56 protein-coding genes (1 of these 56 only partly in view) are annotated in these 55,275 nt (G+C 72.2%); 14 read left to right on the top strand and 42 right to left on the bottom strand.

Annotated elements, in window-relative coordinates:
• The 3 genes from tyrS to argH form a co-directional block, all read right to left on the bottom strand.
• Positions 1 to 826, bottom strand: an 826-nt coding sequence (gene tyrS / locus QM641_RS03200) for a tyrosine--tRNA ligase (RefSeq protein ID WP_415113371.1), incomplete at its 3' end; no start/stop codon positions are given.
• Between the two features lie 49 nt (positions 827 to 875).
• Entirely contained in the window at positions 876 to 1,283 is a 408-nt protein-coding gene (locus tag QM641_RS03205; RefSeq protein WP_415113373.1) for a peptidoglycan-binding domain-containing protein, read from the bottom strand.
• Between the two features lie 76 nt (positions 1,284 to 1,359).
• Entirely contained in the window at positions 1,360 to 2,790 is a 1,431-nt protein-coding gene (gene argH / locus QM641_RS03210; protein ID WP_415113375.1) for an argininosuccinate lyase, read from the bottom strand.
• 353 nt (positions 2,791 to 3,143) lie between these two features.
• Here argH and QM641_RS03215 point away from each other — a divergent pair, with 353 nt between their 5' ends.
• A complete protein-coding gene (locus QM641_RS03215) occupies positions 3,144 to 4,160 on the top strand; it encodes a hypothetical protein (protein ID WP_415113377.1) in 1,017 nt (338 codons plus the stop codon).
• 141 nt (positions 4,161 to 4,301) lie between these two features.
• Here QM641_RS03215 and QM641_RS03220 read toward each other — a convergent pair whose 3' ends face one another.
• From QM641_RS03220 to QM641_RS03245, 6 genes are read right to left on the bottom strand one after another with little or no spacing between them, the layout of a single operon-like run.
• The gene (locus QM641_RS03220) at positions 4,302 to 5,345 is read right to left on the bottom strand and encodes a heparan-alpha-glucosaminide N-acetyltransferase domain-containing protein (RefSeq protein ID WP_415113379.1); all 1,044 of its coding nucleotides are present in this window, start codon (positions 5,343 to 5,345) and stop codon (positions 4,302 to 4,304) included.
• Between the two features lie 23 nt (positions 5,346 to 5,368).
• Positions 5,369 to 6,292 (bottom strand): ornithine carbamoyltransferase, encoded by a 924-nt coding sequence (gene argF / locus QM641_RS03225; protein WP_415113382.1) that lies wholly within the window; start codon positions 6,290 to 6,292, stop codon positions 5,369 to 5,371.
• Positions 6,289 to 7,509, bottom strand: a complete 1,221-nt coding sequence (locus QM641_RS03230; protein WP_415113384.1) for an acetylornithine transaminase — start codon at positions 7,507 to 7,509, stop codon at positions 6,289 to 6,291. Before QM641_RS03230 ends, argF begins: the two co-directional genes overlap by 4 nt.
• Positions 7,506 to 8,405, bottom strand: coding sequence for an acetylglutamate kinase (argB, locus tag QM641_RS03235; protein WP_415113385.1), 900 nt, complete (start codon positions 8,403 to 8,405; stop codon positions 7,506 to 7,508). The genes QM641_RS03230 and argB overlap by 4 nt, the downstream gene beginning before the upstream one ends.
• Entirely contained in the window at positions 8,402 to 9,559 is a 1,158-nt protein-coding gene (gene argJ, locus QM641_RS03240; protein WP_415113386.1) for a bifunctional glutamate N-acetyltransferase/amino-acid acetyltransferase ArgJ, read from the bottom strand. Before argJ ends, argB begins: the two co-directional genes overlap by 4 nt.
• Entirely contained in the window at positions 9,556 to 10,707 is a 1,152-nt protein-coding gene (locus QM641_RS03245; protein WP_415113388.1) for an N-acetyl-gamma-glutamyl-phosphate reductase, read from the bottom strand. Before QM641_RS03245 ends, argJ begins: the two co-directional genes overlap by 4 nt.
• Positions 10,708 to 11,003: 296 nt before the next feature.
• On the opposite strand from QM641_RS03245, the gene QM641_RS03250 reads away from it, so the two are divergent.
• The 6 genes from QM641_RS03250 to QM641_RS03275 are packed head-to-tail and all read left to right on the top strand — an operon-like array spanning position 11,004 to position 15,712.
• Entirely contained in the window at positions 11,004 to 11,306 is a 303-nt protein-coding gene (locus tag QM641_RS03250; RefSeq protein WP_415113390.1) for an urease subunit gamma, read from the top strand.
• 11 nt (positions 11,307 to 11,317) lie between these two features.
• The gene (ureB, locus tag QM641_RS03255; RefSeq protein ID WP_415113503.1) at positions 11,318 to 11,674 is read left to right on the top strand and encodes an urease subunit beta; all 357 of its coding nucleotides are present in this window, start codon (positions 11,318 to 11,320) and stop codon (positions 11,672 to 11,674) included.
• A complete protein-coding gene (locus tag QM641_RS03260; protein ID WP_415113392.1) occupies positions 11,674 to 13,377 on the top strand; it encodes an urease subunit alpha in 1,704 nt (567 codons plus the stop codon). The genes ureB and QM641_RS03260 overlap by 1 nt, the downstream gene beginning before the upstream one ends.
• A gap of 5 nt (positions 13,378 to 13,382) precedes the next feature.
• On the top strand, positions 13,383 to 14,069 hold the full coding sequence (locus QM641_RS03265; RefSeq protein ID WP_415113394.1) for an urease accessory protein UreF: 687 nt from the start codon (positions 13,383 to 13,385) through the stop codon (positions 14,067 to 14,069).
• Positions 14,062 to 14,937, top strand: coding sequence for an urease accessory protein UreG (ureG, locus tag QM641_RS03270; protein ID WP_415113396.1), 876 nt, complete (start codon positions 14,062 to 14,064; stop codon positions 14,935 to 14,937). The genes QM641_RS03265 and ureG overlap by 8 nt, the downstream gene beginning before the upstream one ends.
• A gap of 4 nt (positions 14,938 to 14,941) precedes the next feature.
• Complete coding sequence (locus tag QM641_RS03275; protein ID WP_415113398.1) at positions 14,942 to 15,712, top strand: urease accessory protein UreD; 771 nt, start codon at positions 14,942 to 14,944, stop codon at positions 15,710 to 15,712.
• 180 nt (positions 15,713 to 15,892) lie between these two features.
• On the opposite strand, the gene pheT is transcribed toward QM641_RS03275, so the two are convergent.
• The 12 genes from pheT to infC all read right to left on the bottom strand — a co-directional run bounded on the left by pheT (position 15,893) and on the right by infC (position 25,882).
• Positions 15,893 to 18,397, bottom strand: a complete 2,505-nt coding sequence (gene pheT, locus QM641_RS03280; RefSeq protein ID WP_415113400.1) for a phenylalanine--tRNA ligase subunit beta — start codon at positions 18,395 to 18,397, stop codon at positions 15,893 to 15,895.
• Positions 18,397 to 19,449 carry a phenylalanine--tRNA ligase subunit alpha gene (gene pheS, locus QM641_RS03285; RefSeq protein ID WP_415113402.1) on the bottom strand — a complete coding sequence of 351 codons (1,053 nt, stop codon included), beginning with the start codon at positions 19,447 to 19,449 and terminating at the stop codon, positions 18,397 to 18,399. Before pheS ends, pheT begins: the two co-directional genes overlap by 1 nt.
• A 103-nt stretch (positions 19,450 to 19,552) precedes the next feature.
• Positions 19,553 to 19,900: a hypothetical protein gene (locus tag QM641_RS03290; RefSeq protein ID WP_415113404.1), complete on the bottom strand. Its 348-nt coding sequence runs from the start codon at positions 19,898 to 19,900 to the stop codon at positions 19,553 to 19,555.
• A complete protein-coding gene (locus tag QM641_RS03295) occupies positions 19,900 to 20,184 on the bottom strand; it encodes a hypothetical protein (RefSeq protein WP_415113406.1) in 285 nt (94 codons plus the stop codon). Before QM641_RS03295 ends, QM641_RS03290 begins: the two co-directional genes overlap by 1 nt.
• A 119-nt stretch (positions 20,185 to 20,303) precedes the next feature.
• Positions 20,304 to 21,134 (bottom strand): amino acid ABC transporter permease, encoded by an 831-nt coding sequence (locus tag QM641_RS03300; RefSeq protein ID WP_415113408.1) that lies wholly within the window; start codon positions 21,132 to 21,134, stop codon positions 20,304 to 20,306.
• Positions 21,131 to 21,781: an amino acid ABC transporter permease gene (locus tag QM641_RS03305; RefSeq protein WP_415113410.1), complete on the bottom strand. Its 651-nt coding sequence runs from the start codon at positions 21,779 to 21,781 to the stop codon at positions 21,131 to 21,133. The genes QM641_RS03300 and QM641_RS03305 overlap by 4 nt, the downstream gene beginning before the upstream one ends.
• Positions 21,782 to 21,836: 55 nt before the next feature.
• A complete protein-coding gene (locus tag QM641_RS03310) occupies positions 21,837 to 22,742 on the bottom strand; it encodes a glutamate ABC transporter substrate-binding protein (RefSeq protein ID WP_415113412.1) in 906 nt (301 codons plus the stop codon).
• Positions 22,743 to 22,771: 29 nt separating this feature from the next.
• Positions 22,772 to 23,566, bottom strand: coding sequence for an amino acid ABC transporter ATP-binding protein (locus QM641_RS03315; protein WP_415113414.1), 795 nt, complete (start codon positions 23,564 to 23,566; stop codon positions 22,772 to 22,774).
• Between the two features lie 95 nt (positions 23,567 to 23,661).
• Entirely contained in the window at positions 23,662 to 24,486 is an 825-nt protein-coding gene (locus tag QM641_RS03320; protein WP_415113416.1) for a TrmH family RNA methyltransferase, read from the bottom strand.
• A 95-nt stretch (positions 24,487 to 24,581) separates the two neighbouring features.
• The gene (gene rplT, locus QM641_RS03325) at positions 24,582 to 24,962 is read right to left on the bottom strand and encodes a 50S ribosomal protein L20 (protein ID WP_415113418.1); all 381 of its coding nucleotides are present in this window, start codon (positions 24,960 to 24,962) and stop codon (positions 24,582 to 24,584) included.
• A gap of 33 nt (positions 24,963 to 24,995) precedes the next feature.
• A complete protein-coding gene (rpmI, locus tag QM641_RS03330) occupies positions 24,996 to 25,190 on the bottom strand; it encodes a 50S ribosomal protein L35 (protein ID WP_159844935.1) in 195 nt (64 codons plus the stop codon).
• A gap of 47 nt (positions 25,191 to 25,237) precedes the next feature.
• Positions 25,238 to 25,882 carry a translation initiation factor IF-3 gene (gene infC / locus QM641_RS03335; protein WP_415113421.1) on the bottom strand — a complete coding sequence of 215 codons (645 nt, stop codon included), beginning with the start codon at positions 25,880 to 25,882 and terminating at the stop codon, positions 25,238 to 25,240.
• 191 nt (positions 25,883 to 26,073) lie between these two features.
• On the opposite strand from infC, the gene QM641_RS03340 reads away from it, so the two are divergent.
• Positions 26,074 to 26,475, top strand: a complete 402-nt coding sequence (locus QM641_RS03340; RefSeq protein WP_415113423.1) for a DUF1844 domain-containing protein — start codon at positions 26,074 to 26,076, stop codon at positions 26,473 to 26,475.
• A 119-nt stretch (positions 26,476 to 26,594) separates the two neighbouring features.
• Here the strand turns inward: QM641_RS03340 and QM641_RS03345 are convergent, their stop codons facing one another.
• From QM641_RS03345 to QM641_RS03370, 6 genes are all read right to left on the bottom strand, one after another.
• On the bottom strand, positions 26,595 to 27,368 hold the full coding sequence (locus tag QM641_RS03345) for an SseB family protein (RefSeq protein WP_415113425.1): 774 nt from the start codon (positions 27,366 to 27,368) through the stop codon (positions 26,595 to 26,597).
• Positions 27,352 to 28,098, bottom strand: coding sequence for a bifunctional 1-(5-phosphoribosyl)-5-((5-phosphoribosylamino)methylideneamino)imidazole-4-carboxamide isomerase/phosphoribosylanthranilate isomerase PriA (priA, locus tag QM641_RS03350; RefSeq protein ID WP_415113427.1), 747 nt, complete (start codon positions 28,096 to 28,098; stop codon positions 27,352 to 27,354). Before priA ends, QM641_RS03345 begins: the two co-directional genes overlap by 17 nt.
• A gap of 123 nt (positions 28,099 to 28,221) precedes the next feature.
• Positions 28,222 to 28,857, bottom strand: a complete 636-nt coding sequence (gene hisH / locus QM641_RS03355; protein WP_415113429.1) for an imidazole glycerol phosphate synthase subunit HisH — start codon at positions 28,855 to 28,857, stop codon at positions 28,222 to 28,224.
• Complete coding sequence (gene hisB, locus QM641_RS03360; RefSeq protein ID WP_415113431.1) at positions 28,854 to 29,465, bottom strand: imidazoleglycerol-phosphate dehydratase HisB; 612 nt, start codon at positions 29,463 to 29,465, stop codon at positions 28,854 to 28,856. The genes hisH and hisB overlap by 4 nt, the downstream gene beginning before the upstream one ends.
• Positions 29,462 to 30,556: a histidinol-phosphate transaminase gene (locus QM641_RS03365; protein ID WP_415113433.1), complete on the bottom strand. Its 1,095-nt coding sequence runs from the start codon at positions 30,554 to 30,556 to the stop codon at positions 29,462 to 29,464. Before QM641_RS03365 ends, hisB begins: the two co-directional genes overlap by 4 nt.
• A gap of 115 nt (positions 30,557 to 30,671) precedes the next feature.
• A complete protein-coding gene (locus QM641_RS03370) occupies positions 30,672 to 31,025 on the bottom strand; it encodes a LysM peptidoglycan-binding domain-containing protein (protein WP_415113435.1) in 354 nt (117 codons plus the stop codon).
• 260 nt (positions 31,026 to 31,285) lie between these two features.
• On the opposite strand from QM641_RS03370, the gene lexA reads away from it, so the two are divergent.
• The gene (gene lexA, locus QM641_RS03375; protein ID WP_415113437.1) at positions 31,286 to 31,951 is read left to right on the top strand and encodes a transcriptional repressor LexA; all 666 of its coding nucleotides are present in this window, start codon (positions 31,286 to 31,288) and stop codon (positions 31,949 to 31,951) included.
• Between the two features lie 15 nt (positions 31,952 to 31,966).
• Here lexA and metE read toward each other — a convergent pair whose 3' ends face one another.
• Positions 31,967 to 34,297, bottom strand: coding sequence for a 5-methyltetrahydropteroyltriglutamate--homocysteine S-methyltransferase (gene metE, locus QM641_RS03380; RefSeq protein ID WP_415113439.1), 2,331 nt, complete (start codon positions 34,295 to 34,297; stop codon positions 31,967 to 31,969).
• Entirely contained in the window at positions 34,294 to 35,253 is a 960-nt protein-coding gene (locus QM641_RS03385) for a methylenetetrahydrofolate reductase (RefSeq protein ID WP_415113441.1), read from the bottom strand. Before QM641_RS03385 ends, metE begins: the two co-directional genes overlap by 4 nt.
• A 222-nt stretch (positions 35,254 to 35,475) precedes the next feature.
• Between QM641_RS03385 and QM641_RS03390 the strand changes: the two genes are divergently transcribed.
• Positions 35,476 to 37,383: a prolyl oligopeptidase family serine peptidase gene (locus tag QM641_RS03390; protein WP_415113443.1), complete on the top strand. Its 1,908-nt coding sequence runs from the start codon at positions 35,476 to 35,478 to the stop codon at positions 37,381 to 37,383.
• Positions 37,384 to 37,612: 229 nt separating this feature from the next.
• Here the strand turns inward: QM641_RS03390 and hflX are convergent, their stop codons facing one another.
• Positions 37,613 to 38,923, bottom strand: coding sequence for a GTPase HflX (hflX, locus tag QM641_RS03395; protein WP_415113505.1), 1,311 nt, complete (start codon positions 38,921 to 38,923; stop codon positions 37,613 to 37,615).
• A 299-nt stretch (positions 38,924 to 39,222) separates the two neighbouring features.
• Here hflX and QM641_RS03400 point away from each other — a divergent pair, with 299 nt between their 5' ends.
• Complete coding sequence (locus QM641_RS03400) at positions 39,223 to 39,864, top strand: class I SAM-dependent methyltransferase (RefSeq protein ID WP_415113445.1); 642 nt, start codon at positions 39,223 to 39,225, stop codon at positions 39,862 to 39,864.
• A gap of 7 nt (positions 39,865 to 39,871) precedes the next feature.
• Here QM641_RS03400 and dapF read toward each other — a convergent pair whose 3' ends face one another.
• From dapF to miaB, 3 genes are all read right to left on the bottom strand, one after another.
• Complete coding sequence (gene dapF, locus QM641_RS03405; protein ID WP_415113447.1) at positions 39,872 to 40,729, bottom strand: diaminopimelate epimerase; 858 nt, start codon at positions 40,727 to 40,729, stop codon at positions 39,872 to 39,874.
• Between the two features lie 216 nt (positions 40,730 to 40,945).
• Positions 40,946 to 41,854 (bottom strand): tRNA (adenosine(37)-N6)-dimethylallyltransferase MiaA, encoded by a 909-nt coding sequence (gene miaA, locus QM641_RS03410; RefSeq protein WP_415113449.1) that lies wholly within the window; start codon positions 41,852 to 41,854, stop codon positions 40,946 to 40,948.
• Between the two features lie 115 nt (positions 41,855 to 41,969).
• Complete coding sequence (miaB, locus tag QM641_RS03415; protein ID WP_415113451.1) at positions 41,970 to 43,556, bottom strand: tRNA (N6-isopentenyl adenosine(37)-C2)-methylthiotransferase MiaB; 1,587 nt, start codon at positions 43,554 to 43,556, stop codon at positions 41,970 to 41,972.
• Positions 43,557 to 43,683: 127 nt separating this feature from the next.
• Between miaB and QM641_RS03420 the strand changes: the two genes are divergently transcribed.
• Positions 43,684 to 44,652 carry an NADP-dependent oxidoreductase gene (locus QM641_RS03420; RefSeq protein ID WP_415113453.1) on the top strand — a complete coding sequence of 323 codons (969 nt, stop codon included), beginning with the start codon at positions 43,684 to 43,686 and terminating at the stop codon, positions 44,650 to 44,652.
• On the opposite strand, the gene QM641_RS03425 is transcribed toward QM641_RS03420, so the two are convergent.
• The 8 genes from QM641_RS03425 to QM641_RS03460 form a co-directional block, all read right to left on the bottom strand.
• Positions 44,653 to 45,327 carry a regulatory protein RecX gene (locus QM641_RS03425; protein ID WP_415113455.1) on the bottom strand — a complete coding sequence of 225 codons (675 nt, stop codon included), beginning with the start codon at positions 45,325 to 45,327 and terminating at the stop codon, positions 44,653 to 44,655. It lies immediately after the preceding gene.
• 2 nt (positions 45,328 to 45,329) lie between these two features.
• Complete coding sequence (gene recA, locus QM641_RS03430; RefSeq protein WP_415113457.1) at positions 45,330 to 46,376, bottom strand: recombinase RecA; 1,047 nt, start codon at positions 46,374 to 46,376, stop codon at positions 45,330 to 45,332.
• Between the two features lie 243 nt (positions 46,377 to 46,619).
• Complete coding sequence (locus QM641_RS03435; RefSeq protein ID WP_415113459.1) at positions 46,620 to 46,841, bottom strand: DUF3046 domain-containing protein; 222 nt, start codon at positions 46,839 to 46,841, stop codon at positions 46,620 to 46,622.
• 6 nt (positions 46,842 to 46,847) lie between these two features.
• A complete protein-coding gene (locus tag QM641_RS03440) occupies positions 46,848 to 47,168 on the bottom strand; it encodes a helix-turn-helix domain-containing protein (protein WP_415113461.1) in 321 nt (106 codons plus the stop codon).
• 143 nt (positions 47,169 to 47,311) lie between these two features.
• Complete coding sequence (locus QM641_RS03445; RefSeq protein ID WP_415113463.1) at positions 47,312 to 47,863, bottom strand: CinA family protein; 552 nt, start codon at positions 47,861 to 47,863, stop codon at positions 47,312 to 47,314.
• A complete protein-coding gene (gene pgsA, locus QM641_RS03450; RefSeq protein ID WP_415113465.1) occupies positions 47,860 to 48,426 on the bottom strand; it encodes a CDP-diacylglycerol--glycerol-3-phosphate 3-phosphatidyltransferase in 567 nt (188 codons plus the stop codon). Before pgsA ends, QM641_RS03445 begins: the two co-directional genes overlap by 4 nt.
• A 21-nt stretch (positions 48,427 to 48,447) precedes the next feature.
• On the bottom strand, positions 48,448 to 51,084 hold the full coding sequence (locus QM641_RS03455) for a DNA translocase FtsK 4TM domain-containing protein (protein ID WP_415113467.1): 2,637 nt from the start codon (positions 51,082 to 51,084) through the stop codon (positions 48,448 to 48,450).
• Between the two features lie 99 nt (positions 51,085 to 51,183).
• Positions 51,184 to 51,678 carry a GNAT family N-acetyltransferase gene (locus QM641_RS03460; RefSeq protein ID WP_415113469.1) on the bottom strand — a complete coding sequence of 165 codons (495 nt, stop codon included), beginning with the start codon at positions 51,676 to 51,678 and terminating at the stop codon, positions 51,184 to 51,186.
• 97 nt (positions 51,679 to 51,775) lie between these two features.
• On the opposite strand from QM641_RS03460, the gene QM641_RS03465 reads away from it, so the two are divergent.
• Positions 51,776 to 52,648 carry a carbohydrate kinase family protein gene (locus QM641_RS03465; protein WP_415113471.1) on the top strand — a complete coding sequence of 291 codons (873 nt, stop codon included), beginning with the start codon at positions 51,776 to 51,778 and terminating at the stop codon, positions 52,646 to 52,648.
• Between the two features lie 34 nt (positions 52,649 to 52,682).
• Positions 52,683 to 53,594, top strand: a complete 912-nt coding sequence (locus tag QM641_RS03470; RefSeq protein WP_415113473.1) for a pseudouridine-5'-phosphate glycosidase — start codon at positions 52,683 to 52,685, stop codon at positions 53,592 to 53,594.
• 281 nt (positions 53,595 to 53,875) lie between these two features.
• Here QM641_RS03470 and QM641_RS03475 read toward each other — a convergent pair whose 3' ends face one another.
• On the bottom strand, positions 53,876 to 55,275 hold the 3' portion of the coding sequence (locus QM641_RS03475) for a ribonuclease J (protein WP_415113475.1). The gene runs 277 nt beyond the window's last position; 1,400 of the gene's 1,677 nt are visible here — the last part of the coding sequence; its start codon lies beyond the right edge, outside the window; its stop codon occupies positions 53,876 to 53,878.

Genomic DNA, 55,275 nt, shown 5'->3' on the forward strand with positions numbered 1-55,275 from the left:
CCAGGGTGTTCAGCCAGAACTGGTACATCCGGTACGGGCTGCACATCTCGGCATCAAGCCAGATCGCGTTCCCCTCGCTCTTGCCGAACTTCGTGCCGTCGCTGTTGGTGATCAGCGGGGTGCCGATCGCGTGCGCCGACACGCCCTCCACCCGGTGGATGAGATCGGTGCCGCTGGTGAGATTGCCCCACTGGTCGGACCCGCCTGTCTGCAGCACGCAGCCGTACTGACGGTGCAGCTCCAGGTAGTCCAGGCCCTGCAGGATCTGGTAGCTGAACTCGGTGTAGCTGATGCCGGCGTCCGAGTTCAGGCGCGCCGCCACGGCGTCCTTGCGCAGCATCGTGCCGACCCGGTAGTGCTTGCCGATCTCACGCAGGAAGTCGATCGCGCTCAGCGGCGCGGTCCAGTCGAGGTTGTTCACGATGCGCGCGGCGTTATCGCCCTCGAAGTCGAGGTAGCGCTCGACCTGCGCCCGGAGCCTGTTCCCCCACTCGGCGACCGTCTCCTTGGAGTTCAGCGTGCGCTCGGCCGTCGGGCGCGGGTCGCCGATCAGTCCGGTCGACCCGCCCACCAGACCCAGCGGCCGGTGACCCGCCAGCTGCAGGCGGCGCATGGTCAACAGCTGCACGAGGTTGCCCAGGTGCAGGCTCGGGGCGGTCGGGTCGAAGCCGCAGTAGTAGACGACCGGGTCGCCTCCGAGCAGGGCGCGCAGCGCCTCGCGATCGGTGGACACGTGAACCAGACCGCGCCAGACGAGCTCGTCCCACACGTTCTCGAATGCGGGGTCGTTCGCCACCGGCGCGGTGGTCAGGGCTTCGGAGGACACGCGCTTCAGGCTATCAAGCGCGGGGCTGATGCCACGGCCTGCCCGGCTGTCAGCAGCCCGCCTTGCGCGCCGCGGCCGCCTCGGTGGAGGTGAACAACTCCCCGGCGTACGGCGCCACCGTGCCCGACGAGCAGAGGGCGGCCCAGGTCTTGGGACCGACGATGCCGTCCCGGACGAGGCCCCACTTCTTCTGGATGCGCAGGATCCCCGCCCTCGTCTTCGGTCCGAACTGTCCGTCCACGGCGATCTTCGTGTAGTCGGCGATATAGGGGAGCTTGTGGTTCGCGAGGATCTGGATGTACTTCACGCAGTTGCCGTTGCCCCCGTACGAGTACTGGTAGGAGCGACAGCTCGCCGCGTACGCGGGGCTCGCCCCCGCGACGACGCCCGCCGCGATCAGGAGCGACGCGCCCAGCATGGCGATGCGACGACGGGCGGCGGTGCGGGAACGTGACATGGCGATCCTTTCGACCGCACCACCCTAGCAGCGTCGCAGAGCGCGCTCGGGAGCCGTGATTCGCGCGGCACGCGCCTCAGTCCAGCAGAGCGTGAGCCGCCGACTGGGCGCGCGCGACGAGCTCGGCGCGCTGCTCGGCCACGCGCACCGGCGCGGTGCCGCCGGCGCCGGTGCGGCTCGCGACCGACCCCTCGATCGTGAGAACGTCACGCACCTCGGGCACGAGGTGCACGGATACGCCCCGCAACAGCTCGTCGTCGGCATCCGCCAATCCGATCCCCCGCTCCTCGCACGCACGCACCAGCGCGCCGGAGATCTCGTGCGCGTCGCGGAAGGGCACGCCGCGCTTGACGAGCCACTCGGCGACGTCGGTGGCGAGCGAGAAGCCCTCCGGGGCGAGCGCGGCCATGCGCGCCGTGTCGAAGCGCATCGTCGCGACCATGCCGGCGAAAGCCGGGAGCACCGTCTCCAGCGTGGTCACCGCGTCGAAGACGGGCTCCTTGTCCTCCTGCAGGTCGCGGTTATAGGCGAGCGGGAGCGCCTTGAGCGTCGCGAGGAGCCCCGCCAGATTGCCGATCAGGCGCCCCGCCTTGCCGCGGGCGAGCTCGGCGATGTCGGGATTCTTCTTCTGCGGCATGATGCTCGACCCGGTCGAGTAGCCGTCGTCGAGCGTGACGAAGCCGAACTCGCGCGTATTCCAGATGATGACGTCCTCGGCGAACCGCGACAGGTCCACGGCGATCATCGCGGCGATGAACGCGAACTCGGCCACCACATCGCGTGCGGCCGTGCCGTCGAGGGAGTTCTCCGCGGGTCGGCCCAGGCCCAGCTCGGTCGCGACCAGCTGCGGGTCGAGCCCCAGGGTCGCCCCGGCGAGCGCGCCTCCCCCGTACGGCGAGACGCGCGCCCGCACCGACCAGTCGCGGATGCGCTCCAGGTCGCGCACGAGGGGCCACGCGTGGGCCTGCAGGTGGTGGGCCAGCAGCACCGGCTGCGCATGCTGCAGGTGCGTGCGTCCGGGCATGATCGCGTGCTCGTGCGCCTCGGCCTGGGCCACGACGGCGTCGATCACGCGGAGCACGTCGCGCGCGATCGTGCGCGCGTGGTCGAGCAGGTACATGCGCACGAGGGTGGCGATCTGGTCGTTGCGGCTGCGTCCGGCGCGGAGCTTTCCGCCGAGCTCGGCACCGACCTCGGCGATGAGCGCCGCCTCCAGCGCGCCGTGGACGTCCTCGTCGCCGGGGGCGGCGACCAGGGTGCCGTCCTGGATGCCACGGGCCAGGGCATCGAGCCCCGCGTGCATGCGCGACTCCTCGTCGGCGGTGAGATAGCCGGCGGCGGCGAGCGCCTTCGCGTGGGCGTGCGAGCCGGCCAGATCGTACGACGCGAGAGTCCAGTCGAAGTGAGTGGAGCGGCTCAGCGTCGCCAGCTCCGGCGAGGGGCCGGAGGCGAATCGCCCGCCCCACAGCGCGCCCGCGTTCGTGCCCTCGGCCTTGGTGTCGCTCACCCGCCCAGCCTACCGGCCGGGTCGACGGGCCTGAGTTGGCGCATATTGCCGCCGCGGGCGGGCGGGTTCGGTGGCAATTCGCGCCAAGTCAGCGACGCGGCTCAAGCCAGACTTGGCGCATACGGTCGCGACAGCCGTCCGCGGCGACACTTCGCGCCAAGGTTGCGGCAGTGGCAGCAGCGGCGGCAGGTGATGCGGGATGCCACGAGCACCGGCATCCGGCTCGCCCATCGCCGACCGAGCCTCGACCGCGGTCGGCGGAGCCTCCTCCACAATCGGCGAATCCGCCGAGCTCTCCACGGATCGCGGGATCGCCCACCCGCCGGAGTGCGCCACCCGGCAGGGTGGGCGGTATGCCGTTGCGTCCTCTCCCCGCATCACTCCCCGACGCGTTCTCGGTGCGCGATGCCCGACGGGTGGGCGTTTCCCCGCGCCGCCTGCGGGGCTCCGACCTGGACGCGCCGTTCCACGGCACCCGCCTGCGTCCGCGATGCGCCGATCCCCCGCATGCCGAGGACGAGAGCCCCGCCGCGGCGGAGGATCGGCGTCTGCGCGGCGAGCTCCTGCGCCAGGCGCGTGCCTATGAGACCGTCGCCTCGCCGCATGCTTTCCTGTGGGGCCCGTCGGCCGCCGCGGCGTGGACGCTTCCGCTGCCGCTTCGCGCTCTGCGCAGCGTCGATGAGCCGGGGCGGGTGCGCACGCTCGACGTCGCCGTCACCGCCCCGCACCGGGCGCCGCGCGCGGCCGGAGTCGTCGGACGCCAGTTCGCACCGGGGCTCGTCTCGGTCACGACGCACGACGGGCTGCGGGTGACGACTCCCGCGACGACGTGGGCCCAGCTCGCGCCCCTGCTCACGGTCGATGAGCTCATCGTGCTCGGCGACGCGATCGTCGCGATCCCGCGCGTGCGCGGCATGACCAGGGGCGCTCCCGGATCGGGACTGGCCACGATCGCCCAGCTCGATGCGGCGCTGAACGTCGGACGGCGCCGCGGCGCGGCCAAGCTGCGGGAGGCGCTGCCGCAGATCCGGGTCGGCAGCGCGTCGCCGCCCGAGACGCTGCTGCGGCTGGCCCTCGTGCGCTCAGGGCTCCCCGAGCCCGCCCTCGACTACGACGTGCTGACGCCCGACGGCCGCGCGATCGGGTACACCGAGCTCGCCTATCCCGGGTACGGCATCCTCATCGAGTACGAGGGCGACCACCACCGCGTCGATCGCGCACAGTGGAACCGCGACATCGAGAAGCACGCCGCGTGCGTCGCGCTGGGCTGGGAGGTGCTGCGGCTCACGTCCGCGCACATGTACCCGCGGACGGATGCCGCGGTGCGCCGCATCCACGACGCTCTCACCCGCGCGGGCTGGCGCCCATAGCCGACGGTCAGCGCCGGCATAGCGCCACCGGCAAAGTTGGCAGGAATGGTCGCCGCACGTGCCGCAAGCGACCAAACGCGCCAAGTGAAGGAGACGCCGGCATAGCGCCACCGGCCGCCGACCCCGCCCACCCCACCCGCGCTACGCCACGCCGCCCGCCTCGCCGGGCCCGGCCGGCACCACCAGCCGCACGACCAGCGCGAAGACGCGCTCCAGCGGACCGCGGCCGAGCAGGAGCGCCCACGCCGTGCACCCCACGACCGTCCCGATCGTCATCGGCCAGAAGGCACCCGCCGCCCGGAAACCCGCCAGGTCGCCGACATCGCCGAGCATGACGCCGGCGGCGACCGCCCAGACGACCAGCTGCCCGGTGTATGCCGTCAGCGGCATCGAACCGACCGCGCGCAGCGGCAGCAGCACCCAGGTCAGCGGCGTCCGGCACAGCAGCAGGCACACGCCGAGCGTCGCGACGGCGAAGCCGCCGGAGCCCACCACCTCGGGAAGACCGCCCGAGTGCGCCTGTACGCTCCAGACCGCGGCCGAGAAGCCGTCCCCCGCCGGCACGCGCACGACGGCAGCCGCCCCGTACCCCACCACGGCCGCCCCCGCGCCGCCGACCAGCAGCGCCGCCTGCACGCGCGCGGCGCGCAGGTCGAGGCGCCCGATCGCGAGCCCGGCGACGATGAATGCCGACCATACCGGGAACGGGTAGTGCCACCCGATCGCCGTCTCCACGACGACTCCCGGGACGCCCCGCCACAGCGCCAGGCCGTCGAGCACCGGCTGGACCCACGGCATGACGAGCGCGAGCCCCACTGCCAGCGCGCCCAGCGCACGCGCCGACATCCCCAGGAGCGGCAGCGTCAGCAGGAACAGGATGCCGTAGGCCGGAAGGATCACGAAGACCGGAACCCCCGTGATCACAAGGCCGATGCCGAGCAGCCACAGGAGCACCGCGCGCACCGCCAAGCGCTGCCGCACCAGCCGCCGTGCCGCCGGGGGCACCGGACGCGCACCGCCGCTGACGAGCGCGATCGACACCCCGGCCAGCACCGCGAACAGGATCGACGATCGGCCGCCTGCCACGTCGGCCCACGTGGACGGACGTGACCAGTCGAACGGCTCGAGGTCGAGCAGGTGCGCGGCGAGCATGCCGATCACCGCGAGCCCGCGGGCAAGGTCCACGCCCTGCAGGCGTGGGCCCCGGATCAGTCCTGGCGCAGCAGCCACACCAGGAGAGCCTTCTGCGCGTGCAGACGGTTCTCGGCCTCGTCCCACACGACGCTCTGCGGCCCGTCGATGACGTCTGCATCGACCTCGTATCCGCGGTCGGCGGGCAGGCAGTGCAGGAAGATCGCGTCGTCCTCGGCCAGGGCCATGAGCTCGCGGGTGACCTTGTAGCCGGCGAAGTCGCGCAGGCGCGCGGCCTTCTCGTCCTCCTTGCCCATGGACACCCACGTGTCGGTGACCATGATGTCGGCCCCCGCGGCGGCCTCGGCGACGCTGTCGGACAGGGTGACCGAGCCCCCCGTCCGCGCGGCGATGGCCTCGGCGTCGGCGACGACGTCGGCGCGCGGCCGGTGCGCGGGCGGTGCGGCGATGCGCACGTGCATGCCCGCCGTGACGCCGGCCAGCAGGTAGGAGTGGCCCATGTTGGAGCGCCCGTCGCCGAAGAACGACAGCGTGAGACCGGCCGGGTCGCCCTTGTGCTCGCGCACCGTGAGCAGGTCGGCCAGCAGCTGGCAGGGGTGGAAGTCGTCGCTGAGCGCGTTGACGACCGGCACCGTCGTGCCACGGGCCATCTCCTCCAGGCCCGCCTGCGCGTAGGTGCGCCACACGATCGCGGCGACCTGCCGCTCCAGCACGCGCGCGGTGTCGGCGGGGGTCTCCTTGCCGCCGAGCTGGCTGCTCGCGGTGGAGATGATCAGCGGCACCCCGCCGAGGTCGGCGACGCCGACGGCGAACGAGACGCGCGTGCGCGTGGAGGACTTGTCGAAGATCACCGCGACGGTCTGCGGGCCCTGCAGGGGCTTGAGCGCGAAGCGGTCCTTCTTCAGCTCGAGGGCGAGGTCGAGGATCTCGGCCTGTTCGGCCGGGCTCAGGTCGTCGTCGCGCAGCAGGTGGCGGGTCACGCGGATACCTCCGTGGTCGGTGCGGCATCGAGCGGGAAGGCCTGCTCGACGATGGCCAGGGCGCGCGCGAACAGCGCGGCGAACTCGTCGATCTCGACGTCGCCGATCGTCAGCGCGGGTGCCAGGCGGATGGTGGTGTCATTGGCGGCGTTGATCACGAGACCGAGCTCGAGAGCGGCCGCGACGACGGCGGGGGCGACCGGATGCCGGAGGGCGACGCCCACGAGAAGGCCCTGGCCCCGGCATCCGTCCACGAGCTGCGAGCCGATCTCCTCGATCGCGGAGCGCAGCTGCGCTCCGCGCGCGACGGCGTTGTCGATCAGTCCCGCGCGCTCGATCTCGCCGAGCACCGCGGCGGCCACGGCGGTGGCCAGCGCATTGCCGCCGAACGTGGAGCCGTGGGTGCCGGGGTAGAACAGGTCGCTCGCCGTGCCGTAGGTGATCAGGGCGCCGATCGGGAACCCGCCGCCGATCCCCTTGGCCACGGTGATCGCGTCGGGGGTGATCCCGGCGTGCTGGAAGGCGAACCACGCCCCGGTGCGGCCGGCGCCGGTCTGGATCTCGTCGATGATCAGGAGAGCGCCGTGGGCCGTGGTGAGCTCGCGTGCGGCGGCGAGATATCCCTCGGGCAGCTCCAGCACGCCGGCCTCGCCCTTGATCGGCTCGACGAACAGCGCGGCGACGCGGTCGTCGAGAGCCGCCTCCAGCGCCTCGACCGTGGTGTCGATGAACTCCACGCCGCCGGGCATCGGCAGGAACGGCTCGCGCATGTGCGCCTTGCCGGTCAGGGCGAGCGAGCCCATGGTGCGGCCGTGGAACGCGTTCGTCAGCGCCAGGATGCGGGGGCGCTCGGCACCGCCGTGGAGGCGCGCGAGCTTGAAGGCGGCCTCGTTGGCCTCGGCGCCCGAGTTGCCGAAGTAGACGCGCCCCGACTCGCCCGTGCCCGCCAGCCGCTTCAGGAGCGCCGCGAGGGCGAGCTGCGGCGGCGTGACGAAGAGGTTCGACACGTGCGCGAGCGTGGCTGCCTGCGCCGCGACGGCGTTCACGAACACCGGGTGGGAGTGCCCGAGCGCGGTCACCGCGATGCCGCCGAGGAAGTCGAGGTAGCGCTTGCCGGTGTCGTCCCACAGGTAGGCGCCCTCGCCGCGCACGAACATCGCCGGGCGATCTCCGGCGTTTCGGACGATGTCGCGTTCCAGGTCGTCGTGCCAGCTCACGATGCCACCACCTCCGTGCCGATGCCCTTCGCCGTGAAGACCTCCACGAGCACCGAGTGCGGCTGCCGGCCGTCGATGATCGCCGCGGTGTCGACCCCGCCGTCGACCGCGTCGAGGCACGCCTGCATCTTCGGGATCATGCCCGACTCCAGCGTCGGCACCATGGTGCGCAGCTCGGATGCCGTCAGGTGCGAGACGAGCGAGTCGCGATCGGGCCAGTTCGCGTACAGGCCGGGCACGTCGGTGAGGATCACGAGCTTGGTCGCCTTGAGCGCCACCGCGAGGGCCGCTGCCGCCGCGTCGGCGTTGACGTTGAGCGACTGGCCGGGGTGGTCCAGGTCGGGCGCGATGGAGGACACCACCGGGATGCGCCCGGCGGCGAGCTGGTCGAGCACGGGTGCGGGATCGACCGTCACGACATCCCCGACGTTGCCGAGGTCGTGCTCCAACCCGTCGACGACGACTCCGCGGCGGCGGCCGCCGAACAGGCCCGCGTCCTCGCCGGACAGGCCGACCGCGAGCGGTCCGTGCGCGTTGATGCGGCCGACCAGCTGCGGATTGATCTGACCGGTCAGCACCATGCGCACGACGCCGATCGCCTCGGTCGAGGTGACGCGGTAGCCGCCCTTGAACTCGCTCGGGATCGCCAGCCGGTCGAGCATGCGCGAGATCTGCGGGCCCCCGCCGTGCACGACGACGGGCTTGACGCCCACGAAGCGGAGGTAGGCGACGTCTTCGGCGAAGGCATCCTGGAGCTCGTCGGACACCATCGCGTTGCCGCCGAACTTGATGACGATGACCTGGTCGCGGAAGCGCTTGAGCCACGGCAGCGACTCGATGAGGACGCCGGCTTTGACCGCGGCCTCCTCGGGAGTGGTGTGCTGGAGGTCGGTCATGAGGCGTAGGCGCTGTTCTCGTGCACGTAGTCGTGGGTGAGGTCGTTCGTGTAGACGGTCGCCGAGGCGTCGCCGACCTTGAGGTCGATGAGCACGTGCGTGGCGCGCGGGGTGAGGTCGACCTCGTCGCGCGGGCGGTCGGGACCGCCGTCGCTGCACACGCGCACACCGTTCATCGAGACGTCGACCGCGTACGGGTCGAAGTCCGCCCCGGTCGTGCCGATCGCCGCGAGCACGCGACCCCAGTTGGGGTCGTTTCCGAAGACGGCCGCCTTGAACAGGTTGTTGCGGGCGACCGAGCGGCCGACCTCGACGGCGTCGTCCTCGGATGCCGCGTGGATCACCTCGATGGAGATGTCGTGGCTGGCGCCCTCGGCGTCGCACTGGAGCTGGATCGCGAGACTCGTGCACACCTCGGCGAGCGCGGCGCGGAACGCCGTGGGGTCGGGTTCTACGCCGGAGGCGCCCGACGCCATGAGGGTGACCTGGTCGTTTGTCGACATGCAGCCGTCGGAGTCGAGCCGGTCGAAGCTCACCCGCGTGGCGGCGCGCAGATGCGCGTCCGCCTGGGCGGCATCGAGCACGGCGTCGGTGGTGAGCACCACGAGCATCGTCGCGAGCCCGGGCGCCAGCATCCCCGCCCCCTTGGCCATGCCGCCGATCGTCCAGCCGTCGCCGGCGAGCGTGCTCGTCTTGGCGACGGTGTCGGTGGTCATGATCGCGTGCGCCGCGTCGTCCCCGCCGTCGGCACTGAGCGTCGCGATGGCCTCGGCGGTGCCGGCGAGCACCTTGGCGCGGAAGACCTCGTCGCCGGTGCCGATGAGCCCGGTCGAGCAGACGAGCACGTCGCCCGCGCTCACGCCGAGAAGCTCCGCGGCCCGCTCCGCGGTCTGGTGCGTGGTCTGGAACCCGAAGGGACCGGTGAAGCAGTTCGCCCCGCCCGAGTTGAGCACGACCGCCTCGACGACCCCGTCGGCGATCGCCTGCTGCGACCACAGGATCGGGTTGGCCTTGGCGCGGTTGCTGGTGAAGACGGCGGCGCCGGTCTTCAGCGGCCCGCGGTTGACGACCACGGCCACGTCGGGCTTTCCGGTGGCCTTCAGGCCCGCGGCGACTCCTGCCGCCTCGAATCCCCGGGGTGCGGTGACGCTCACGGCGCGACTCCGTTCATGCTGAGCGCGCGGCCCTCGGGAAGGCCGAGCGCGAGGTTCATGGACTGCACGGCGGCTCCCGCCGTGCCCTTGACGAGGTTGTCGACGGCGGCGACCACGACGACGCGGCCCGCGGCACGGTCGATCGCGAGTCCCATCAGTGCGGTGTTGGCCCCCACGACGTCGGCGGTGCGCGGGAACCGGCCCGCCGGCAGCAGCTGCACGAACGGCTCGTCGGCGTAGGCGGACTCCCAGGCGGCCCGGATCTCGGCATCCGTCGCGTCGTTAGCGATCGGCGCGGTGGAGGTGGCGAGGATCCCGCGCGCCATCGGCACCAGCACCGGCGTGAACGAGATGCGGATCGGCTGTTCCGCCTCACCAGCTTCGGAGTTCTGCACGTACTTCGGAGGATTTGCGGCAGAACCTCCGAAGTTCGCGCGATTCTCCGAAGTTCGTGTCGTCAGCTCGGGCGAAGACGGCATCGCGGCGGCCAGCGCTTGCCGTATCTCGGGGATGTGCCGGTGCGTGCCGCCGACGGCGTAGGGGTTCGCCGAGCCGAGCAGCTCGCTGGCGAGCAGGTCGGGACGCAGGCTCTTGCCCGCACCGGACGGGCCCACCGCGAGCACGCTCACGAGGTCGGACGGGTCGATGACTCCCGCCGCCACTCCCGGCGCGAGGGAGAGCGCGACCGTCGAGGCGTTGCAGCCGGGGGCGGCGATGCGGGATGCCCCGACCAGCCGCTCGCGCTGCTTCGTGCCGCCGGTGAGGAGCTCGGGTACGCCGTAGGTCCACGGCTCGTGGAACGGACCGCCGTAGAACGCGTCCCAGGCATCCTTCGAGACGAGCCGGTGATCGGCGCCCGCGTCGATCACGAGCGGCACGTCGCCGAGCGCGTCGGTGTACTGCCCGGACTGCCCGTGCGGGAGGGCGAGGAACACGACGTCGTGCCCGGCGAGCACCTCGGGCGTGGTCTCGCGCAGGGTGAGCCGGGCGAGCGAGCGCAGGTGGGGCTGGTGCTGGATGAGGGGCTCACCGGCGTGGGAGTGCGCGGTGACCGTGCGGATCTCGATGTCCGGATGCCCGGCGAGCAGGCGCAGGATCTCGCCGCCCGCATAGCCGGAGGCGCCGGAGACGGCGACGGCGAAGGTCATGGGTTCCACTTTAGTTTCTGCGTCGATCGGCGCGCAGAACCGAAGAGTGCCGTCGGCGCGGCATCGGCGGTACCGTCCGGCCGGAAGACCCGCGACGCACGGTCGGACCCAGCCCGATCCTTCCGCGCGCCGACGGGCCACCGGCCGGACGGATGGCTCGATTCTTTCCCGATCGCCTTCCCCGTCAGGTTTCCCACATGTTCCGATCCGGTTAACTCGACGCCCGAGCCGCGTGCGGCGACGCGCGCGCGTGACAGGATTCCGGGTGTCCGCCCCGTTCGACCCGAAGGACGCCGATGCACCTCAGCCCTGGTGACACCGAGAAGCTGCTGCTCGCCGTGGCCGGCATGGTCGCCCGCGACCGGCTGGCCCGCGGCATCCTGCTCAACCACCCCGAGACCGTCGCGCTCCTGTCGACGTGGATCATCGAACGCGCCCGCGAGGGCCGCGACGTCGCCGAGCTCATGCGCGAAGGGCGGCGCGTGCTGCGGCGCGACCAGGTCATGGCGGGCGTTCCCGAGCTGCTGCACGACGTGCAGGTCGAGGCGACCTTCCCGGACGGGCGAAAGCTCGTCACGATCCACCATCCGATCGACTGAGAGGGGTGCCGATGTCGTCAGGCGCCGAGGGGCCGGGAGCCGTGCGGGTCCGCCCCGGCCGGATCGAGCTCAACGCCGACCGGTCGGCGGCCGAGCGCCGCACGTTCGTGTTCGTCAACACCGGCGACCGTCCGGTGCAGATCGGCTCGCACCTGCATCTGCCGGATGCCAATGCCGCCCTCGCGTTCGATCGCACCGCCGCGCACGGGTTCCGCCTCGACATCCCCTCCGGCACCTCGGAGCGGTTCGAGCCCGGCGCGTCGCGGGAGCTCCCCGCGGTCGCGCTGCGCGGGGCGCGGCGCGTACCGGGCCTGCAGCTCTCGCGCGCCGGCCACGCCGATCTCGACGCCGCCGAGGGAGCGCACTGATGGCCTGGATCGACCGCGAGCGCTACGCCGCGATCTACGGACCCACCGAGGGCGACCAGGTGCGGCTCGGCGACACCGACCTGTGGATCGAGATCGAGCGCGATCTCACCGCCGGCGGGGAGGAGGCCGTGTTCGGCGGCGGCAAGTCGATCCGCGAGTCGATGGCGCAGTCCACGCGCACGCGCGCCGAGGGTGCTCTCGACACCGTCATCACGAACGCCGTCGTCCTGGACTGGTGGGGAATCGTGCGGGCGGATGTCGGCATCCGCGACGGCCGCATCGTGGGGCTCGGCCGGGCAGGAAACCCCGACATCGCCGACGGCGTCGACCCGCGCCTGGTGATCGGGCCCTCCACCGACGTGATCTCGGGCGAGGGTCGCATCCTCACCGCGGGCGCGATCGACTCGCACGTGCACCTGCTCTCCCCGTCGCAGATCCACGAGGCGCTCGCCACCGGGATCACGACGATCGTCGGCGGCGGCACCGGCCCGTCCGAGGGCTCGAAGGCCACGACCGTCACCCCGGGCGCGTGGCACCTGCGCACGATGCACCGGGCGCTGGACCCGCTGCCGGTGAACGTGCTGCTCCTCGGCAAGGGCAACACGGTCTCGGCCGAGGCGCTCGCCGAGCAGGCCCTCGCGGGAGCCGCCGGCTACAAGGTGCACGAGGACTGGGGGTCCACCCCCGCCGCGATCGACGCGGCGCTGCGCGCCGCCGACGACTGGGGCCTGCAGGTGGCCCTGCACTCCGACTCGCTCAACGAGGCCGGCTTCGTCGAATCGACCGTCGCGGCCATCGCGGGCCGCTCGATCCACGCCTTCCACGTCGAGGGGGCCGGCGGCGGTCACGCCCCCGACATCCTCGCGATCGCGGGTCTGCCGAACGTGATCCCGGGGTCGACCAACCCGACGCTGCCGCACACCGTGAACACAGTCGCCGAACACCTCGACATGCTCATGGTGTGCCACCACCTCAATCCCGCGGTGCCCGAGGACCTCGCCTTCGCCGAGTCGCGCATCCGCGGCACCACGATCGCCGCCGAGGACATCCTGCACGACCTCGGGGCGCTGTCGATCACGTCGTCGGACGCGCAGGCGATGGGCCGCATCGGCGAGGTCGTCACACGCACGTGGCAGGTCGCGCACGTCATGAAGCTCCGCCGCGGGGCGCTCGGCGGCGGGATGCCGGCCGACAACGAGCGCGCGCGCCGTTACGTCGCGAAGTACACGATCAACCCCGCGATCGCGCACGGCATCGACCACGAGGTCGGCTCGATCGAGGACGGCAAGCTCGCCGACCTCGTGCTGTGGGACCCCGCGTTCTTCGGCGTCCGCCCCGCCGTCGTCGTCAAGGGCGGCGGCCTCGTCTGGGGTGCGCTCGGCGACCCGAACGCATCGATCCCGACCCCGCAGCCGGTGCTGATGCGACCGGCGTTCCTCGATGCCGTCGCCGCCGACCTCGCGGTCACCTTCGTCTCCCCCGCCGCGCTCGACGACGGCCTGGCAGAGCGCCTGCAGCTGCGCCGGCGTCTCGCTGCCGTGCGCCCCACGCGCGAGGTGGGCAAGGCCGACCTGCGTAACAACGACGCGCTGCCCGAGATCCGGATCGAGTCGGACACGTTCCGCATCACGATCGATGGCGATGAGGTGCGGCCCGCCCCCGCGGCCCGGCTGCCGCTCGCCCAGCTGTACACGATGTTCTGATCGCCATGCTGCCCTTCCCGCTCCCCTCCACGACCGTGGCGATGCTCCTGGCCGACGCGCGACTCCCCTCCGGCGGGCACGCCCACTCGGCGGGACTGGAGCCTGCGCTCCTGGCCGGCGGGCTGGCCGTCGCGGAGGTTCCGGCGGCGCTCCTGGCCCGCGCCAGGACCACCTCGCTCGTCGAGGCGGGGACGGCCGTGGTGGCCCGCCACCTCGCCCTCACCGCGCCCGAGTCTCTGCCGGAGGTCGAGGCGGAGTGGGCGGCGCGCACGCCCTCCCCGGCACAGCGCGACGCCGCGCGCGTGCTCGGTCGCGGGCTGCTGCGGCTCGCCGACCGACTGTGGCCGGCATCCCTCCCGCTGGCGCTCATCGGACGCGACGGCACGCACCCGCCGCGCGCCCTCGTGCTCGGCGCGATCGCCGCCGAGGCAGGCATGGAGCCGCTGGACCTCGCGCGCCTCGCCGTCTACGACGACGCCGCCAGCGCCGCCGCGGCCCTGCTCAAGCTCGAGCCGCGCGACCCCGCCGAGGTCACCGGGTGGGTCGTGGAGACCTGCGCGGCCGTCGACGACGCCCTGCGGGAGGCGGCCGCCCTCACCGACCCCGCCGCGATCCCCGCGGCATCCGCCCCGCAAGCCGAGGACTGGGCCGAGGCCCACGCTCTCCTGAACCGAAGGTTGTTCCGTGCCTGAGACCACCCGCCCCGTCCGCGCCCTCCGCCTGGGCGTCGCCGGCCCCGTCGGCACCGGCAAGTCGTCGCTCATTGCGACCCTGTGCCGGTCGCTGCGCGGCGACGTGCGCCTGGGCGTGATCACGAACGACATCTACACCGACGAGGATGCCCGCTTCCTCCGCTCCGAGGGCGTGCTGGAGCCCGAGCGGATCCGGGCCGTGGAGACCGGGGCGTGCCCGCACACCGCGATCCGCGACGACGTGACGGCGAACCTGCACGCCGCCGAGGACCTGGAGCGCGACTTCGCGCCGCTGGACATCGTCATCATCGAGTCCGGCGGCGACAACCTGACCGCGACGTTCTCGCCCGCCCTCGTGGACGCGCAGCTGTTCGTGCTCGACGTCGCCGGCGGGGGCGACGTCGCCCGCAAGGGGGGGCCGGGCATCGGCCGGGCCGACCTGCTGGTGGTGAACAAGACCGACCTCGCCCCGTACGTGGGAGTCGACGTGCCGCAGATGGTGGCCGACGCCACCGCCGCCCGCGACGGGCGCGCTGTGCTCGCGCTGTCGCGGTCGGACGCGGAGTCGGTCGCGCAGTTGCGCGCCTGGACGCTCGGCCTGCTCGCCGCCCACCGCGCCGGCACGCACACGCCCGTCGACCCGGGACCCATGGCTCCGCACAGTCACGCCGACGCCGACGGCGGCTGGGTCGTGCACACGCACGAGGGCGGCGACAACGGGCACGGGCACGGGTACGGGTACGGGCACGAGCACGGGCACGGGGACGCGCACGGGCACGAGCACGGGCACGGGCACGAGCACGGGCACGGGCACGACGGCATCCCGGCGCACGGTCACGAAGCGGCGCACGAAGGCGTCGCGCGCTGAGCCCATGCATCCCGCCCGCTCCGACGACCACGACCGCACGATCATCGCGGTCGAGGCCGGGGCGGTGCGCGCCGCGCTGCGCCTGGAGGGGCTGCGGATCGTGCCCCGGCTCGTCTCCCGCGACGCGCGGAGCGCGCACGTCGCGCTCGTCTCGGGTGGGGCGCTGCTGCTGCCCGGCGACGCGGTGCGCCTGCACGTGCGCGTCGGCGCGGGGTGCGCGCTGCACCTGGAGGACATCGGCGGCATGGTCGCCTACGGCGGCACGGGCGAGCGCTCGCACTGGAGCGTCGATGCCGACATCGAGCCGCGCGGCACGCTCGTGTGGAGTGCGCGCCCGCTCGTCGTCGCTGACGGCGCCCGCGTGCAGCGCGCCACCTCGGTGCGCCTCGGTGCCGACGGCGTGGCCCTGCTGCGCGAGACGGTGGTGCTCGGCAGGGCCGGCGAGCGGGGTGGGAGCCTGGACAGCCGCCTCCGCATCGACCGCGCCGGCCGACCGCTCCTGATCGATGGAGTGCGCGTGTCGGGCGAGGCGCCCGAGCCCGGGGTGCTGGGCGACCAGCGCGTGCTCGACGGTGTCGTGCTCGCCGGCATCCGTCCCCCCGCTCACGCGACGGACGCACGCGTGCTCGCTCTCGACGGGCCGGGCGCGCTCGCCCGCCACCTCGGAGCGGACACGCACTCCAGTCCGCTGCACGAGGTATGGCCCATGTGGCTCGACCACGTGGAGCGGCACCAGCACGCCCCCGACCCCACCCCCGAGCGCAGTCGTGCCTGAGGCCGCCCGCACCCCGCGTCGACCGTCGGGTTCTGGTACCCCGTATCCGCGAGACTCCATCGGTGCACCGAGACTGCGTGCTGGGCGTGCAGTCTCGGCGCACCAGTGCAGTCTCGCGGTACGAGCGGCGGCGCGGGGGTTACGGACCGACCGGGGCGCGGGCGCCCCGTACGCGGCGGATCAGTCCCGGATGGCGGCGCCGAAGCGCTCGGCGGCGACGGCGACGCCGGCGAGCTTGGCCTCGGTCGCCTCGGCGGCCGTCAGCGTGCGGTCGGGGGCGCGGAAGCGCAGCGCAAAGGTCAGGCTCTTCTGCCCCTCTGCCACCCCGGACCCGCGGTAGTCGTCGACGAGGCGCAGCGACTCCAGGAGCTCCCCGGCGCCCTCCACGAGCGCCTCGCGCACGAGACCGGCCGGGATGTCGGCGCCGACGACGAGCGAGACGTCCTGGGTGGCGGCCGGGTATCCGGACAGGGATGCCGCGACCACCCGCTCGCCCGCGAGCGAGAGCACGAGGTCGAGGTCGAGCTCAGCCACGACGACCCGGACCGGCAGGTCCGCGGCATCCGCCACCGCCGGGAGCAGCTCGCCGACGTAGCCGACCTCTGTGCCGTTCACCGACAGCACGCCGGTGCGCCCCGGGTGGAGCGCGGCGCGCTCGCCCTGGGCGACGTCGATCTCGACACCCGCGGCCACCTCGATCGTCTGCACCGCGGACAGGGCGTCGATGAGCCCGGCCGCCACCGGGGCCTGGCCGGGCTGGCGCGCGACCACGTTGCCGGCCAGCAGGATCGCGACGTGGCGCGGCTGCGGCGGGATCGACGCATCGAGCTCGGCGAGCACGGATGCCGGAGGACGCACCGCCAGCGGCGGCACCGCGTCGGTGCCGTAGCGCACCTCCGGCTCGGGCGCGAAGACCGGCCCGGTCTCGAACAGCGCGAGGTCGGTGAACCCGCGGGAGAGGTTGCGGTGCGCGGTCTGCAGCAGCCCCGGCACGAGCGAACGGCGCAGGAACGGCATGTGCCCGTCGATCGGGTTCGCGAGCCGGATGCCGGGGAGCGGCTGCCCCGAGGCCGAGCCGTGCAGGTCGTTCAGCGCGGCGGTGGTGAACGGGAAGGCCGGGGTCTCCACGAAGCCGGCCGCGGCGAGCGCGTTCGCGACCCGGCGGCGGCCCTGCTGCGCGGCGGTGAAGCCGTTGCCCGAGGGCGGCACCGGCAGCACCGAGGGGATGCGGTCGTACCCGTCGATGCGGGCGACCTCCTCGGCGAGGGTCCATTTGTCGGTCAAGTCCGGCCGCCAGGTCGGCGGGGCGACGTTCCAGCCGGATGCCGTCGCCTCGACCTCGCAGCCGATCAGCGCGAGCACCTCGGCGATGCGCTCCGGGGCGTAGTCGACACCGATCACGCCGGACACGAACTCGGCGGGCAGGGCGATCGCGGTCCGCAGGGCCGCGGGCCGGATCGCGGAGCCCACCGGATCGGCGGTGCCGCCGGCGAGAGCCACCATGAGGTCGACGACGCGCTGCGCGGCCACCAGCGCGATCGCCGGGTCGACGCCGCGCTCGAAGCGCCGCGACGCCTCGGAGGGGAGCTTGTGCCGCCGCGCGGTGCGCGCGATCGTGACGGGCTCGAAGGTCGCCGCCTCCACCAGGACGTTCCGCGTGGCATCGCTCATCTCGGTCGTGCCACCGCCCATGACCCCGGCGAGGCCGATCGGGCCCGACTCGTCGGTGATGAGGAGGTCCTCGGGGTGGAGCGTGCGCACCTGACCGTCGAGGGTCTGCAGCGTCTCGCCCGCCACCGCGCGGCGCACCGTGATGCCGCCGGTGAGCGCGTCGAGGTCGTACCCGTGGATGGGGTTGCCGAGTTCGAGCATGACGTAGTTCGTGATGTCGATGAGGATGCCGAGGGGTCGCACTCCCGCGAGCACCAGGCGCGTCGTCATCCACGGCGGCGTCGGGCGGCTCGGGTCCACGTCGCGCACGACGCGCGTGACGAACTCGGTCGCGCCCACGCGCCCGCGGATCGGCGCCTCGTCGGCGATCGTGACGGAGAACCCGCCGCCCGGGTCGGTCTCGGCCTGCGCACGCAGCCCGGGGTCGCGGAACGCCGCGCCGGTGGCGTGCGCGTACTCGCGCGCCACGCCGCGGATCGACAGCGCGTACCCGCGGTCGGGCGTCACGTTGATCTCGACGGCGATGTCATCCAGGCCCAGGAGCGCGATCGCGTCGGTGCCGACCGGCGCGTCGACCCCGAGGGTCGACAGCCGCAGGATGCCACTGTGCTCCTCCCCGAGGCCCAGCTCCTTCGCGGAGGCGATCATGCCGTCCGAGACGTGACCGTAGGTCTTGCGCGCGGCGATCGGGAAGGGCCCCGGCAGCACCGAGCCCGGCAGGGTCACGACGACCCTGTCGCCCTCGAAGAAGTTGCGCGCTCCGCATACGATGCCGCGCACTCCCCCGTGTTCGGCGCCGACGTCGACCTGGCACCAGCGGATCGTCTTGCCGTTGGACTGCGGCTCCTCGACGAACGAGACCACCTCGCCGACGACGATGGGGCCGGACAGCTCGAAGCGGTGCACGTCCTCCTCTTCGAAACCCACCGAGACCAGGGCGGCCAGGACGTCGTCGGGCGTGGCATCCACCGGCACGTCGACGTGTTCACGCAGCCACGAAAGCGGGACGCGCATCAGACCACCATCCCGAACTGCTCGCTGAAGCGCACATCGCCCTCGGCCATGTCGCGCATGTCCTTCACGTCGGAGCGGAACATGAGGGTCCGCTCGATCCCCATCCCGAACGCGAAGCCGGAGTAGACCTCGGGGTCGATGCCCGCCGCGCGCAGCACGTTGGGGTTCACCATGCCGCAGCCGCCCCATTCGATCCAGCGCGCTCCGCCCTTGAAGGTCGGATGCCAGAGGTCCAGCTCGGCGGACGGCTCGGTGAACGGGAAGTAGTTGGCCCGGAAGCGCGTCTTCGCCTCGGCGCCGAACAGCTGCCGCGCGACGTGGTCGAGCGTGCCCTTCAGGTGCGCCATCGTGATGCCCTTGTCGACCACGAGCCCCTCGAACTGGCTGAAGACGGGGAGGTGCGTGGCGTCGAACTCGTCGGTGCGGTAGACGCGGCCGGGGCACACGACGTAGATCGGCAGCTCGCGCTCGAGCATCGTGCGCATCTGCACGGGGCTCGTGTGCGTGCGCAGCACGAGGTGCCGCTCGACGGGGTCGACGTAGAACGTGTCCTGCTCCTGACGCGCCGGGTGGTCGACGTCGAAGTTGAGCGCGTCGAAGTTGAACCACTCGTGCTCCAGCTCCGGTCCCTCCGCGACCTCCCAGCCCATGCCGACGAAGATGTCGCCGATGTCCTCCTGGAGGAGGGTGAGCGGATGCCGCGCCCCGGTCCGGGCGCGCGGTGCGAGCGCCGTGATGTCGACGCGCTCGGCCTCCAGCCGCGCCGCGGTCTCGGCCTCGACGAGCTCGGCCTCGCGCGCCACCAGCGCCTTCGTGACCTGCCCGCGGGCCTGGCCGACGAGCTTGCCGAACTCGGCCTTGCGCTCGTTCGGCACGTTCCGCAGCTGCGCGTTCAGGCGCGCCAGCGGCGAGCCGTCGGCTGCGTGCGCGGCGCGCGCGGCCTTCAGCGCGGCGGAGTCCGCGGCCGCGGCGATCGCGGCGAGGGCCGCGGCGACGGCAGTATGAACCGCCTCAGGGGTGATCTCGGGGGTCTTGTGGGGTGCGTCCGACACGAGAGACGAGTCTACCGAGCCGCGACGACCTGCCTCGTCAGGCCTGGACCGGCGGGCGGCAACCGGCCTCCGACTCCCTGCCTGAGCGCGCAAAACGCTCCGATCAGGTGCGACCGAGACGACGTGCTGCGCGGAGATAGACCTCGAGCGCGTTGCGCGGACCAACAGCAACTGCCTCGAGCGCGATCGCCTGTAGTTCGTTGGGCGTATAGCGGTACACGAGCCGGAAGCGCGGCTTGCCGCTGCCGTCGGGGTCGAAGTAGAGCTTGTAGCAGTCGGACAGATCGCCGGTCTGAATGTGCTTACCGAGGGCGACCCCGCGGACTCTGCCGTCGCGGATCAGCACGAGCATGTCAAGGGCCATCTTGCGCGCCTCCGGCGTGGGGAGGGCGTAGATGTCGGTGTCGAATCCGGGCAGGCTGGTGAGTTTGAGCCTTGGTCGCGCGGCCACTATGAGTAGTCAGCAGGGTCTAGGCCGAGCTGTTCGGCCACCTCGCTCAGCGGACGAGCCTCGCCGACCTGCGAACGCTCGCGCACGACCCTCGCGATCTCGAGCTCCTCGATGGCCGGGATGAGCTGCGAGTAGAGATCGAACGGGATGACGACCGCCTCGGGCTTGCGGTGCGCGCCGAAGATCAGCGGGGCGGCGGACTGCCCCTCGGCGCGGAAGCGCTTGAGCGCCTTGGGCAACTCGTCGCGAGCGGCATGACTGGGGAGGATCTCGGCGGTGGACATGACTTGAGCCTAACAAATATGCACCCAAATAGGTACACATTTCGGCACCTGTTTGAGAACGTCATGAAGGGTCCGATCGACGGTGTGAAAGTCAGCGACCCCATGCGCAGCGTCGCGCGTCAGGCTCGCCCGGCGGTCACCACCTTCGGCGAGCGCTTGACGCCGCGCTCCACCCGAGCCGCGAGGTAGCTGAGCGCGAGGCACATCGCGACGTAGATCGTGCCGGCGATGAGTGCCGAGGGGATCAGCGGCGAGCCGAAGTTCGCGTTGGACCCGAGGAGCTTGGCCGTGTAGAGCAGCTCGGGGTAGGTGATGATGAACCCGAGCGCGGTGTCCTTCAGGGTCACGACGAGCTGGGAGATGATCACCGGCATCATGGCGCGGATCGCCTGCGGCAGCAGGATCAGCCGCAGGACGCCCGATTTGCGCAGGCCGATCGCGAAGCCCGCCTCGCGCTGTCCGCGCGGCAGCGACTCGACGCCGGCACGGATGACCTCGGCCAGCACCGAGCCGTTGTAGGCGACGAGCGCGATCACGACAGCCCAGTAGCTCGGCATCTTGATGCCGATGACCGGCAGCCCGTAGTACAGCAGCAGCATGAAGACGAGGACGGGCACGGCGCGCAGCAGCTCGACGATCGCACCGAAGACGCCGCGCACCCACGCGTGATCGGAGAGGCGCCCGATCGCGAGCGCGAACCCGAGCGCGACCGCGCCGACCGCGGCGGCAGCGAACGCCGTGACCGTCGCGAGCGTCGCCTCACCGAGCAGCAGCCAGACCCGCGTGTAGCTGAAGATCTCCCACTTGCGGGCGGAGAACTGTCCGGTCACGGCGAATCGCCAGACGACGAACCCGAGGATGCCGACGACCACGAGCACCGTGACGATGCCGAGCACGCGATTGCGGGCACGCGCGCGGGGCCCGGGGACGTCGTACAGGACCGAGCTCATCGCGCCACCCGCCACTTCTTCTCCATCGCGCGCTGCAGCCACGCCAGGAGCAGGACCATGACGACGAACACCACCATCACGAGGAGGATCGTGACGAGCTGGTTCTCGCCCTGCTCGCTCATGTTGGCCCGGATGTTGCCGAGGTTCACGACCGAGAAGCCGGAGGCGACCGTCGTGTTCTTCAGGAGCGCGATGAGCACGCTCATCATCGGCGGGATCACCGAGCGCGCCGCCTGCGGCAGCACGACGTAGGCCATCACCTGCCCGAAGCTCAGCCCGAGGGCCCGGGCGGCCTCTGCTTGCCCGACCGGGACGGTGTTGATGCCGGAGCGGAGCGTCTCGGCGACATAGGTCGCCGTGTAGACGCCGAGCCCGATGATCGCGAGCAGGAGGAAGCTGCCGCGCGGCACCTTGACCAGCAACGGCACCGCGAACGCGAAGAAGAACAGCACGAGCGTCAGCGGCGTGTTGCGGATCCAGTTCACGTACGCGGTGCCCACGGCCCTGGCGACCGGGATCGGCGAGACCCGCATGGCCCCGATCAGAAAGCCCAGCACCAGAGCCAGCGCCCCGCCCGCGAAGAACAGGATCAGAGTGCCCGTCAGTGCCTCACGCCAGAGGTCCGGGTAGTCGATGATCTGGTTCACCGTGCTCCTTCCGGCCAGACCTGACGGGGCGGCGCGTGCCGCCGCCCCGTCGAGCTCAGCCGACCGGGTCGACCTCTGGCTGAGTGCCTTCGACGCCCGCGGCCCCGAGGTTCTTCTCGAAGATCGCCGTCCAGATGTCGCCGCCGTCGGTGAGCATCGTGTTCACGAACTCCACGAACGCGGTGTCGTCCTTCTTGATGCCGATGCCGTAGCGCTCCTCGCTGAACGGCTCGCCGACGACCTTGAGGTTGTCGGGGTCCTGTGCCGCGTAGCCGATCAGGATCGCCTCGTCGGTGGTCACGGCATCGACCTGTCCGTTCTTGAGCTGATCGACGCACTCGGAGTACTTGCTCAGCTCGACCGGCTCGGCCTCGGTCTCGGTCTTGATCCGCTCGATCGAGGTCGACCCGGTCACCGAGCACACGACGGTGTCGGCGGTGAGGTCGTCCTTGCCGGTGATGTCGGAGTCCGCCGCGACGAGCAGGCCCTGACCGGTGACGAAGTAGGGACCGGCGAAGGAGATCTGCTCCTTGCGCTTGTCGGTGATCGAGTAGGTGCCGACGTAGTAGTCGATGTCGCCGTTGATGATCGACTGCTCACGGTTCGCGGAGTCGATCGCGGTGAACTCGATGTCCTCCTCGTCGTAGCCGAGCGATGCCGCGACCCAGCGCGCGATGTCGACGTCGAAGCCGCTGCGCTCGCCGGTGGTCGGGTCGAGATAACCGAGGTTCGGCTGGTCCTCCTTGACGCCGACCTTCACCGTGCCGCGCTCGGTGATCGCGGCGACGGTGGGGCTGTCCGCGACCTCGGGCTTGGGGTCGGCGACCGTGAACCACACCGTCTCCTCGTCGGGGGCGACCACGCTGGTCTCCGCCCCGGGGGTGCCGCTGTTGCAGCCGGTGAGGGCGACGGCCGCGGCGGCGGCCAGGCTCAGGGCGGCGATGAGTCTCGTCTTACGCATGTCGTGTCTCCTTCGTGTCGTGCGACGGTTCAGTGGGTGATGAGCTTGGAGAGGAAGTCCTTCGCGCGGCTGCTCCTCGGGTTCGTGAAGAACTCGTCGGGCGTGGCCTCTTCGACGATCTGCCCGTCCGCCATGAAGACGACCCGGTCGGCCGCCTTGCGCGCGAAGCCCATCTCGTGGGTGACGACGATCATCGTCATGCCCTCCTGGGCGAGGCCCACCATGACGTCGAGCACCTCGTTGATCATCTCCGGGTCGAGGGCGCTGGTCGGCTCGTCGAAGAGCATGACCTTCGGGTCCATGGCGAGAGCGCGCGCGATCGCGACGCGCTGCTGCTGGCCTCCGGACAGCTGCGCGGGGAGCTTGGCGGCCTGCTGGCCGACCCCGACGCGGTCGAGGAGCGCCTTTGCGCGGGTCTCGGCATCCGCTCTGCTGAGCTTTCGGACCTTGATCGGCCCCAGCGTGACGTTGTCGAGGATCGTGAGGTGCGAGAAGAGGTTGAACGACTGGAACACCATGCCGACGTCCGCGCGCAGGGCGGCCAGCGCCCTGCCTTCCTCGGGGAGCTTCTTTCCGTCGATCGTGATCGTGCCGCTCGTGATCGTCTCCAGGCGGTTGATCGTGCGGCACAGGGTCGACTTGCCCGATCCCGACGGGCCGATGACCACGACGACCTCACCGCGGTTCACGGTGAGGTCGATGTCTTTGAGCGCCTGGAAGTCGCCGTAGTGCTTCTGCACGTCGGTGATCACGACGAGGGGGTCGCCGCGGCGCACGGAGATGCCGGACGGCTCCGGCCTCGGGTCGTTGTCGGCGGTCGTCATGGCGCCAGCCTAAGCACATCCGGCCGCTTCCGGCCGCGGCGGGGAACGACCTTTACCGTTCTGTAACAGGACGTGAACCGAACCGCGCCGCGCCGTCAGAGGTCGCCGGCCGGAGCCGGCGACGAGACCGCGCGCTGGGCGAAGGCGGTCTCATAGAGGCAGACGCTCGCCGCGGTGGCGAGGTTGAGCGACTCGGCGGCGCCGTAGATCGGCAGCCGCAGCGCGACGTCGGCCAGCGCGAGCGCCGCGGCGTCGAGGCCGCGCGCCTCATTGCCGAACAGCCACGCCGTGGGCTCGGCGAGCATGCCGCGCTGCGCGAGGAAGTCCTCTCCGCCGACGTCGGCGGCCACGACCCGCAGCCCGGCACCGTGGGCGCGTTCGACCGTCGCGGCGAGGTCGGCGCCGACGGCGACCGGCACGTGAAAGAGCGAGCCCGTCGAGGCGCGCACCACCTTCGGGTTGTACGGGTCGACGGTGCGGCCGGTGAGCACGACCGCGTCGGCGCCCGCCGCGTCGGCGGCGCGGATGATCGTGCCGAGGTTTCCCGGGTCGCGCACCTCCTCGCAGATCGCGACCAGGCGCGGGGCGGCGGCGAACACCTCGCGCAGCGAGGTCGGCGACTGGCGGGCGACCGCGACGATCCCCTGCGGAGTGACCGTGTCGGCCATCGCGGCGAGCACCGCCTCGGTCGTGAAGACGACCTCGACGCCGGCCGCGGCGGCCGCGCCACGCACGTCGGGGTGCCGGTCGGCCGCGGTGGGCGTCGCGAACAGCTCGACGACCGTGTCGGGGCGATGGCCGAGGATCTCCCGCGCGGCCTGCGGCCCCTCCAGCAGGAAGAGCCCGCTCTCCTGCCGCGCGCTTCGCTTGGCGAGCCTGGCGACGCCGCGCACCCGCGGAGAGCGTGGGTTCTCAAGCACGGTCTCATCCTAGGGTCGCGGCGACGGCGCGCACGACGCACGCGAAAGGGGCGCCCTCCGCAGAGGACGCCCCTTCGACGACGGATGCCGCGAACTTACGCCTTCGGCGCGTTCACGTCGGCCGGCAGCGCCTTCTTGGCCGTCTCGACGAGCGAGGCGAACGCGGCCGGCTCGTTCACGGCGAGCTCGGCGAGCATGCGGCGGTCCACCTGCACGCCGGCAAGACCCAGGCCCTGCATGAAGCGGTTGTAGGTGAGGCCGTTCTGACGGCTCGCCGCATTGATGCGCTGGATCCACAGGCGACGGAAGTCGCCCTTGCGCTTGCGGCGGTCGCGGTACGCGTAGACGAGCGAGTGGGTGACCTGCTCCTTCGCCTTGCGGTACAGGCGCGAACGCTGCCCGCGGTAACCGGACGCGCGCTCGAGGATGACGCGACGCTTCTTGTGGGCGTTGACAGCCCGCTTGACTCTAGCCATTTCGTTTCGTTCCTATTCCTGCGTCGGCGCGCGTCAGCGGCCGAGGAGCTTCTTGGCGACCTTGGCGTCGCCCGGGGCCAGCACCTGCTCCTGCGAGAGGCGGCGGGTGCGGCGGGTGGGCTTGCCCTCGAAGTTGTGGCGGAGGTTCGCCTGCTGCTTCATGAGCTTGCCGCTCCCGGTGACCTTGAAGCGCTTCTTGGCACCCGAGTGGGTCTTCTGCTTCGGCATATTCGTTTCCTTCGTTGTGTGTCCCGCGGGGCGGGAGTCTGCGGGCGCTACTCGGCGGAACCGGCGGCGCGGGCCTGACGGGCGGCTTCCTTGTTGGCCGCGCGGGCGGCGTTCTGCTCCGTCTTGACCTCGGACTTGTTGCGGTGCGGGGCGACCACCATCACCATGTTGCGGCCGTCGATCGTCGGGTTGGACTCGACGGTGCCGAACTCGGCGACATCCTCGGCGAACTTGCGCAGCAGCCGCACGCCCTGCTCGGGACGGGACTGCTCTCGGCCGCGGAACAGGATCATCGCCTTGACCTTGTCGCCGGAGCGGAGGAACCCCTCGGCGCGCTTGAGCTTGGTGGTGTAGTCGTGCGCCTCGATCTTCAGGCGGAAGCGGACCTCCTTGAGGACCGTGTTGGCCTGGTTGCGCCGGGCCTCCTTGGCCTTCTGCGCCGCCTCGTACTTGAACTTGCCGTAGTCCATGATCTTGACCACGGGGGGCTTCGAGTTGGGCGCCACCTCGACCAGGTCGAGGTCGGCGTCCTGCGCGAGACGCAGGGCGACTTCGATGCGAACGACGCCCACCTGCTCTCCGTTGGGGCCGACGAGTCGGACCTCGGGGACGCGGATGCGCTCGTTGGTGCGGGGATCGCTGATGCGGGACTCCTGTTCGTGGGGGTGTCGGCCACCGTGACGCCGGGTCACGGGCGGAAGATCGTCACGCCCACCGCGCACGCTGCAGACGCGTGCTGCTGCATCAGAACCGATCCGGACGAGCGGTCCGGAGCGCAGATGCGGTGACCCGGTAGCCTGGAGCGGCAAGCGCGGGTGGGATCGTGATCCTCTTTCGATCCGGAATGCTCCGGAGCCCGCAGAAGTCTAGCAGAAGGCACCACGTGGACACGATTCCGCAGGCTCGGGACGACGACGCGGATGCCGCGCGCCGCGCACGCTGGGAGGAGCAGGAGCGCGCCGCGGCCGCCGCGACCCGCGATATCGCCGACGTGCCCGCCGTCGAGGTCATCACCACGACCGCGGTGCACCTGCTCAGCGCCGCGGCGGTGAAGGTCGGGCTCGCCGACGACCCGGCGACCCAGACCGACCTCGACGAGGCGCGCAAGCTCATCAACGCCCTCGCGGGCCTGGTCACCGCGGGCGCCCCGGAGATCAGCGACCTGCATGCGCGGTCCCTGCGCGACGGACTGCGCTCGCTCCAGCTGGCCTTCCGCGAGGCATCCGTCATCGCCGACCCGATCGGACGCGGCCCCGGCGAGAAGTGGACCGGCCCGGTCACCTGAGCGCCATCGGTCCTTCCCCCTCCGTTCGCTTGTCCTGGATGTACGCCGGAACGCCGCTTCGGCGTACATCCAGGGCAAGTGAACAGGGCGGCGGGGTGAGCGGCCGGGAGCGCGGGGCGTCAGGCGCGGCGCAGCTGCACCGTGAGGGAGTCCACCAGCACCGCGATGCGGTCGTCGGCCGCCCAGCGCGACGCGAGACGCTGCAGCACCGCGTCGAGCTCGGCGCGGTCGAGCCCGTCCATCAGGTCCAGCCGCACGACCAGCTCCGGGCCGCGCAGCCGCGCCTCGGGGTCGCCGGCCGCGACCGACAGGTCGAGCACCGCGAGCTCGACGCCGATGCTCTCCTGAAGCGCCGTGAACACCTCCGGCGACCGGTCGGCCGGCTCCCACGGCTCCCCCTGCCCGATCGCCCACACGGCGGGGCGGCGCAGCACGAACTCCGTCGCCGAGCCGGGGTCGATCACGACGAGGTCGGTGTCGTCGGATGCCGCCGCCAGCGCCGTGCGGACGCCGTCGGCCGGCACGGGCCGGGCTTTCGGGTCCCACACGGCCATGGTCGCCACCGACGTGAACACCGGCAGCACCCGCCGTCCGTCGGGCCCGGCCACCGTCACGATCGACAGCTCCTGGGTCTTGTCGACCCGCAGGCCCGTCGGTCCGACGCCCACGTCGCCCTTCTCGGCCACGAGCGGGATCAGCAGACGCGCGGCGCGGTACGCGTCCACGACGGCGACGGCATCGCCCTCGCCCGCCCGGAACGCGATGAGCGCGGCCAGCAGTGCCGGGTCGGCAGACCCGTCGTCGGCCGAGTGCGGGTTCTCCTCGAACCGCCGTCCCTCCCAGGGGATCCCCGCGGAGTCGGTGTGACAGGACTCGTCAGCTGCCCGCGACATCCAGCGCCTCGGCCAGCGTGAACGCGCCGGCATACAGCGCCTTGCCGACGATCGCGCCCTCGACCCCGAGCGGGACGAGCTCGCGCAGCGCCGCGATGTCGTCCAGGCTCGCGATGCCGCCCGAGGCGATCACCGGCTTCGGCGTGCGCTGGGTCACCTCGCGGAGGAGATCGAGGTTCGGGCCCTTCAGCATCCCGTCCTTGGTCACGTCGGTCACGACGTAACGGCTGCAGCCGGCGCCCTCGAGCCGGTCGAGCACCTGCCACAGGTCGCCGCCCTCGCGGGTCCACCCGCGGGCGGCGAGGGTCGTGCCGCGCACGTCGAGACCGACCGCGATCGCCTCGCCGTAGCGGCCGATGACATCGGCGGCCCATTCCGGGTTCTCCAGCGCGGCCGTGCCGAGGTTGATGCGCGTCGCTCCGCTTTCCAGCGCCGCCTCCAGGCTCGCGTCGTCGCGGATGCCGCCGGACAGCTCCACCTGCACGCCGCGCAGGCTCTTGATGACCTTGCGCAGGATGGGCGCGTTGCTGCCGCGTCCGAAGGCGGCGTCGAGGTCGACCAGGTGCACCCACGACGCGCCCTGGCGCGCCCACGCGAGCGCCGCGTCGACCGGGTCGCCGTAGCTGGTCTCGGTGCCCGCGGCACCCTGGGTGAGTCGCACGGCCTTGCCGCCGGCCACATCGACCGCGGGCAGCAGCGTCAGCGCGGGAGTGGACGCGAAGTCGTTCATGTGATCCTTCTGCGAGGCGTCGCGGGGCGTGCCCCGGGTACGGGCACGAGAACCGAGAGTAGCCCGCCCGAGCCCGCGGTTCAAAGTGGCGCCGCGCCGGGACAGGCCGGAAGGCGGTGACCGCTAGAGCGTCGCGATCCAGTTGGCGAGCAGGCGGATGCCGGCCTCGCCGGACTTCTCGGGATGGAACTGCGTCGCCGACAGAGGCCCGTTCTCCACCGCGGCCAGGAACGGGCTGCCATAGTCGCACCAGGTGAGCACGGGCGGCGTGAACGGGCGCTCGACCTGAAGCGACCAGGTCTGCGCCCCGAAGGAGTGCACGAAGTAGAAGCGCTCGTCCTCGATGCCGCGGAACAGCTCCGAGCCCTCGCCTGCGCGCACGGTGTCCCAGCCGATGTGCGGGAGCACCGGGGCGTCGAGCTCGGTGACCACGCCCGGCCACTGCCCCATGCCCTCGGTGTCGGCGTCGCGCTCGACGCCGCGGCCGAACAGCACCTGCATGCCGACGCAGATCCCGAGCACCGGGCGCCCCCCGGCCAGGCGCCGCTCGATCGCCTCGTCGCCGCGCTGGGCGCGCAGCGCCTCCATCACCGCCCGGAAGGCTCCGACACCGGGCACGACCAGGCCCGCGGCATCGTGGATCAGACCGCGATCGGCCGTCAGCCGCGCATCGGCGCCGGCGGCGATCAGCGCCTTGACCGCGGAGTGGACGTTTCCCGAGCCGTAGTCGAGGACGGCGACCAGCGGCGCATCCGTCACAGGGCGCCCTTCGTGCTGGGGATGCCGTGGACCTGCGGGTCGAGCGCCTTGGCCTGGCGGAACGCGCGGGCGAACGCCTTGTACTCGGCCTCGGCGATGTGGTGCGGGTCGCGCCCGCCCAGGAGCATGACGTGCACGGTGAGCGCCCCGTTGAAGGCGATCGCCTCGAACGTGTGGCGTACGAGCGACCCGGTGAAGTGCCCGCCGATGAGGTGGTGCTCGAAGCCGGTCGGCTCGCCGGTGTGCACGAGGTAGGGCCGCCCGCTGATGTCGACGACGGCCTGCGCGAGCGCCTCGTCCAGCGGCACGAGCGCGTCGCCGTAGCGCGAGATGCCGGCCTTGTCGCCGAGCGCCTGACGCATCGCCTGGCCGAGCACGATCGCGACGTCCTCGACGGTGTGGTGCGCGTCGATGTCGGTGTCGCCGGAGGCGCGCACGGTGAGGTCGGTGAGCGAGTGCTTCGCGAACGCGGTGAGCAGGTGGTCGAAGAAGGGCACCGTGGTGTCGATGCGGCTCTGGCCGGTGCCGTCGAGGTCGACGGTCAGCTCGACGGTGGACTCGCTCGTCGCGCGACGCAGCGACGCGGTGCGGGAACCGGGGGTGCTCATGCCGCCGATCCTACCGAGGCCAGGGCGTCGAGGAACGCGGTGGTCTCCTCCTCGGTGCCCGCCGTGACCCGCAGGCTGTGCGCGATGCCGACGTCGCGGATCAGCACGCCGCGGTCGTACAGCGCCTGCCACGTCGCGGCGGGGTCGTCGACGCCGGCGAAGAGCACGAAGTTCGTCCAGCTCTCGTACGGCTGGTAGCCGAGTGCGTCGAGGGTCGCCGAGATGCGATCGCGTTGCGCGACGATCTCGTCCACCATGGCCAGCATCGTGCCGCTGTGCCGCAGGGCGGCGGAGGCGGCCGCCTGCGTCAGCGCGCTGAGGTGGTAGGGCAGGCGCACGAGCCGCAGCGCGTCGATCACGGCGGGCGCGGCGGCCAGGTAGCCCACGCGGGCGCCGGCGAAGGCGAACGCCTTGCTCATCGTGCGCGACACGACGAGCCGCTCGCGGCCGGGAAGGAGCGTGAGCGCCGAGCGCTCCTCGCGCGGGGCGAACTCCTGGTAGGCCTCGTCGACGATCACGACCCCGTCGGTCGCGTCGTAGACGGCCTCGATCACGTCGAGTCCGAGCGGCGTGCCGGTCGGGTTGTTCGGCGCGCACAGGAAGACGACGTCGGGGGCGGATGCCTCGACCTGGGCGGCGGCATCCGCCGCGGTGAGCGTGTAGTCGGGGTCGCGCTCGCCGGCGATGTACCGCGCACCGGTGCCCCGGGTCAGCAGCGGATACATCGAGTAGGTCGGCGCGAACCCGAACGCGGTCCGGCCGGGCCCCGCGAAGGCCTGCAGCAGGTGCTGCAGCACCTCGTTCGAGCCGTTCCCCGCCCAGATCTCGTCGCGGGTGAGCCCGTGGCCGAGATAGTCCGCGAAGCCCTCCCGGAGCGCGGTGAACTCACGATCCGGGTAGCGGTTGACATCGCGCAGCGCCCGGGCGACGCTGTCGAGGATGTCGTCGGCGACCTCTTCCGGCACCGGATGCGTGTTCTCGTTCACATTGAGCGCCACCGGCAGGGCCGCCTGCGGTGCTCCGTACGGGGTGAGACCGCGCAGGTCGTCGCGAAGCGGGAGGTCGTCGAGGGTCGTGCTCACCCCTCCCATGCTAGGCGCCGGCTCGTGCGACGCGCCCGCCCCGCGCTGCGGCACCCGCTCGTACGACGCGACCCACCCGCCCCGCCGCGCCCGCCCGGTGGCCGCGCGCCGAGCCTGCGTTCGTTCACCGCGTGTACTCGTGCGGGATCGCGAGCGACTGGCCGACGTCGAGGGCGGAGGTGGTCAGCCCGTTCAGGCGCATGACGGCATCCACCACGTCGCGCGGGTCTTCGCCCGGGGCGATGGTCTCGGCGATCGACCACAGCGAGTCGCCCGGCAGGACGGACACTGTCGCGAACTCCGGCTCGGGCGTCGCCCGCTCGTCGGATGCCAGCGCGCCGCCCCCCGACACGATCGCGACGCTGAGCGCGACCACGGCGGGGATGGATGCCGCGGCGGCCAGCACGCGGCGGCCGCGGACAGTCAGCCGCAGGCGGGTAACGGGGGCGTAGACCCCGGCGATGTCGATGGTGCTCATGGCTCCTCCTCAGGAGATGGCGGGAGCTTCGTACCGTAGCCCGCGATCGGGGTCCGGCATCCGAAGCTCGTTTCCGAAGCTATCTTCGATCTCGTAGACTGTCAAGAGGCGATCGAATAGGAGATGAATCGAAGGCGACACGCGCCCGCTTCCACCCCACGGCATCCGGGAACGGATACCGTTTCGATGAGGACACCTCACCACCGACCTCCGACATTCGAAGATCGACCCCTTCCGCGAGGAAGAGAAGGAGAACGACCATGAGCGAGAAGCCCCGCACCCGGCGGCGCAAGAGCCTGAGCGACAAGCAGCTCGCGATCCTCGAGGTGATCCAGCGATCGATCGCCCGGCACGGCTATCCGCCGAGCATGCGCGAGATCGGCGACGCCGTCGGGCTGAAGTCGCTCTCCAGCGTCACGCACCAGCTCAACCAGCTCGAGCTCAGCGGCTACCTCCGCCGCGACGCGGGCAAGACGCGCGCGATGGAGGTGCTGATCGACCTGCCCGGCAGCGCCGCGGAGAACCCCGACGAGGTCCACCCGTCCCTGGGCGACGCCGCCCTGGTCCCGCTCGTGGGCCGTATCGCCGCGGGCGTGCCCATCACCGCCGACCAGCAGGTCGAGGAGGTCTTCCCGCTCCCCCGGCGCCTGGTCGGCAAGGGCGACCTGTTCATGCTCAAGGTCAGCGGCGAGTCGATGATCGACGCCGCCATCTGCGACGGCGACTGGGTCGTCGTGCGCGCGCAGTCGACCGCGGACAACGGCGACATCGTCGCGGCCATGCTCGACGGCGAGGCGACCGTCAAGACCTTCCGTCAGCGCGACGGCCACACGTGGCTGCTGCCGCGCAACAGCGCGTTCGAGCCGATCCTGGGCGACGAGGCCACCGTGCTCGGCAAGGTCGTCGCGGTCCTGCGCGCCGTGTGACGCGGCCCGGCCGCGCTAGGCGGAGACCTTCTCGCGGATCGTCTTCGTCGCCTCGATGATGTTTCGCAGGGACGCCACGGTCTCGTCGTAGCCGCGCGTCTTCAGCCCGCAGTCGGGATTGACCCAGACCTGGCGCAGCGGCAGCTCGGTGGCGGCGCGGTCGAGGAGTTCAGCGACCTCGTCGACCGACGGCACGCGCGGCGAGTGGATGTCGTAGACGCCCGGGCCCACGCCATGCGAGAAGCCCGACGACGCGATGTCCCCGATGACCTCTCCGCGGCTGCGGGCCGCCTCGATCGAGGTGACGTCGGCATCCAGCGCCGCGATCGCGTCGATCACGACGTCGAACTCCGAGTAGCACAGGTGCGTGTGCACCTGCGTCCGGTCGGCGGCCCCCGCCGTCGCGAGGCGGAACGACCCGACCGACCACTCCAGGTACGCGGGCTGGTCGGCGCGCTTGAGCGGCAGGAGCTCGCGCAGCGCGGGCTCGTCCACCTGGATGACGCCGATGCCGGCGGACTCCAGGTCGGCGATCTCGTCGCGCAGGGCCAGCGCGACCTGGTTCGCGGTCTCGCCCAGCGGCTGGTCGTCGCGCACGAACGACCACGCGAGGATCGTCACAGGGCCGGTGAGCATGCCCTTGACCGGCTTGTCGGTGAGGGACTGCGCGTACGTCGACCAGGCGACCGTGATCGGCGCGGGCCGCGAGACGTCGCCCCACAGGATCGACGGGCGCGTCGCACGCGAGCCGTAGGACTGCACCCAGCCGTTGACCGTCACGGCGAATCCGTCGAGGTTCTCGGCGAAGTACTGCACCATGTCGTTGCGCTCGGGCTCTCCGTGCACGAGGACATCGAGGCCGAGCTCCTCCTGCAGGTCGATGACGCGGTGGATCTCGTCGCGCAGGAACCCCTCGTACTCGTCGGTGGTGAGCTCTCCCCTGCCGTGACGCGCGCGGGCACGGCGGATGTCGCCGGTCTGCGGGAACGAGCCGATCGTGGTGGTGGGAAGCACCGGCAGGTGCAGCGCGGCATCCTGCGCCGCCACGCGCGCGTCGTAGTCGCCGCGGTCGAAGTCCGACGCGGTGAGGGCCGCCGCGCGCTCCCGCACCGCGCCGTCGCGCACGCCGGGGGCGCTCCGGCGGTCGGCGAGGGCGGCGGATGCCGCGGCCACCTCGTCGGCGATCGCGTCGGCGCCGGCTGCGAGGCCGCGAGCGAGAGTGACCACCTGCTGCGTCTTCTGGTCGGCGAACGCGAGCCACGAGACCAGCCGGGGGTCGAGGTCGGGCTCGTCGGCCACGTCGTGCGGCACGTGCTGCAGCGAGGTCGAGGTTCCCGCGGCCACCGCCGCCGCACCCAGCTCTCGCAGCGCCTCGAGCCTCGCCCACGCGGCGGCGAGGTCGCCGCGCCAGATGTTGCGGCCGTCGATCACGCCGCCGACGAGCGTCTTGGTGTCAAGGCCCGCCGTCGCTGTCGGCACCGAACCGCGGGCCAGGTCGATGGCGATGGCCTCGACGCCGGAGGCGGCGAGCACGCGCCAGGCTTCCGCCGAGAGCTGCGCGTAGCCGGCGGCCACGAGGATCGCGGGGCGCTCGGGCGCCGCCGACAGCACCGCGTACGCGCGCTCGGCCGCCGCGGCCAGCTCCGCGTCGTCGTGGCCGAGCGACTGGCTCACGAGCGCCGACTCGTCCAGCTGCACCCACTCGGCGCCCGCGGCCCGCAGCGCCGCGAGCAGCTCGACGTACACCGGCAGCACGTCGTCCAGCCGGCCGAGCGGCGAGAAGCCGTCCGGGGCACCGTCCGTGGCCTTCGACAGCGCGAGGAGGGTCACCGGGCCGACGACCACGGGCCGGGTCGTGAAGCCCTGCGCCCTCGCCTCGGCGACCTGCGCCGCGAAACGGTCGCTCGCCGGCGAGAACACCGTCTCGGGGCCGATCTCGGGCACCAGGTAGTGGTAGTTCGTGTCGAACCACTTGGTCATCTCCAGCGGGGCGTCCTCGCCCTCGCCGCGCGCGGCCGTGAAATATGCCGACAGCGGAATGGAGCCGTCCGGGTTCCGCAGCCGCTCGAAGCGCTCCGGCAGAGCCCCGACCGCGACGGCGGTGTCGAGCACCTGGTCGTAGTACGAGAACGACTCCGGAATCGACGAGTCGTCGCGGCCGAGACCCAGTTCGGCGAGCCGCTCGCGCGTGGCGGCGCGCAGGCTCGCAGCGGCCTCTTCGAGCGCCGCCTCGTCGAGCCGTCCGGCCCAGTGCGCCTCGACGGCGCGCTTGAGCTCGCGGCGGCGTCCGATGCGCGGGTAGCCGAGAATGGTGCCGGCGGGGAAGGCGGGGGTCGAGACGGTCATCGTGCGTTCTCCTTCTGCGGGATGAGGATGCCGGCCTCGCGAAGCGTCGCGAGAACCGTGTCGTGGTTGTTGAAGGCGTAGAGGTGCACGCCGGGCGCACCGCCGGCGACGACGTCGCGAGCGAGGCGGGCGGCGTGGGCGATGCCCACCTCGCGCTGGCCCTCCGGGGTCGGCTCCACGTCGAGGGCGACCGCCAGCTCGGCGGGGAGGGACTCGCCGGTCAGCTCCAGGACGCGCGGCAGCCGGGCCCGGGAGGTGATGGGCATGATGCCGGGAAGGATCGGAATGGTCACGCCCGCCGCACGCGCCCGATCCACGAACGCGAGGTAGACGTCGGCGTGGAAGAACAGCTGCGTGATCGCCAGCGTCGCCCCCGCCGCCTGCTTGGCCAGCAGCGCGTCGAGGTGCTCGGACGAGTGCCTCGAGCGCGGATGCCCGTTGGGGAATGCGGCGACCGCGACCTGCACGTGACGGCGTGGCTCGACGCGCGCCGCACCCGGCAGCCCCGGGATGCTCGCCTCCGTGTAGGGGGCGCGCTCGGCCTGCACGCGGTCGATCAGCTGCACCAGCTGTGCGGCGCTCTCCAGGTCGCCCAGGAACGGCTCGTCCTCGTCGACGCCGGCGGGCGGGTCGCCGCGCAGGGCCAGGAAGCTCGTGATGCCGGCATCCAGGAACTCGCGGATGAGCGCAGCGGCACCGGCGTACGTGTTGCCGACGCAGGTGAGGTGCGCGAGCGGCTCGACCGCGGTCGTCGCCCTGATGTGGCGCAGCACTTCGAGCGAGCGGCCGCCGGTGGAGCCGCCGGCGCCGTAGGTGACCGAGATGAAGCGCGGCGCCACCTCGGCGAGGCGGCGGATCGTCTCGTGCAGCTGCGGCAGCCGGTCGGTCGAGCGCGGCGGATACAGCTCGAACGAGAACGGGACGACCCCCGCGCTGCTCGCGTTCTCCTCCGGCATGTACGGGCTCTCGGGTCAGGTGCGCGGGGCGGGCCGACGGCCGCGCACCCGTGCACGACGGCACTGGCATCGCGGGCGGGTGCCGGGCTCGGCTGTCGCTCCTGCCCGGCAGGCGCCGGGCGCGCCCGGGGCGACCGGGCGACGATGCGACCACACTACGTCCGCGCCCCGGACGGGCGGCAGTCGTGTGACGGGATGTTTCAGTGCGCGTAGCGTGGGGTGATGGCATCCGCCCCGACCGCACCGATTCCGTACGGCTCCTGGCCCTCACCGCTGACCGCCCCCTGGGCGTGCGCCTCCTCCCCGCGGTTCGAGGGCGCGCGCTTCGTCGGCGACGACGTCTGGTGGGGGGAGGGCGTCCCCGAGGAGGGCGGCCGGACCGCGGTGCGGCGGCGCGCGGCATCCGGCGCTGTGATCGATGTTCTCCCGGCGCCCTGGAACGCGCGATCGCGCGTGCACGAATACGGCGGCGGCTCCTGGACCGCCGATCCCGAGGGCCGGCTCTTCTTCGTGGAGAAGACCGACCAGCGGGTGTGGGCGCTCTACGAGGGCGACGACCCCGTCGCCCTGACGCCGGACGACCCTGCCGCCCGGTTCGGCGGCCTGTCGTGGCAGGAGGGCACGCTGCTCGCGGTGCGCGAGGTGCACGGCGACGAACGCGTCCCGCGCCGCGCGATCGTCTCGATCGCCACGGACGGGTCGGGCGTGACGACCCTCGCGGAGGGCAGCGACTTCGTCGCGCAGCCCGCGCTGTCCCCCGGCGGCCGGCGCCTCGCGTGGGTGGCGTGGAACCACCCGGACATGCCGTGGGACCGCACCGAGCTCCGCGTGGGCGACATCGCCGGAGGCACGGTCTCGTCCTGGCGTTCGTTGACCTCGGGCGACACCGCTGCGCTGCAGCCGGTGTGGCGCGGCGAGGACGAGCTCCTCTTCCTGGACGAGCCGACCGGACGCTGGAACCTGTGGTCGATCCGGGGAAGGCGGGATGCCGCAGCGCTCGCCCCCGCGGACGCCGACACCGGCGGCCCGCTCTGGGTGCTCGGCTCGCGCTGGTTCGCTCCCGTCAGCGGCGACCGCCTCGTCGCGGTCCGCACGAACGGCAGCGACGAGCTCGTGATGATCGGCGCTGACGGAGCGACATCGGCACTCCCGCTCCCGGCGACCGCGCGCGTGCTGATCGAGGACGCCGCAGGTGCCCGCGTACTCGTGTCAGGCATGGCGCCGGGTGGCGCGGGCGTCTGGCTTGTCGACGCCGACGCGGCCACGGCAGTCCTCGTGACCGGCGGCGAACCGGCGATCGCGGACGAGTGGATGCCGCGGGCCCGAGCCGCCACCTACCCCGGCCCGCACGGCGACGTGCACGCGTTCGACCATCCGCCGACCAACCCCGGGGCCGTCGCCCCGGCGGGCGAGCTCCCGCCGTACGTCGTGTTCGTGCACGGCGGGCCGACCTCGCACGTCGGCGGCGTCGCCGACAGCAGGATCGCCTTCCTCACCAGCCGCGGCATCGGCGTGCTCGAGGTCAACTACGGCGGCTCCACCGGCTACGGCCGCGCGTACCGCGAGCGGCTGCGCGGCCAGTGGGGCGTCGTGGACGTCGACGACGTCGCTGCGGCGGCAGCAGGGCTCGCCGCGGAGGGCAGGGCGGATGCCGCACGCCTCGCGATCGCCGGGGGCTCGGCGGGCGGCTGGACGGTGCTCGCGGCGCTCGTGCGCACCGACGTGTTCGGGGCAGGGATCTCGCGCTACGGCGTCGGCGACGCCCGCACGCTCGCCGCCGACACGCACGACTTCGAGGCGCGCTACCTCGACGGTCTCATCGGCCCGCTGCCGGAGGCCGAGGAGGTGTACCTGGAGCGGTCTCCCCTCTCGCACGCCGACCGGTTCCGCGTGCCGGTGCTGCTCCTGCAGGGCGACGAGGACGAGGTCGTGCCGCCCGCGCAGGCCGAGGCGATCCGCGCAGCGCTCGTCGGGCGCGGCATCCCGCACGCGTACGTGCTGTATCCCGGCGAGGGCCACGGCTTCCGCAAGGCCGAGACGGTGGTCGACGCGATGGAGAAGGAGCTGGCGTTCCTCGGTCAGGTGTTCGGGTTCGACACCCCCGGCATCCCGCCCCTCGCCCTGTCCTGACGTCGGTTCCACTCGAAGGGTCCCGGTCCCTGGACCACGCCCACGGGCCCTTCCCGCCACCTCCGGCCGCTTCGGCTACAGTTTCCTGCTTCGGCCTCTACGAATATGTGGCGCCATCGCAGGAAGCTGGCGCCATCCCAGGAAGGCGTCGCCAACAGGAAGCTGGCGCCATCCAGGAAGCTGGCGCCATCGCAGGAAGGCGTCGCCAACAGGAAGCGAGGGCGGGAGGTCAGCGGGAGAAGGGGGCGAGGTCGGCGGCGAGCCGCTCGGACACGTGCGCGTGCACGGCGGTGCCGCCCTCCTCGTGCTCGGTCGAGACGATCAGGCCGGTCGAGTGCACCGCCGAGACGAGGTCGCCACGGTGATAGGGCACGAGCGCCCGCACCTCGACGGCCGGCAGCGGCAGCGCCGCCTCGATCGCCGCGCGCAGCTCGGGGATCCCCTCGCCGGTGCGCGACGACACGAAGTACGCGTCCGGTTCGAGTCCGCGCAGCACCAGCCGGGCGCCCTCGTCCACGAGGTCGGCCTTGTTGAACACCACCAGCTCGCGCGTCGAGCGCGCCCCCACGTCGCCGAGCACGTCGCGGACGGTCTGCAGCTGCGCGGCGGGATCGGGGTGACCGGCATCCACGACATGCAGGATCACGTCGGCGTCGGCGACCTCCTCCAGCGTCGACCGGAACGCCTCGACGAGCTGGTGCGGCAGATTGCGCACGAACCCGACCGTGTCGGTGAGCGTGTAGACGCGGCCATCGGATGCCTCGGAGCGACGCACCGTGGCATCCAGCGTCGCGAACAGCGCGTTCTCGACCAGCACGCCCGCGCTCGTCAGGCGGTTCAGCAGCGACGACTTGCCCGCGTTCGTGTAGCCGGCGATCGCGACCGACGGCACGGTGTTGCGCTTGCGCTCGGCGCGCTTGGCCTCGCGCGCGGGCGCGAAGTCGCGCAGCTGCCGGCGCAGCTGGGCCATGCGGGTACGGATGCGGCGGCGGTCGAGCTCGATCTTGGTCTCACCCGGTCCGCGCGAACCCATGCCCGCACCGCCCGCACCGACCTGGCCGCCGGCCTGGCGGCTCATCGACTCGCCCCAGCCGCGCAGGCGCGGCAGCAGGTACTCGAGCTGGGCGAGCTCGACCTGCGCCTTGCCCTCGCGGCTCTTCGCGTGCTGGCTGAAGATGTCGAGGATCACCGTCGTGCGGTCGATCACCTTGACCTTGACGACGTCCTCCAGCGCGCGGCGCTGGCTGGCGGCGAGCTCCGTGTCGGCGATCACCGTATCGGCGCCGAGCGCGGCCACGAGATCGTGCAGCTCGGCGGCCTTGCCCCGGCCGATGTAGGTGGCCGGATCGGGATGCGGGCGGCGCTGCAGCACCCCGTCGAGGACGACCGCGCCGGCGGTCTCGGCGAGCGCGGCGAGCTCGCGGAGGGAGTTCTCGGCATCCTCCTGCGCGCCCTGCGGATACACGCCGACGAGCACGACGTTCTCCAAGCGCAGCTGGCGGTACTCGACCTCGGTGACGTCCTCGAGCTCCGTGGACAGACCGGGGACGCGGCGGAGGGCCGCCCGCTCCTCGCGATCCCACTGCTCGCCGTCGTCGCCGTACGACACCGTCGACGCGTCCTGCAGCGCCTGCGCTGCCCCGAGCGCACCGTCGTCGCCCCGCTCCGTGAACGTGCTCACCCGCGCGCCGGAGCCCGCCTGGGCGCGCGCCAGCACGCGATCGACCGGGTCGACCGGCGTCTCGTCGGCGCTGGTGGTGGTGTCGGTCATGGGGTCCTTCCGGTCAGCCCGCCAGTCTAGCCTCCCGCAGGGGCGTGCGGCTCCGCTACGCTCACTCCATGGGGAGCGAGCATTACTTCAGCGCGTCTCCGTCCAGTGCCGAGAACCTCCGTCGCATCCAGGTGACCCTCGCGGGCCGTCCGGTAGAGGTCACGACCGCGGGCGGGGTCTTCAGCCCCGCCCACATCGACGCCGGCACCGGGGTGCTCCTGGCCAATACGCCGGCCCCTCCGCCGGGGGGCAACCTGCTCGATCTCGGGTGCGGCTGGGGGCCCATCGCGCTGTCGATCGCGTTCGACTCCCCGCACGCGACCGTGTGGGCCGTCGATGTCAACGAGCGGGCACTCGACCTCGTGCGCCGAAACGCGGAGGAGCTCGGCCTGCCCAACGTCACCGCCGCGCTGCCCGACGACGTCCCCGATGACGTCGTGTTCCGTGGCATCCGCTCGAACCCACCCATCCGGGTCGGCAAGCACGAGCTGCACGGCCTGCTGGAGAGGTGGATCCCGCGGCTCGACGAGCGGTCCGACGCGTGGTTCGTGGTGCAGCGCAACCTCGGCGCCGACTCGCTCCAGCGCTGGCTCGCCGCGACGTTCCACAGCGGCTACAGCGTGAGCCGGGCCGCGACCGCGCGCGGATTCCGGGTGCTGCGGGTCCGTCGGCACGGCACGCCCCGCACCGACGCGGTCGACGTGGTCTGACGCCCGCTCAGGCCAGCGCGACCTGCCCGGAGAAGACGAGCGCCGCGGGCCCGGACAGCAGCACGCGGTCGCCGACGGTGCGCACGCCCAGCGTTCCGCCCGGGACCTCGATGCTCCAGCGCTCCGGCGCGGCCGGACCGGCCCAGTGGCGCACGGCGAGCGCGGCGGCGGCGACGCCGGTGCCGCAGCTGAGGGTCTCGCCGACGCCGCGTTCGAACACACGCATGCGGATGCCTCCGACCCCCGCCGTGACGAGCGGGTCGGCGGGGACGACGAACTCGATGTTCGCGCCGGCGGCGGGGGCAGGCTCCATCACGGGCTCCACGGTGAGGTCGAGTCCGTCCAAGCGGTCGTCGCTCGGGAGCGCGACGACCACGTGCGGGTTCCCCACGTCGACGCCCAGGCCCGGGAGCGCCACGCCGAGTCCTCGGGCGCGCACGAGCGTCTCGGTCTCGTCGATGCGGAACGGGCCGAGATCGACCTCGAAGCCAAGCGGGCTGCGGGTGACGCCCAGCGTGCCGTTGCGCGTGCCGATCGGCAGGGTCGCGCCCTCGGGGAGGGTCGCCAGCCCCGCGTCGAGCAGGTAGCGGGCGAACACGCGGATCCCGTTGCCGCACATCTCGGCCGCCGAGCCGTCCGCGTTGCGGTAGTCCATGAACCATTCGGCATCGGGGGTGGCCGCGCCCTCCGGCAGCGCGGCCGAGCGCACCACGCGCAGGATCCCGTCCGCGCCGATCCCGAACCGGCGGTCGCACAGGGCCGCGACCTGGCTGTCGGAGAGGTGGACCGCGCCCTCGGGGTCGGGGACGATCACGAAGTCGTTGCCGGTTCCGTGGCCTTTGGTGAAAGGGAGGGTCAGCGGCATCCCCTCAGTCTAGGCGGTGGGTACCGCCGGCCCCCGAGGTCCCGGCCACAGGCGCCCCGAGTTCCGGGCCCCGCCGTCCCGCTTACAGGGCCGATCGACCTGAACCGAGCCCGAGGAGCCGGAAAGGGCCGTTTCGCCCTGTAAGCGGGACGAGGATCGGCGGGCATGACCGGGATGGACGGGGACCATGCCCGGCGCGGCGGCGCAGCAGGGACCTCAGGCTGGATCGACGAGCGCGGCTGCCGGCGTTCCGGGGGCGATCCAGCGCAGGTCGGGGTAGCGGCGGAACCACGAGACCTGTCGCCGGGCGTAGCGGCGCGTCAGGGCCTGCGCCTGCGCGATCGCCTCGTGTTCGCCGAGGTCGCCGTCCAGCTGCGCAAGCGCCTGCGCGTAACCGATCGCGCGCCGCGCGGTCACCCCCTGCTCCAGCCCCCGCTCGCGCAGGACGGCGACCTCGTCGAGGAGTCCCGCGCGCCACATGCCCTCGATCCGCCGGTCGAGGCGCTCCACGAGCTCGGCGCGATCGACGTGGACCCCCACCAGCGTCGTCGGCTCGTGCCACAGCCTCGGCTCGTCGGGGAGCGCCGCACCGTGCGTCGCCTCGCCCTGCAGCACGACCTCCAGGGCGCGCACGACGCGCCGCCCGTTACGTGCGTCGATCCTGGCCGCGGTCGCCGGATCGAGCTCACGCAGCCGCGCGAACAGCGCACCCGCCCCGTCGCGCTCCAGCTCCGACTCCAGCCGGGCCCGCAACGCGTCGTCGTGCGGCGGGAAGCGGAAGTCGAACACCACGCTCGACACGTACAGCCCCGACCCGCCCACGAGGATCGCGTCGGCGCCGCGCGCATGGATCTGCGCGATCGCGGTGCGCGCGGCATCCTGGTACCACGCGACGGCCGCCTCGTCGGTGACCTCGAGCACGTCGAGAAGGTGGTGCGGGATGCCGCGGCGCTCGGCCAGCGGAAGCTTGGCCGTCCCGATGTCCATGCCTCGGTACAGCTGCATCGCGTCGGCGCCGACGATCTCGGCATCCCGCCCGCGCGCGCGCAGCTCCTCAGCGAGCTCGAGCGACAGCGCCGTCTTGCCGGTGCCGGTCGCCCCGACGATCGCCCACAGCCGCGTCATGAGTTGCTCCCCACCGCTTTGGCGCCAGTTCCCTGCTTTGGCGCCACATATTCCTGTGGGCCGAAGCAGGAAGGTGTCGCTATCATGCGGGAGGGGCGGGCGGGGCGAGGTCTGGTCAACGACCGAGGCGGAGCGTGGGGAGGCCCAGGGACACCGGGCGCGGGGAACCCGGAGCGCCCGGGGCGCCCGAGGCGCCAGGGGCGCCCGGAGCACGCGAGGCGCCCGGCGCGCCCGGCGAGGACGGGATGCCGCACGAAGCGCCCTGCGCGCGATCCCACGCGTCGCCGGCACGGGTGCGGCGGATGCGCGTGGGCGCGTCGGCCAGCAGGTGGAACGGGGCCACGTGCGTCACGACCACCGACACCACGTCGCCGGGACGCGGCACGTCCGGGCCCACCTCGAAGTGCACGAGCCGGTTGTCCTCCGCGCGGCCGGTCAGCCGGTGGGTCGCCGCATCCTTCTTGCCCTCGCCGGTGGACACCAGCACCTGAAGCGACCGGCCGAGCTGGCGCTGGTTCTCCTCCAGCGAGATGCGCTCCTGCAGCGCCACGAGGCGCTCGTAGCGCTCCTGCACGACGGCTTTGGGCACCTGGTCGGGCATGGTCGCGGCGGGGGTCCCCGCCCGGATCGAGTACTGGAAGGTGAACGCGCTCGCGAACCGCGCCTGCTCGACCACGCGCAGAGTGTCCTCGAAGTCGGCGTCGGTCTCACCCGGGAAGCCCACGATGATGTCGGTCGAGATCGCCGCGTGCGGGATCTTCGCACGCACGCGATCCAGGATGCCGAGGAACCTCTCACTGCGGTACGACCGCCGCATCGCGCGCAGGACGCGGTCCGACCCGGACTGCAGCGGCATGTGCAGCTGCGGCATGACGGCGGGCGTCTCGGCCATCGCGTCGATGACGTCGTCGGTGAACGCCGCCGGGTGGGGCGAGGTGAACCGGATGCGCTCGAGGCCCTCGATCTCCCCCGCCGCGCGCAGCAGCTTCGCGAACGCCTGGCGGTCGCCGAACTCCACGCCGTAGCTGTTCACGTTCTGGCCGAGCAGGGTCACCTCGATGGCGCCGTCGTCGACGAGCAGCCGGATCTCGCTGAGGATGTCGCCGGGTCGGCGGTCCTTCTCCTTGCCGCGCAGCGAGGGCACGATGCAGAACGTGCACGTGTTGTTGCAGCCGACCGAGATCGACACCCAGCCGCTGTGGACCGCGTCGCGCTTGGTGGGGAGGGTCGAGGGGAACACCTCGAGGGATTCGAGGATCTCCAGCTCGGCCTCGCCGTTGTGGCGCGCGCGCTCCAGCAGCGACGGCAGCGACCCCATGTTGTGCGTGCCGAAGACGACGTCGACCCAGGGGGCCTTCCGCTGCACGGCGTCCTTGTCCATCTGGGCGAGGCATCCGCCCACGGCGATCTGCATGCCCTCGTGCTGATCCTTGCGGGACTTCAGGTGCCCGAGCGTGCCGTACAGCTTGCCCGCGGCGTTGTCGCGCACCGCGCACGTGTTGATGACGACGACGTCGGCCTCGGCACCGGCATCGGCGCGGATGTAGCCGGCACTCTCCAGCGATCCCGACAGCCGCTCGGAGTCGTGCACGTTCATCTGGCAGCCGAAGGTGCGCACCTCGTACGTGCGCGCGCGGCCGTCGGCCGTCACTGCGGCGGACGAGGGGGCGATGACGGTCGGCGCGGCGGAAGGGCTCGACATGATGCCGCCATTCTACGAGGCGCGCCTGGACGCGCTCCCGCTACCGTGAGAGGGAGTCGCCGGGAGGTCCCATGAGAGCCACGCGCCGCACTTGCCCCGCACGGCGCGAGCCGGGAACGATGGACGTGTGAGCGATGAGCAGGGCGGCACCGGCGGGCCGACGATGCGCGCCATCCGGCAGGAGGAGTACGGCGGCCCCGAGGTGCTGCACGAGGTCGTCGTGCCGCGACCGCTTCCCGGGGTCGGCCAGCTGCTCGTGCGCGTGCGGGCGGCCGGGGTCAACCCGACGGACTGGAAGCACCGGGCCGGGCCCGGGTTCCTGGGCCGACCGCCGTTCGTGCTGGGCTGGGACGTCTCCGGCGTCGTGGAGCGCGTCGGGCGGGGCGTGACGCTGTTCCGGCCCGGCGACGAGGTGTTCGGGATGCTGCCCTACCCGCACGGCGTCGGTGCCCACGCGGAGTTCGCCGTGGGTCCGGCGCGGGCTTTCGTGCGCAAGCCTGCGGCGATCGACCATGTGCAGGCCGGAGCTCTGCCGCTGGCCGCGCTCACGGCGTGGCAGGCGCTCGTCGACACCGCTCACGTCGGCCCCGGCGACCGGGTGCTCATCCACGCCGCCGCCGGCGGGGTCGGTCACCTCGCGGTGCAGCTCGCCCGCGCGCGCGGGGCCTACGTCATCGGCACCGCGAGCGCACAGAAGCACGAGCTTGTCCGCGGGCTCGGGGCAGACGAGCTGATCGACTACCGGAGCGCGGACTTCGCCGAGGCCGTGCACGGTGTCGACGTCGTGCTGGACACGATCGGCGGCGACTACCAGCTGCGTTCCCTGCGCACGCTCCGCCCCGGCGGGACCCTCGTGTCGCTGATCCCGCGCGCCGCCGAGGGGCTCGCCGCGCAGGCGGCTGCGCGAGAGGTCGACACCAGGCTCATGCTCGTCGAGGCCGATCACGCGGGCATGCAGGCGATCGCCGACCTCGTCGAGACAGAGTCGCTGCGCGCGATCGTCGCCCAGACATTCCCGCTCGCGCGCGCCGCCGACGCCCACCGGGCCGGCGAGACCGGCCGCACGACCGGGAAGCTCGTGCTCACGGTCGAGTGATCACTCGAACCGCACGCGTCCTCCCGCCTGCTCATCGAGCGCCTGCCGGGCGACCGACAGCGCGACGGAGCCGTAGCCGCGGCGGGCGAGCTGCCCCACCAGGCGCCGCTCGGCCGTCTGGCGATCGAGGTTCGCCATGCTGCGCGCCTTGCCCCGCGCGAACTCGAGGGCCCGCTCGGCGTCGTCGTCGGGGAGAGCGGCAAGCGCGGCATCGGCGACCTCGCGCGGGATGCCGCGCCTGAGCAGCGTCTGCGCGATCGCACGGCGCCCCTGACCGCGGCGGTCGGTCGCCGTGTGGATGAGCTGCTCGGCGAGCCGGGCATCGTCGAGGTAGCCGCGCCGGCCGAACGCATCCAGCACTCCCTCGACGTCGCCGGAAGACAGGTCGCGCTCGGCCACCACGGCGCGAGCCTCGGCGATCGAGAGCTGCCGGGTGCGCAGGCGCTTGAGCAGGGCGGTCTCAGCGAGCTCGCGCTCGATCGCGCCGCACGCGTCGTAGCCGTCGTCCTCGTAGCCGCCGTCCTCGAAGAAATCGTCGTAGTCGTCCTCCCCGTCCCACGTGGAGCGCCACGCGGGCTCGGGCGCCGTCGCCCCGGGCACCGCACCCGAGCGGTCGTCGAACAGGGGGATGACGGGGGCCAGCCGGTGGGACCGGCCCCCGTGCTCCGCGACCACGATCAGGCCGGCCGGCGCGCGGCCAGCTCGTCGCTCACCGACTCCTCGACCCGCGGGCCGAGGCCGAGCTTGGCTTTGATCTTCGACTCGATGCCGGCGGCGACGTCCTCGTTCTTGATGAGGAAGTTGCGGGCGTTCTCCTTGCCCTGCCCGAGCTGCTCGCCGTCGTACGTGTACCAGGAGCCGGACTTCGTGACGATGCCGTGCTCCACGCCGAAGTCGATGAGGCTGCCCTCGCGGGAGATGCCCACGCCGTACAGGATGTCGAATTCGGCCTGCTTGAACGGCGGTGCCATCTTGTTCTTCACGACCTTGACGCGCGTGCGGTTGCCCACGGCATCCGTCCCGTCCTTCAGGGTCTCGATGCGGCGGATGTCGAGTCGCACCGACGCATAGAACTTCAGCGCCTTTCCGCCCGCGGTCGTCTCGGGCGACCCGAAGAACACGCCGATCTTCTCGCGCAGCTGGTTGATGAAGATGGCGGTCGTCTTGGTCTGGTTGAGCCCGCCGGTGAGCTTGCGCAGCGCCTGCGACATGAGACGCGCCTGCAGGCCCACGTGCGAGTCGCCCATCTCGCCCTCGATCTCGGCCTTGGGCACGAGGGCCGCGACCGAGTCGATGACCACGAGGTTGATCGCGCCGGAGCGGATGAGCATATCGGCGATCTCCAGCGCCTGCTCCCCCGTGTCGGGCTGCGACACCAGCAGGGAGTCGATGTCGACGCCGAGCTTCTGCGCGTAGTCGGGGTCGAGCGCGTGCTCGGCATCGATGAAGGCGGCGATGCCGCCCGCGCGCTGAACGTTGGCGATCGCGTGCAGCGTGAGGGTCGTCTTCCCGGAGGACTCCGGTCCGTAGATCTCGACGATCCGTCCCCGCGGCAGCCCGCCCACGCCGAGGGCGACGTCGAGGGCGATCGAACCGGTGGGGATGACCTCGACCGGGGCGCGCTCGTCGCTGCCCAGTCGCATGACCGAGCCTTTCCCGAACTGCCGGTCGATCTGGGCGAGGGCCGACTCGAGGGCCTTCTCGCGATCAGCGGGTGAGGGCATGACGTGCTCCTTCTTGCTCGTGTTCCGCCGCCTGTAGGCTGTCGCGCTCCCCCCGGGGATCGGATGGATGCTGCGACAAGGCGTGTGGTGTCTGATGACGTCGTCCACGCTACGGAGGGCCTCCGACATCGGCCGGTCGCTCTCGCGCATCCGTGGACAGATTCTCCAGGGCACCGCTTGTGGAGGAGCCTACGACTCGCATCGAACGGATCTTCGACGACACGCCGCGAACGACCGATCGGCTCAGGAACGCGGTTCGATCCGGCCCGCACCGTGCCGACGCTCGTCGGGCACGTCGGTCGCGGCGCACAGCGCCAGCCACACCTCGCGCGGGGGAACGCCGGCGGCGAGCGCTTCCGACGCTGTGCGCCGCCCGACGTCGTCGAGCACCAGGTCGCTCAGCAGGGCGGCCGCGCGCGGACCGAACTCGGCCGCCACGGCGCGATCGAACTCGCTGCGCCGCATGCCGCGTCAGTGCAGCGAGGGCTCGGGCAGGACGAAGTCGTCGTCGAGTCCGGCGAGGTCGTCCGGCACCACGTCGGGGAAGACCTGCAGACCCTCGAGCACCGAGATCCGGTCGCCCACTTCGCGCATGATCGTCGAGATCGGCACGTCGAGCGCATCGGCGACGGCCGCGAGGATCTCGCTGGAGGCCTCCTTCTGGCCCCGCTCGACCTCGCTGAGGTAGCCGAGGGCGACGCTGGCGCGTCCAGCCACCTGACGCAGGGTGTGGCCCTTCTGCAGGCGGAGGTCGCGCAGCACGTCGCCGATCTCCTCACGTACCAGGATCATGTCGGACCTCCTCCCTTTCGCCCGTCACCATCTGTCCGGGTGGACTACAGTACAGCACCTTCGGTGCCAGCCTAGCTCCTCCGTCCGGGCGAACGGCGGGTTGTCGCTGAGACGTAACCGAGGGGTAACGCGGGCTATTCCCGTCACAGCGCGTCGAGCACGAGCCGCAGCGCGCGGGCGACGGTCGCCGTGCGGATGGCCTCGCGATCGCCGCCGAGCAGCAACGACTCGGCCCTCGATCCGAGCGGCGTGGACACGGCGATGTGCACGGTGCCCACAGGCTGTCCGTCCGGCGAGTCGGGCCCGGCGATGCCGGTCGTGGCGACCCCGACCTGGGCCGGCCTGCCCTCGTGCCCGAGCACGCGGCGCGCGCCGTCCGCCATCTGCCGCGCCACGCGGGGATGCACCGCCCCGTGGGCGTCGAGCAGCGCGGCATCCACACCCAGCACGCTCTCCTTCACGTCGGTCGCGTACGCGACCACGCCGCCGCGCACGACCTCCGACGCCCCGGGGACGGCCACCAGGGCGGCCGCGACGAGTCCGCCGGTGAGCGACTCGGCGATCGCGATCGACCAGCCGAGCTCGCCCAGCCGGGCGACGAGCCGTTCCGCGTCGGGGACGCACCGCGTCGAGACGATCGTGGACTCGAGGTCGTCGGGGAGCCCGCCGAGGTCGTCGCCGGGGTACTCGTTCATGCCTTGCCTCCGGTGCGTGCGCGCAGGGCTGTGACCAGGTAGTCGATGCCGCTCGCGATCGTGAGCACCACCGCGATCGCCATGGTCACGGTGTTGACGGTGTGGATCCACTCCCCCGCGACTGTCCACAGCGGCAGCAGCGCGAGCGAGAGCGCCACGCCCTGCGCGAGGGTCTTGAGCTTTCCCATCCAGGCCGCGGCGACGACGTGGTCGCTCGCGACGATCAGGCGATGCACCGTGATCCCGACCTCGCGCACGAGCACGACGATCGTGACCCACCAGGGCAGCTCGTCGAGGATCGACAGCCCCACGAAGGCGAAGCCGGTGAGCACCTTGTCGGCGATCGGGTCGAGGAGCTTGCCGAGATCGGTGACGATGTGGTGTTTGCGGGCGAGGTATCCGTCGATGCCGTCGGTGGCGATCGCCACGACGAACAGCACCGCCGCCCACCAGCGCAGCGCCCCGTCCGCGCCGCCGTCGGCCAGCAGCATCCACAGGAACACGGGGGCGCACAGGATGCGCACGATCGTGATCGCGTTGGGCAGCTGCCGAGGAACCGTCACCGTCGCGCTCCTCTCCGACGGTCACTCACGACCGGTCAGGCCCCAGGCATCCTCGGAGCCCTCGTCGCCGTCGACGACCTCGTGGCCCTCGAACTGCGCCGACACGGCGTCCGGCGGCTCCTCGCCGCGGAGCCGGGCCAGCACCGCCGGCAGCTGGTCGGGAGTGACGAGCACGTCGCGGGCCTTCGAGCCCTCCGACGGCCCGACGATCTCGCGCGACTCCAGCAGGTCCATGAGCCGGCCGGCCTTGGCGAAGCCCACACGGAGCTTGCGCTGCAGCATCGAGGTCGACCCGAACTGCGTGGAGACGATCTGCTCGGCCGCCGCCAGCAGCAGCTCGAGGTCGTCGCCGATGTCGGCGTCGATCTCCTTGCGCTCCACCACCGCGGCCACGTCGGCGCGGTACTGCGGCTGGGCCTGCTTCGTGACGTGCGCGACGACCTTCTCGATCTCGCTCTCGGCGACCCACGCGCCCTGCACGCGGATGGCCTTGGAGGCGCCCATCGGCAGGAACAGCCCGTCGCCCTGGCCGATCAGCCGGTCGGCGCCAGGCTGGTCGAGGATGACGCGCGAGTCGGTCACACTGGTCACCGCGAAGGCGAGGCGCGAGGGCACGTTGGCCTTGATGAGGCCGGTGACGACGTCGACCGACGGGCGCTGGGTGGCCAGCACCAGATGGATGCCGCTGGCCCGGGCCAGCTGCGTGATGCGGACGATCGAGTCCTCGACGTCGCGGGGGGCGACCATCATGAGGTCGGCGAGCTCGTCGACCACCACGAGCAGGTACGGGTAGGGCTTGAGCACGCGCTCGCTGCCGGCCGGCAGCTGGATCTCCCCCGCCACGACGGCGCGGTTGAAGTCGTCGATGTGGCGGAACCCGAACGACGCGAGGTCGTCGTACCGCATGTCCATCTCCTTCACGACCCACTGCAGCGCCTCAGCCGCCTTCTTCGGGTTCGTGATGATGGGGGTGATCAGGTGCGGCACGCCCGCATAGCTGGTCAGCTCGACGCGCTTGGGGTCGATGAGCACCATGCGCACCTCGCTGGGCTTGGCGCGCATCAGCAGGCTCGTGATCATCGAGTTGACGAAGCTCGACTTGCCCGACCCTGTGGAGCCGGCCACGAGCAGGTGCGGCATCTTGGCGAGGTTCGCCACGACGTAGCCGCCGCCGACGTCCTTGCCGACGCCGATCGTCATGGGGTGCACCGACGAGGTGGCCGCCGGCGAGCGCAGCACGTCGCCGAGGGTCACGATCTCGCGGTCGGTGTTGGGGATCTCCACGCCGATCGCGCTCTTGCCGGGGATCGGGGCGAGGATGCGCACCTCGTTCGAGGCCACCGCGTAGGCGATGTTGTTGGTCAGCGCCGTGATGCGCTCGACCTTGACGCCCGGGCCGAGCGAGATCTCGTACTGCGTGACCGTCGGCCCACGCGAGAAGCCGGTCACCCGCGCGTCGACGGAGAACTGCTCCAGCACCCCGGTGATGGCCTGCACGACGCGGTCGTTGGCCTCGGAGCGCGCCTTGTGCGGCGTGCCCGAGGCCAGGGCCGACACCGACGGCAGCCGGTAGGGCGTCTGCGGGGGCCGGCCGTCGTGGTCGCTGCCGAGTCCGGACAGGCCGGGCAGCACGCCGTCGTCGACGACCTCCTCGGCGTCCTCGCGGATGCCGACGTCGGCCTTGCGGCCTGCCTTGCGCACACCGGCCAGGAGTGCCGGGTCGATGATCTCGGTCGGCGCGTCGGATGCCGCGGCGGCGACCGCCTGGTCGAATCCGCCGGCCGCGTTGGGCTGCAGCACGGCGGTGAGGTCCTCGGAGCCGAGGCCGGTGTCCGGCTCCTCCTCGCGCCCGGTCCTGTTGCGCCGCCACCAGGGCAGCGAGTCGGTGTCGGCGGCATCCGCCTTCTCGTCCTTCGAGAACGCGACGGTCGGCGTCTCGTCGGCCCGTACCGGGCGCTCCGCCCCGAACATCCACGCGTACAGGTCGCCCAGACGCCGTCCGATGCGGTTCGGCGGGGTCTTGGTGATGATGAGCACGCTCAGGAGCACGACGAGCCCCAGCACGACGTTCGCGCCGGCGCCGGTGAGGAGCATCGCGAGCGGCTCGCCGACCATCCAGCCGAACAGGCCCCCCGCCTCGCTCAGCGCGGGCAGTCCCTCGCGCGGCTGCGGACGGGCAACGGCGACGTGGCAGATGCCGGCGATCGAGACGAGGAACAGGGCCAGGCCGATGCCGAGCCGCCCGTTGTCGTGCACCGAGGGCGGATGCCGGAACAGCCATCCGGCGAGGATCAGGAGGAGCACCGGGAGGACGAACGCCTCGCGGCCGATGAGCGCGCCGACCGTGTAGGCGCTGATGAGCGTGCCGAGCTCGGTGCCGATGAGGAACCACTCCACGACCGCGCCGGCGATCGCGAACAGCACGAGCAGGAACGGGAAGCCGTCGCGACGCTGCTCCTTCTCCAGCGCCTCAGGCCCGAACGCGCGGAACATGCCGCCGGTGGCATGGGCCAGGCCCATCCAGGCGCGCACGATCACCGGCGGCTTCTCGGGCTCGCCGACGTAGCGCTTGGGCGCCGGCGCGGGTGTGCGGGCGCGCGAGGTCGAGCCCTTGGTGGCCCCGCGGGCGTTCGTGGGCGTGCTGGTGCTCCGTGCCATCATTCAACGGTAGGCGCAGGCCGCCGGTTCTGGCCGGATCGACGCGCGTTCGTCACACACGCCGGGGCCGCCGACGGGTGCGACGAACGCCTCCGCCGGTCAGCGCAGCCGCTTGACCATGGTGTCGCGCCCGCCCTCGGCCTGCACGAGCGCGAAACCCTCGTCGCGATAGAGGTTCGCGGCGAAGTTGCCCCGCTCGACGCTGAGGCTGAGGCGCGCGTGCCCCGCCTCGCGCGCGTGCGCGCAGATGCGCTGCACGAGCGCGCGGCCGACGCCGTGAGCGCGCCAGATCGGGCGCACTCCGATGATGAGCTCGGGCACGGCCGTACCGACGTAGCCGAACCCCGGGTCGGTGCGCGGGAACACCCGGTACCACGCCGCGCCGATGGGGGTTCCGGCATCGTCCTCGGCCACGAACCCGGCGTCGCCGGGCCGCATCCAGCCGGCGACGTACCGGCCGTGCTCCGTCGCCGCGAGCACCTGGGGCCTCGGGCGCGGCGCCTGCGGGCGCCAGTTCGCCGCCTCCACGGCCATGTCCGCGAGGAAGGCGCCGTCGGAGGCGACCGCAGCGCGGATCCGGTAGGAGACGGGCATGGCGCGAGTGTACGCGGGCCGTGTTACGCCCCGATGACGGGGCCTCGGCTGGGTAGGGTGGAGCTTCGGACCGGGATGCCGCGGAACAGGAGCGCCCATGCTTGCCGTCGTCGGCGACCTCATCGAGGACATCGTGGTCTGGTCGGACGGGCCGCTGCGCCGCGGCACCGACAACCCCGCCCGCATCTTCCGCGTCCGCGGCGGGTCGGCGGCCAACGTGGCGGCCTTCGCCGCGCGCCGGCATCCGAGCCGGTTCATCGGATGCGTGGGCGACGACGCGGCCGGTCGGTGGCTGGTCGAGCAGCTGCGCGCCGAGGGGGTGGACGTGCGCGCGCAGCACCACGGTACGACCGGCGCGATCGTGATCCTCATCGACTCCGACGGCGAGCGCACGATGCTCCCCGACCGCGCCGCCGCCACGCGCCTGGAGCACGTGCCGGATTCGTGGCTCGACGACGTGGAGCTGCTGCACGTGACCGCGTATGCGCTGGACGGGTCGCCGGTGCGCCAGAGCGTCGACGAGCTCGTGCGCGCGATGCGGGCGCGACGCGCCCCGGTGTCGATCGACGCCTCGTCGACCGATGTGCTGGAGCGGCTGGGCGTCGACCGCTTCCTCGACGAGGTGGCCGAGACCGCTCCCGCCTTCGTGATCGCCAACCGCGACGAGGCCGACGCGCTGGGGCTCGACGTGCGGGTGCTGCGGCGCTGCCGCGAGACCGCCTTCGTGATCAAGAACGGACCGGACCCCACCCGGGTCCTCCGCCACGGGATGCCGGAGCTGACGGTCCCGGTGCCGCCGGTGGAGCGCATCCGCGACTCGACCGGTGCCGGCGACGCCTTCGCGGCGGGCTTTCTGACCTCCTTCCTCGCCGACCGCGACCTGCGGGCGGCGTGCGAGGGCGGGCACGCCCTCGCCGCGTCGGTGCTGCGCTCGCCGGGCGCCACGGCATCCATCCCCGTCGTCGGCTGAACACCACCGCCCCAGAGAAAGAACAGGTCACCCCATGAGCGCAGCGATCACAGTCTCCCCGGAGGTGCAGGATGCCGTCGCCGCCGGCGCTCCGGTGCTCGCCCTCGAGTCCACGATCTTCACCCACGGCCTGCCCCGGCCGCGCAATCTGCGCGTGGCACTGGAGTCCGAGGACGAGCTGCGGGCCTCCGGCGTGACGCCCGCGACGATCGGTGTCGTGGCGGGCGAGGTCGTGGTCGGACTGAGCCGGGCGCAGATCGAGCGGCTCTCGAACGACGACGACGTGGTCAAGGCGTCGATCCGCGACCTGCCGGTCGCTATGGCCAAGGGCCTGAGCGCCGGCACGACGGTGGCCGCGACCGCCTTCGCCGCGCACGCGGCCGGGATCAGGGTGTTCTCCACCGGGGGCCTCGGCGGCGTGCACCAGGGCGCGTCCGAGACCTTCGACGAGTCCGCCGACCTCGGCGCGCTGGCGGCGCTGCCGCTGGTGGTCGTCAGCGCCGGCGTGAAATCGATCCTCGACATCGGGTTGACCCTGGAGCGCCTGGAGACGCTGAACATCCCGGTCGTGGGCTACCGGACCACGGACTATCCGGGCTTCTACATCGCCGACTCGGGCTTCGACATCGAGTACTCCGCCGCCGACGCGGCCGAGATCGCGCGCATCGCCGCGGGGCGCGACGCGCTGGGGCTGACCTCGACGGTGCTGGTGGCCAACCCCGTGCCGGTGGAGCACCAGCTCCCGCCGGAGAGGCTCGACGCCGTGCTGTCGGCCGCACACGCGGCCGCCGCGGCCGAGGGGATCGCCGGGCACGACCTGACGCCGTTCCTGCTGGACTGGATCCAGCGCGCCACCGGCGGCGAGAGCCTCGAGGTCAATGTGCACGTCTACCGCAACAACGTGGCCCTCGGCGCCGAGATCGCCAAGGCCCTCGCCGCGCGCTGACCCGCCCGGCATCCCCCCTGCCCGTCCGTCCGCCCGTGGCTCGCCCTGCCCGTCCGCCCCGCCCGCCCGTCCGCCCCGGGCTCGCCCTGTCCGAGCCCGCCCCTCCCCCGCGAGTCACTGCCCTACTCGCGAATCACTGCCCTCCAGCGCAGTGACTCGAAGCTAGGGCAGTGACTCGCGTGCGAAGGCAGTGACTCGAGGGCGCGCCTGAGACAACCTGGGCAGTGACTCGCGAGCGGGAGCAGTGACTCGCGCGCGCGAGAGACAACGCGCCGGACGGGCTACGCCTCGATCACGAGGGGCACGATCATCGGGCGCCGGCGCAGCGACTGGTTGACCCAGCGGCCGATCGTACGGCGCACCACCTGCGACAGCGCGCGCGAGTCGCGCACGCCCGACTGGGCCGCCTCGGTGAGGGCCGCGGCGATCTTCGGCTTCACGCTCTCGAAGACCGCGTCGTCCTCCGCGAAGCCGCGCGCGTGGATCTCGGGCCCCGTGATGATCCGGCCGGTGGCCGCGTCGACCACGACGATCACCGAGATGAAGCCCTCCTCGCCGAGGATCCGCCGGTCCTTGAGGTCGGCATCCGTGATCTCGCCCACCGTCGACCCGTCCACGTAGACGAACCCCAGATCGAGCTGGCCCACGACTCGCGCGACGCCGTCCTTCAGGTCGATGACGGTGCCGTTCTCGCCGATGATCGTGCGCTCGGTGGGGATGCCGGTGTCCTGGGCCAGCCGCGCGTTGGCGATCAGGTGCCGGTACTCGCCGTGCACCGGGAGCACGTTGCGGGGCTTGAGGATGTTGTAGCAGTACAGGAGCTCGCCCGCCGCTGCGTGACCCGAGACGTGCACCTTCGCGTTGCCCTTGTGCACGACGTTCGCGCCGAGCTTGGTGAGCCCGTCGATCACGCGGTAGACGGCGTTCTCGTTGCCCGGGATGAGACTGGATGCCAGGATCACGGTGTCCCCCGGACCCGGCTCGATCGCGTGGTCGAGGTTCGCCATGCGCGAGAGCACCGCCATGGGCTCGCCCTGCGAGCCGGTGGACATGTAGACGATGCGGTCGTCCGGCAGCTCGCGCGCCTTCCGGTAGTCGATGAGCACGCCCTCGGGCACGTGCAGGTAGCCGAGGTCCTCGGCGATGCCCATGTTGCGCACCATGCTGCGACCGAGGAAGGCGAGCCGCCGCCCGTGCGCGTGCGCGGCGTCGAGCACCTGCTGCACGCGGTGGATGTGACTGGAGAAGCTCGCCACGATCACGCGCCGCGGGGCCTTGGCGATCACCTGGTCGAGCACCGGTCCGATCGCCCGCTCCAGGGGCGTGAAGCCCGGCACGTCGGCGTTGGTGGAATCGACCAGGAACAGATCGACGCCCTCCTCGCCGAGCCGCGCGAACGCGCGCAGGTCGGTGATACGGCCGTCCAGCGGCAGCTGATCCATCTTGAAGTCGCCGGTGGCCAGCACGAGACCGGCCGGGGTGCGCACCGCCACGGCGAGCGCGTCGGGGATCGAGTGGTTGACCGCGACGAACTCCAGGTCGAACGGCCCGACCTGCTCGCGCTGCCCCTCGGCGACGGTGAGCGTGTAGGGACGGATGCGGTGCTCCTTGAGCTTCGCCTCGACCAGGGCGAGCGTCAGCCCCGACCCGATCAGCGGGATGTCGCCGCCGCGCTTGAGGA

The sequence above is a fragment of the Microbacterium sp. genome, assembly GCF_047605725.1.
In the GTDB taxonomy this organism is placed as follows: domain Bacteria; phylum Actinomycetota; class Actinomycetes; order Actinomycetales; family Microbacteriaceae; genus Microbacterium.

Excerpts from the sequence above, each read along its gene's own strand:
- QM641_RS03205 (WP_415113373.1), bottom strand. The coding sequence starts at position 1,283 with ATGTCACGTTCCCGCACCGCCGCCCGTCGTCGCATCGCCATGCTGGGC.
- QM641_RS03215 (WP_415113377.1), top strand. The coding sequence starts at position 3,144 with ATGCCGTTGCGTCCTCTCCCCGCATCACTCCCCGACGCGTTCTCGGTG.
- argB (WP_415113385.1), bottom strand. The coding sequence starts at position 8,405 with ATGACCGACCTCCAGCACACCACTCCCGAGGAGGCCGCGGTCAAAGCC.
- QM641_RS03245 (WP_415113388.1), bottom strand. The coding sequence starts at position 10,707 with ATGACCTTCGCCGTCGCCGTCTCCGGCGCCTCCGGCTATGCGGGCGGC.
- QM641_RS03250 (WP_415113390.1), top strand. The coding sequence starts at position 11,004 with ATGCACCTCAGCCCTGGTGACACCGAGAAGCTGCTGCTCGCCGTGGCC.
- ureB (WP_415113503.1), top strand. The coding sequence starts at position 11,318 with ATGTCGTCAGGCGCCGAGGGGCCGGGAGCCGTGCGGGTCCGCCCCGGC.
- QM641_RS03260 (WP_415113392.1), top strand. The coding sequence starts at position 11,674 with ATGGCCTGGATCGACCGCGAGCGCTACGCCGCGATCTACGGACCCACC.
- QM641_RS03265 (WP_415113394.1), top strand. The coding sequence starts at position 13,383 with ATGCTGCCCTTCCCGCTCCCCTCCACGACCGTGGCGATGCTCCTGGCC.
- QM641_RS03275 (WP_415113398.1), top strand. The coding sequence starts at position 14,942 with ATGCATCCCGCCCGCTCCGACGACCACGACCGCACGATCATCGCGGTC.
- pheT (WP_415113400.1), bottom strand. The coding sequence starts at position 18,397 with ATGCGCGTCCCGCTTTCGTGGCTGCGTGAACACGTCGACGTGCCGGTG.
- QM641_RS03295 (WP_415113406.1), bottom strand. The coding sequence starts at position 20,184 with ATGTCCACCGCCGAGATCCTCCCCAGTCATGCCGCTCGCGACGAGTTG.
- QM641_RS03300 (WP_415113408.1), bottom strand. The coding sequence starts at position 21,134 with ATGAGCTCGGTCCTGTACGACGTCCCCGGGCCCCGCGCGCGTGCCCGC.
- QM641_RS03310 (WP_415113412.1), bottom strand. The coding sequence starts at position 22,742 with ATGCGTAAGACGAGACTCATCGCCGCCCTGAGCCTGGCCGCCGCCGCG.
- QM641_RS03315 (WP_415113414.1), bottom strand. The coding sequence starts at position 23,566 with ATGACGACCGCCGACAACGACCCGAGGCCGGAGCCGTCCGGCATCTCC.
- rplT (WP_415113418.1), bottom strand. The coding sequence starts at position 24,962 with ATGGCTAGAGTCAAGCGGGCTGTCAACGCCCACAAGAAGCGTCGCGTC.
- rpmI (WP_159844935.1), bottom strand. The coding sequence starts at position 25,190 with ATGCCGAAGCAGAAGACCCACTCGGGTGCCAAGAAGCGCTTCAAGGTC.
- QM641_RS03345 (WP_415113425.1), bottom strand. The coding sequence starts at position 27,368 with ATGTCGCGGGCAGCTGACGAGTCCTGTCACACCGACTCCGCGGGGATC.
- priA (WP_415113427.1), bottom strand. The coding sequence starts at position 28,098 with ATGAACGACTTCGCGTCCACTCCCGCGCTGACGCTGCTGCCCGCGGTC.
- hisB (WP_415113431.1), bottom strand. The coding sequence starts at position 29,465 with ATGAGCACCCCCGGTTCCCGCACCGCGTCGCTGCGTCGCGCGACGAGC.
- QM641_RS03365 (WP_415113433.1), bottom strand. The coding sequence starts at position 30,556 with ATGGGAGGGGTGAGCACGACCCTCGACGACCTCCCGCTTCGCGACGAC.
- QM641_RS03370 (WP_415113435.1), bottom strand. The coding sequence starts at position 31,025 with ATGAGCACCATCGACATCGCCGGGGTCTACGCCCCCGTTACCCGCCTG.
- lexA (WP_415113437.1), top strand. The coding sequence starts at position 31,286 with ATGAGCGAGAAGCCCCGCACCCGGCGGCGCAAGAGCCTGAGCGACAAG.
- metE (WP_415113439.1), bottom strand. The coding sequence starts at position 34,297 with ATGACCGTCTCGACCCCCGCCTTCCCCGCCGGCACCATTCTCGGCTAC.
- QM641_RS03385 (WP_415113441.1), bottom strand. The coding sequence starts at position 35,253 with ATGCCGGAGGAGAACGCGAGCAGCGCGGGGGTCGTCCCGTTCTCGTTC.
- QM641_RS03390 (WP_415113443.1), top strand. The coding sequence starts at position 35,476 with ATGGCATCCGCCCCGACCGCACCGATTCCGTACGGCTCCTGGCCCTCA.
- QM641_RS03400 (WP_415113445.1), top strand. The coding sequence starts at position 39,223 with ATGGGGAGCGAGCATTACTTCAGCGCGTCTCCGTCCAGTGCCGAGAAC.
- dapF (WP_415113447.1), bottom strand. The coding sequence starts at position 40,729 with ATGCCGCTGACCCTCCCTTTCACCAAAGGCCACGGAACCGGCAACGAC.
- miaA (WP_415113449.1), bottom strand. The coding sequence starts at position 41,854 with ATGACGCGGCTGTGGGCGATCGTCGGGGCGACCGGCACCGGCAAGACG.
- miaB (WP_415113451.1), bottom strand. The coding sequence starts at position 43,556 with ATGTCGAGCCCTTCCGCCGCGCCGACCGTCATCGCCCCCTCGTCCGCC.
- recA (WP_415113457.1), bottom strand. The coding sequence starts at position 46,376 with ATGCCCTCACCCGCTGATCGCGAGAAGGCCCTCGAGTCGGCCCTCGCC.
- QM641_RS03435 (WP_415113459.1), bottom strand. The coding sequence starts at position 46,841 with ATGCGGCGCAGCGAGTTCGATCGCGCCGTGGCGGCCGAGTTCGGTCCG.
- QM641_RS03440 (WP_415113461.1), bottom strand. The coding sequence starts at position 47,168 with ATGATCCTGGTACGTGAGGAGATCGGCGACGTGCTGCGCGACCTCCGC.
- QM641_RS03445 (WP_415113463.1), bottom strand. The coding sequence starts at position 47,863 with ATGAACGAGTACCCCGGCGACGACCTCGGCGGGCTCCCCGACGACCTC.
- QM641_RS03455 (WP_415113467.1), bottom strand. The coding sequence starts at position 51,084 with ATGGCACGGAGCACCAGCACGCCCACGAACGCCCGCGGGGCCACCAAG.
- QM641_RS03460 (WP_415113469.1), bottom strand. The coding sequence starts at position 51,678 with ATGCCCGTCTCCTACCGGATCCGCGCTGCGGTCGCCTCCGACGGCGCC.
- QM641_RS03465 (WP_415113471.1), top strand. The coding sequence starts at position 51,776 with ATGCTTGCCGTCGTCGGCGACCTCATCGAGGACATCGTGGTCTGGTCG.
- QM641_RS03470 (WP_415113473.1), top strand. The coding sequence starts at position 52,683 with ATGAGCGCAGCGATCACAGTCTCCCCGGAGGTGCAGGATGCCGTCGCC.